Source organism: Yoonia vestfoldensis DSM 16212 (genome assembly GCF_000382265.1).
GTDB lineage: Bacteria > Pseudomonadota > Alphaproteobacteria > Rhodobacterales > Rhodobacteraceae > Yoonia > Yoonia vestfoldensis.
Genome location: NZ_KB907990.1, coordinates 1 through 56504, shown reverse-complemented (window position 1 = coordinate 56504; position 56504 = coordinate 1). Strand labels below are relative to the sequence as shown.

Genomic DNA, 56504 nt, shown 5'->3' with positions numbered 1-56504 from the left:
GGTTCACGGTCTGCACATAATAGTCGAACACGTTCTTGTCCGCGGGCATCGCGTTTTTGACACCCATCACGAACTGGACGTAGGGCACATCCTTGATCTGACCTTTGGCATGCATTTCCGCGGCTTTCAGGATATGCGACAGATCAAAGGCCTCGACCTCGGGCTTGACCTCGTAAGTCAGCATTTCGGCGGCCAGCCAGTGCACCAGATCGGGCGGGTTTTCATAGACGCGGGTGGGAAAATTGTTCGATCCCACGGACAGAGACGCCATGTCGGGGCGCAGGGGCAACATGCCCCCCCGCGCGCGCCCTGCCCCCGACCTGCCGCCGGTCGAAAACTGGACAATCATGCCGGGACAATGTTTGCGCAGCCCCTCAAGCAATGCAGCAAACTTTTCGGGGTCACTGGAGGGCGTTTCATCATCATTGCGCACATGCGCATGGACAATGCTCGCCCCGGCCTCAAAGGCTTCCTGCGTGCTTTCGACTTGTTCTGCCACGCTGATCGGCACGGCCGGATTGTTGGCCTTGGTCGGCAGGGATCCGGTGATCGCCACGCAGATGATGCAGGGATTGGTCATTTGGCAGGCGCCAGCACAAAGTCGTGGATCACCTCGAAGAACGGCCCGGACTGACCCTCGGACGCGATCCTGTCGGGGGCGGTGATGTGGCGGAACTTGGCCATCAGGCTTTCCTTGACGCCGAACACCGCGTCGGAATGGATGTAATCATCGTCGGGATCGAAGATGTGCGTCACCAGCGTCTCGAACCCCTCCGCCTCCAGAATGTAATGCAGATGCGCGGGCCGATACGGGTGCCGCCCAAGGCCCGCAAGCAACTGCCCGACAGGGCCGTCATCGGGGATCGGGTAGAATTTGGGCTTGGCCCCCCAGAACCAGTATTCGCCATCCGCCCCCGTGCGGAACACGCCGCGCAGGTTGAAATCGGGCTGGATACCTTTTTGCTGCACGTCATAGAACCCGTCGTCATTGGTCTGCCAGACATCGATTTTCGCATTCGCGATCGGGTTGCCGTCGGTGTCGAGGATGCGGCCTTTGACCAGCATCGGCTCGCCCTTGCCATCCAGACAGATATTGGCCCCCATCGGTTTTTCGGGTGCATTGGCCACATGGAACGGCCCCAGCACCGTGCTTTCGGATGCGCCCGAGGGTTTGCGGTTGTTGATCGCATCGACCAGCATCGACACGCCCAGCACATCCGACAGGAGGATGTATTCCTGCCGCCAGTCGTCGGATTTGTGCCCCGTGCGGGTCAGGAACAGGATCGCCTGCATCCATTCGTCTTGCGTCGGTTCGATTTCCTTGACCGCCGCATGCAGGTGGCGGGTGATGACGGCCATCACCTCGGCCAGACGCGCATCCTTGGCATTGGCGTTGCGGCTGACGACGACATCGGCGGAATTGCTTTCCGTGAAATAGCCTTGTTCGGTCATGCGGCACCTTTGATGCGGGCGGATTGCGCCGGTTGCAGGATTGCCGTCATCACGCGGCGAAGCTCGGTCGCGGGGTTCGCCACCATTTCATCCACGCGCCATGCGACGTGATGGTCGGGGCGCACCAGCACGCAGCCGCTGTCACGGATATCGCGCACACGCGCCCAGTCGCCGGTATGGTCCTGAATGGCGCGGCGGGGGCCGATTTCATGGACCTTGATGGTCAGGCCCAGCTCACCCGCCACGGTGACGGCTGCGTCATTCCACGCCTCGCCCCCGATGCCGGTCAGCAGGGTGAAGGTGCCGTGGCCGGTCAGGTCAAGTGTGGACAGCTTTTCGCCCGTGGCCGTGAAGACCCAGGCATGCGGCAGCCGCGCGCCGGGCCATGTGGTGGGGTGGTAGTGCAATTCCTCGTCCATCGCGAAGGGGGGCTCCAACTGCCCGTCAGTGACGATGGCATCCGAATGATAGCGCTGGTTCATCTCGACCCCGTGGCAGTCGAATTCATATTTCTTGAAGGCAATCGCATCGCGGAGCGCCGCGCGCTGTTTTTCCGCGGCAGGGCCGCTGGCGGTGCGGGCGTCCATGTTTTTCTGCATCTTCACCGGATCGACCGACCCTGTCAGGCCAAGCGCGTCAAAGATCGGGCCGAATTCACCGATGGACTGGTTGGCGCGGGTGACGATCTGTTTGGCCACAGGTGCGCGTTCGGCTGTGTAGCTGTCAAGCAGCGCCTGCCCCGCCTGCCCCTTGATCACCGCGGCGAGTTTCCAGCACAGGTTGAACGCATCCTGAATGGACGTATTCGACCCCAGCCCGTTCGACGGCGGATGCCGGTGCGCGGCATCCCCCATGATGAACACGCGGCCCTTTTGCATCTGCGTCGCATAGGCGTTGTTCACGGTCCATGTGTTGGCGCTGATCAGTTCGATCTCAAGCTTGGGATCACCCACCAACTGCCGCGCGACTTCGGTCGCATAGTCCGGCGTCACATCCGGCGCAGGTCCGTTGATGTCATAGCCCCAGACGATCAGCCATTCGTTCCACGGCCGGATCATTCGCACCAGCCCCATGCCGATCCCGCCGACATTGGCACCGGGCTGCATGACCCAGTAAAGGACCGAGGGGCGGTGCGCGACATATTTGGACAAATCGGCACGGAACAGGATGTTCATGGACCCGCCCACGCCCATCTTGCCTTCGATGGGCAGGTTTTCAGTCTCGGCCACCAGCGAATTGCCGCCATCGGCCCCGATCATGTATTTCGCGCGGATCGTCAGGGTCTGGCCCGTCAGCCGGTCGCGCACGGTGGCGGTGACGCCATCCGCATCCTGCACATGCGACAGATATTCCGTGCTCATCCGGCTTTGCGTGCCGCGTTTGGCGGCGGTCGTGAACAGGATCGGTTCCATGAACGTCTGCGGCAGATCGTTCATGAAAGTGGGCGATGACAACAGATGTTCGGCCTTGGACATCGGATGCGTGCCCCAGCTGCGCATGCGGCCAATCTCCTCGCCCGCAAGGCTTTCGCAGAACACGTTTTCGCCCATCAATTCCTGTTCGGTGGCGTGCATATAGGCCTCGGCCTCGACCTCGCGGCCCAGATCGCGCAGCACCTCCATCGTGCGCTGGTTGGTGATATGGGCGCGCGGTGTATTGGCCAGCCAGCTATAGCGATTGATCGCGATATTGCGGATGCCATAGGTCGACAACAGCGCGGCAGAGGCGGACCCGGCAGGCCCGGTGCCAATGATCAGAACGTCGGTTTCCATGTCAGCCATGTCTCTCTCCTGTTGTTGGTTTTGTGGATGTTGCCGCGCGGCGCAGGCGGCGGCGAATTGGGAAAAGCTGGATGCCGGTGCGCGCCGAGATCAGGCCCCAGATACCGCGCGGCGCAAACAGCATGATCACGATGCCAAGCGCGCCCAGCACGATCAGATAGGCGCTGCCGTAATCGGCCAGCAGCGATTGCAGCAGGAAGAACACGATCACCCCGATGATCGGCCCCTCAACGGTGCCGATCCCGCCGATCACGACGATGAAGATCACAAACGCAGTCCAGTCCGTGACGCTGAAGGCTGCATCGGGACTGACGCGCCCTTTTTGTAGATAGATCAGCCCGCCTGCGATGCCGGTGCCGAAGGCGGACACCAGAAACACCAGCCATTTCATGCGCACCGCATCAACGCCGACGGATTTCGCAGCCTCGATATTGTCGCGCACGGCGGCGAGGGCGAGGCCGCGTTTGGTGCGCAACAGCCAGTAGATGCCGCCGATGGTGGCAACGGCCAGCGCCAAAGCCAGCCAATAGGTCACGATATCCCGCGCGGCGGCGGTGCGCACATCCAGCAAGGTGGCGATTGTTTCGACGCCGATGAAATCGCGCGCTTGCGGTGGCAGCGACGTGCCGGACCCGCCGCCCAGCGTTTGCCATTGCGCGACCAGCAGGCGTACGACCTCCGCCACGACCCATGTGCCGATGGCGAAATAGGCCCCGGCAAGGCGGAAGGCGAAAAAGGCGGTCGGCACGGCGATGATCGCCGCAACCACGCCACAAATCAGCAGCGCGGCAATCGGGTCCATCCCCCACAGGATGCCCGCCCCGAACAGCGTATAGGCCCCGATCCCGACAAAGGCATGCTGCCCCACGCTGACCAGGCCGCCATAGCCTGCGAGCAGGTTCCAGAATTGCGCGAGCGTCAGCATGGTCAGGATGAAGAACAGATCCTGGATCATGCTGCGGCTGGCGAACAGCGGTGCGGCGATCAGCGCCACCAGCAGAACCAGCGCGGCAATGCCTGCGATGCGTGACGCTTTGGTGCGGGTTTCGACGATATACATGGCGTCCCCCTCAATCATAGGCGCGCGGGAACAGGCCCCGCGGCTTGATCAGCAGCACTACCAGAAAGGCAACATGCCCTGCGAGGATCTGCCATTCGGGGTTGATCGCCGCGCCCACGGTCTGCGCCACGCCGATGATAATCCCGCCCGCCAGCGTCCCCCAGAGCGAGCCGAGACCGCCGATAATCACCGCCTCGAAAGCATAGATCAGCCGCGCTGGCCCGATGGTGGGATCGAAATTGGCGCGCATGCCGAGATAAAGCGCCGCAATCGTCACCACGATCATCGCGATGCCGGTGGCGGTGGCGAAAACCGAGGCCGGCTTGATCCCCATCAGGCTTGCCGTGACCGGATCATCCGATGTGGCGCGGAACGCGCGGCCAAGGGCGGTGCGGTAAAACAACTGGTTCAGCCCGACGATCACCGCAATGGCCGACAGAAAGGTCAGCACAGGCATCACGCCCAAGGTAACAGGCCCCACGGCAAAGGACGCGGTTTCCAGCGCCCCTGCCCCGATCCGCTGGCTGTCGGCGGTGAACCCTTCCAGAAGTGCGTTCTGCAATACGATGGACAGCCCGAAAGTGACCAGCAGCGGTGGCAGGATATCCTCGCCCAGCACGCGGTTCAGCACGATGCGCTGCAACAGCCAGCCGAAACCGAACATCAGCGGCATGGCAATCGCGGCGGCCAGAAACGGGTTGATGCCAAGGAAGGACACCACAACCAGAATGACATAGGCCGCCATCACGATCAGGTCGCCATGGGCAAGGTTCACCAGCCGCATGATCCCGAACACAAGGCTTAGCCCCGCGGCAAACAGCGCATAAAGCCCGCCCAGCAGGATGCCCTGCACGATTGTATCGACCCAGATCATGCGCTGACCCCGAAATAGGCGTCGTGGATCGCCTCGCGGCTGAGTTCGCTTGGCAGGCCGGACAGGGTGACGCGGCCTTCCATCATGCAATAGACGCGGTCCGCCACCTTCAGCGCCTGCCCGATATCCTGTTCCACGACGATCACCGCGGCGCCGCTGTCACGGATCTGCGGCAAGGCGGCATAGATGTCGCGGATCACCACGGGGGCCAGACCAAGGCTGATTTCATCGCAAAGCAGCACGCGCGGATTGGACATCAGCGCCCGCCCGATCGCGACCATCTGTTGCTGCCCGCCGGACAAGGACGTCGCGGGCTGCCTGCGTTTTTCGTGCAGGATCGGGAACAGGTCATAAACTTTCCGGAGGGTCCAATATCCGGCCGCCTTGCGCGCATGCGCTCCGATCAGGAGGTTTTCCTCGACACTGAGCGAGGGGAACAATTTGCGCCCCTCGGGCACCATCGCGACACCCTGCATCAGCATTTCATCCGCACGCGCGGCCCCCATCGGCGCGCCGTCAAGCGTGATCATCTCGGGGGCATTGCGCAGAACGCCGGAAATCGACCGCATCAGCGTGGTCTTGCCCGCGCCATTCGCGCCGATGATGGCAATCGCCTCGCCCGCGTCCAGATGCAGATCGACGCCGTAAAGCGCCTGAAAATCGCCGTAACGCGCGGTCAGCCCTTGGACTTGCAACAGGTTCATATGTCGATCCCCAGATAGATTTCGCGCACTTCGCGGCTGGCCATGATCGCGGCAGGCTCGCCCAACCCGATCACGCGACCAAAATCCAAGACCAGCAGGCGTTCGACCACGGAATTCAGCGCGTGCAGCACATGTTCGATCCAGATGATCGTGGTGCCTTCGGCATGGATCGCGCGGATCGTGCGGATCAGCGCCTGACATTCGCCCTCGGTCAGCCCGCCCGCGATTTCATCGAGGAGCAGCAGTTTGGGCCGCGTCGCCATCGCTCGGGCCAGTTCCAGACGCTTGCGCTGCAACAGGCTCAGCCCCCCCGCCGGATCATTGGCGCGGTCGATCAGTTCGGTGCGCTCCAAGATGGTCGCGCACATATCCGCCACGTCCTTTTCGCGGCGGGCCTGTCCGTGGGCGGCAGCAACGACGAGGTTTTCGAACACGGTGAGGTTGGAAAACGGCTGCGGGATCTGGAACGACCGGCCCACACCCGCCAGACAGCGCTGCATGGGCGAGACGCGGGTCACGTCCTGCCCGTCAAAGATCACCGTGCCACGGTCGGCGGCGATATTGCCGGTGATGAGGTTAAACAGCGTCGATTTGCCCGCCCCGTTCGGCCCGATGATGCCCAAAGCCTGCCCCTGCGGCACGTCAAAGCTGACGTCATCGGTCACCTTGAGGGCACCGAAGGATTTGGAGACATTCTGCAAGGACAGGATCGGCATGAGGTTTCCGTTTGTTGGCAGTGAGGCCCCGGAACAAGTCAGGGGTGTGGTGTGCCAGCGCCCCGGGCTTAACCCGGGGCCTCTGGCGAGGCTTAGGCCAAAGCCTCCATCGTCCCGCCAGTCGGGATCTCCGGCGCTGTCGTGTTATCCACGACGACCAGATCAAAGGTCCCATCCTCCTTGCGCCGCCACTGGCCGCCGACCAGCGGTGTCTTGCAGACGTTCTGCGCGGCAAAGGGCGGCACGCCCGCGCCGTCCCATGCAATGCGCCCGACCATCGTGTTCAGCTCCGTCGCGCGGATCGTTTCGACCACATCATCGGGGTCGGTCGGGTCAGAGGCGCGCTTGATCACATCGGCCGCCATTTCGAACAGGGAATGGACAAAGCCGATCGGCTGGGTCCAGGGGCGGCCTGTCTCGGCGGTAAAGCTCGCGGCCAGATCGGCGCAGCTTTCGCCGGTCAGGGACGAGGTGAACGGATGGCTTGCGGACCACCAGACTTCGGACGACAGGTTGTGACCCGCCTCGCCCAGCGTTTCGACCGATTGCGGAAACAGGATCGCCTTGGCCACGGTGATCGCCTTGGGTTGGAACCCCTGCTGCAGCGACTGGTTGCGGAAGGTCGTGAAATCCGGCGGGATCACGACGCCAGTGACGATTTCGGCATTGGCCGCACGGAACGCGTTGATCTGCGCGCTGAAATCGTCGGTCAGGTTCTGGTAACGGCCCGGATCGGTGGTGGTGTAGCCCGACGCGGCGAAACCGGGGGCCACACCGACATTCGGATCACCCCAGGCGTTGCCGTCCGCATCGTTCGGGAACAGCCCGCCGACCTGTTTGTTGGTATCAAGCTGGTTCCACATATTGGTGAAAACGGCGATCACATCCTCCAGCCCCCAGAAATAATGGTAGGCATAGTTGAACGGCTGCCAGCTTGTCGGATCGCCGGGGTTGCCTTGCTGGCCGATGAAGAATGGCTGCCATGGGGCCTTGGTGGAAATCACCGGCACGCCTTCGGATTCGCAGACCGTCGCCACGGGGTTCGTGGTTTCAGGCGTCGAGGCGACAAGCATGAAATCCACTTCGTCGTCGATGATCAGCTCCTGCGCAACGGTCGCGGCGCGGTTCGGGTTGGACTGGCTGTCCTTGACGGTCACCTCGACCGCGATGCCCTGTTCGGCCATCACGCGGTTGAACATGGCGATGGTGAATGTGTCGGCCTCTGCAAAGCCCGCAAGCGGGCCGGTCTGCGGGCTGACATAGCCGATGCGCACGGCCCGGCCCTGTGCAAGCGCGGGCATGGCCAGCCCCGAAGCGGACAAGGCAAAGCCGCTGGCCATGCCGGTTTTCAGTAATTTGCGTCGCGTAATCATCTTAAATCCTCCCAGTTCAAGTTTACGTTTGTCAGGTGACGGACCGCGTCCCTCGCCACGCGTCCGTCAGGATGGTCTTGATGTCATCGCGCGTGAACTTGCGCGGGTTGGCATAGGGTTGGCGTGTCGCGATCTCGGCGGCGCGGTCCAGATCGGGCTCCTCCAGCCCCAGATCGGACAGACGCAGCGGCGCGCCAAGCGCCTTGGCAAAATCCCACAGGCCGCCGCCGACCGTGCCACCCATCAGTTCCGCAACCGGGCGCAGCTGTTCCGGCACCGCGATGGCATTGAAGCCCGCTGTATGCGGCAACATGATCGCATGGGTTTCGGCATGGGGCAGCCCGAAGGACCCGCCCAGCACGTGGCAAAGCTTGTGATGCAGCGCCATCGACACATAGCCAAGCGTGGTCGACCCGAGCCATGCGCCGTAAAGCACCTCGGCGCGGGCCTCTGTGTTGGCGGGGTCGGCGACCACTTCTGGCAAACCCCGCTTGAACGCGCGGATCGACTCCAGCGCCATCATGTCGGTGATCGGATTGGCATCGGCGGCGTAAAGCCCTTCGACCGCATGGGCGATGGCGTTCAGCGCAGATGTCACGGTCATGCTGACAGGCAGGCCCAGCGTCAGATCGACGTCGTAGATCACCAGTTCCGGCCTGATCGCAGGATCGCGGCGGGTGGTCTTTTCGCCTTTGTCGGTTTCGCCAAGGATATCGGTCATTTCTGACCCGGCATAGGTAGTGGGGATCACCACCTGATCGGCGCTGGTGCGGACCGCGATTGCCTTGCCCAGCCCAGTCGTAGACCCGCCGCCGATGGCGACGACACAATCCGCCCCCGCCGCCTGATAGGCGGCAACAGCGCGGTCGGTCACATCGACAGGCGTGTGCATCGCGGCTTCGGTAAAGGTCCCCGCTGCAAGCGCACCAAGCCGGTCCACAACATCGCGCGCCTGATCCGCCTGCTGCGGCGTCGACAGCACCAGCGCCTTGCCCCGGCCAAGCGATCGCACCGCATCGCCCACCTGGGCCAGCGTGCCGTGGCCAAAGATTACCTTGGTTGCAATGCCGGGAAAGACGAAGGCGCGGGGATGGATCATGCCTCCGCGCCCCAAATCAATGTGCCATGCGCCAAGGCACGCAGCATGCCCGACAGGGCCGCGATTTCGGTATCGGTCACTTCATGCGGGCGACCGGGGAACATATCGCTGCGCAACCGCGCGCCTGCGCGCGTCAGATCGGCCAACATCCGGTGATGCGCTTGGGCCGGAATCCAGGGGTCGGCATCGCCGCAGCTGGCGTAGACGTTCAACCCGTCTAGCGGCTTGCGCGGCAGGTTATCGGTCTCTGCCCCGATCCGGCAGGCGGTGAATAGGCAGGCCGCATCCACGATCGTGGGCTGGCACATCAGCGTTTCGACCGACAGGCAAGCGCCTTGCGAAAACCCGCATAGCAGGACGGGTACATCGGGTGCCGCGGCCCGTTCGGCCTTGATCAGGGTCGTGACCTGACGGACCCCGTTGTGCATTTCGACCAACGTCTCGTCGGTCAAGGGATCAATGGCGCGGGCGGCATACCAGCCGTGACCCTCCGATTTCGGCAGCACGAAACGCACGTCCGGCACCGCGACGCGGGCGACGATACTGTCCATCATATCCGCCTGCGTCTGGCCGCGCCCATGCACGACGATGCAGATCACCTTTGCATCGCCCGGATCGGCCCCGTGGAAAACCGGCTGCACCATCATCCTGTCCTAGAATTGCGCAGGCTCGAGCCCGGCTTCCATTTCGGCCTGCCGGTCGGCGAACCACGGCGGGAACACCAGCGTCTGGCCGATGGCGTCGGCGGGTTCGTCCTTGGCCCAGCCGCCCGGCACGGTCCAGGCCAGCTCGAACAGCGCGCCGCCGGGGCTGCGCACATAGCAGGATTTGAAATACATCCGGTCCTTTTGTTCGGAGATATCGGTGAACCCGAGGCCTTCGATATGGGCGCGCAGCGCCATCTGGTTGTCTTCATCGCCGGTATTGAGCGCAAGGTGGTGAATCGTGCCGCCCGCCAGCGTCCATGTGCCTTGGGCCACGTCGGGTTCGTGCAGGACCTCGACGATGGATTTCGCACCGTCATTTGTGGGGACCGCGAAAACCAGACCCTCATGCGTGTCCGCGATCTTTTCCATTGGCAGGGCGATGGTCAGGAAATCGTCCATTGCGGTGCGGTCCATCACGGAAATCGCGCCGCCATAGATGCCTTTGATCCCGTGTTCGGCGCTGATGCCGCGATCGGGGTTCGCAATCGGTGTGCGGTTGTCACTGGGGTTCTCGACCAACTCGTGCGGGATGCCGCAGGGATGTTCGAACACCACGCGGTCCGCGCCGAAACGCGCGGTCTTGCGCGCGGGCACGCCCATTTCGTTCAGCCGGTTGACCCAGAATTCGCTAGCGCCCACGGGGATCGCCTGCATCACGACCTTGGACTGGTTCGACCCGCGCCGCCCGAAAATGCCGGGCTTGGCAAAGGGGAATGTCGTGATGATGGTCGAGGCATCGCCGTTCCTGGCCCCATAATACAGGTGATAGACCGGCAGCACGCCGTCGAACAGCACCGTACGCTTCACCGAATAAAGGCCCAGCGTCTTGGTATAGAAATCGTAATCTTCCTGCACGCCATGCGTGCTGAGCGTCAGGTGATGATAGCCGCTGATTCTGGACATGACGTCTCCTCCTCTGGTGTCGCCGGCGATGGTGCAGGACGGGGAATGCGTGATCAGCCTCCTCGCTGATCACGGACCTTTTGCACCGGGTTGATTGCAGGTTAGGACCGTGCAACATGTAATAGTATTAAATTTGGGGGCTTCAGCATGACGTATTGCTATGAAGATAGATGAAAAGCATCTGGCCCAATTGGCCGCCGTCGTCGAAGCAGGGGGCGTGACCGAAGGCGCGCATCTGCTGGGCATGACGCAACCCGCCGTGTCCCGCACCCTGTCGGCGCTGGAAAAGCGTCTGGGCGAAAAACTGTTCATGCCGGGCCGCAGGCCGCTGGTGCCCACGATCATCGGGCGGCAATTGGCGGCACATGGCAAGGTCATTCTGGACGCGGGGCGCAAGGCGTCGGATGCGGTGCGCAGTTTTCAGGCGGGATCGGCGGGGACCGTGCGGATCGGCGGGGTGCCGTTCTTCATGGATGCGTTCATCTCGCAGATGCTGGGGCAGTTTCAGGTGCAACAACCCGATATTTCCATCGACCAATCCTATGGCAACCTGCCAGAATTGCAGGCCGGGCTGCGTTCGGGCCAGCTTGATATGGCGATCTGTCCGCTGGGCGTGGTGGAACCGGGGTCGGAGCTTGCCTTTACCGAGATTCTGCCGGGCCGCAACGTGATAGGCGCCCGCGCGCGGCATCCGCTGTTCCGCAAGAAATCCATCACATCCCACGAACTGTTGCGCTATCCGTGGATCGCGCCCCTGCCCGGATCACCGCTGCTGGCCGATCTGCATGCGATCCTGTTGTCCATCGGGGTCAGCGAATTCAATGTCCGCTATTCGGGCGGGTCATTGCTCAGTGTGCTGAACTACCTGCATGAAACCGATGCGCTGACGGTCCTGCCGCAAAGCGTGCTGTTCGCTTTCCGGCAGGACGGGCGGTTCAAGACGCTGCCGATCAAGATACCGCAACCGCAACGCTCGCTTGGTATCCTGACGCTCAAGGAGGCACCGAAACTGCCCGCCAGTGACAAGCTGACGAAATTCATCATCAGCCGTTTCAACGAATTGCGCGGTGTCATCCTGCGCCACGAAAACGCGGTGATCTGGGGGACGTGACCCTGCCCTCTTGCAAAACGGGCGGACGCTGTCACAAGGGGCGCGCGCGCAAGGCGCGGGTTTTCGGGTTCGGCAATGAGCACAACACTACAGGCAGCGCTGTGGATGATCGGCGCTATCGTCGCATTCACCACGATGGCCATCGCCGGGCGCAGCGTCAGCGTGGAACTCGACACATTCGAGATCATGCTGTTCCGCAGCTTGATCGGGATCGGGATTGTTCTGGGCATCGCCGCCTATGCGGGTGCGATGCGCCAGATCCGGTTTCGTAAACTGCGGCTGCATCTGGTGCGCAACATCTGCCATTTCACCGGGCAGAACCTGTGGTTCTATGCCATCACCGTGATCCCGCTGGCGCAGGTCTTTGCACTGGAATTCACCACGCCGATCTGGGTGCTGCTCTTGTCGCCGCTGATCCTGCAGGAACGGCTGACGGGCATGGGGCTGGTCGCGGCACTGATCGGTTTCGTCGGCATCCTGATCGTGGCACGGCCCGATCCGGGCAATCTCAGCCCCGGATTGCTGGCGGCGGCGGGTTGTGCGATATTCTTCGCGCTGAGCGCGATTTTCACGCGCAAGCTGACGCGGACCGAAGGGATCACCTCGATCCTGTTTTTCCTGACCGTCACACAGGCGGTATTCGGGCTGATTTGCGCGGGCTATGACGGCGATATCGCCTTGCCGTCGGGCACGGTCCTGCCGTGGGTCATTGTGATCAGCGTCGCGGGGCTCGTGGCGCATTTCTGTCTCACCAAGGCGCTCAGCATTGCCCCCGCCAGTACGGTCATGCCGCTGGATTTCGTGCGCCTGCCCGCCATCGCTGTCGTGGGGATGGTTTTGTATGACGAACCTTTGGAACTGCTGGTCTTTGTCGGCGCCGCGCTGATTTTTCTGGGCAATTACATGAACATCCGGCAGGCCGGGCGCGTCGCTGCAAACTGAACTGGATAGTTCATTTGTTGCGCTGCGGTGCGGCATGACATAATTTTGTTACGCTACGACACAGGCGCGCCATGACGCCGCGTCAATAATTGACGTAATGATTAAGCACTCCGTAGGGTTTGTTGCATAGAATTTGTTCATGATGGGGATGAGGACATGAAACAGACACTTACGGTCGGCGCAGCGCTGCTGATGACGACCTCCATGGCGCATGCGGTTGGGTTGGACCGTTCGGCGCAGAATATCGGCATCATCTTTCAGGATGGCAATTATGCCGAGCTGAGCTTTGGCTATGTCATGCCGGACGTGAGCGGGACCGACCTTCCGTTGGGAGGACCTTTCGTCGGAGGAGACGCGTCCGGCAACGTTGCGGAGGATTACAGCATTCTCGGCCTTGGCTACAAAACCGACATCAACGACCAGATTTCGTTTGCGCTGATCATTGACGAACCCTACGGGGCCGACGTGAGCTATCCCACGGGAGAGTCGGTCAATTTGGGCGGTACCGCCGCCACGCTCGATTCGGTCGCCTTCACCGCCATGCTGCGTTACAAACTGAACGAGAATGTCAGCTTTCATGGCGGTATTCGTGCGCAGTCGACCGAGGGCGAAATCACGCTGGCCGGGGCCGCGTATCAAGAACTTACCGGCTATAATGTCACGCTGGATCGTCATTTAGGTTTTGGCTACGCAATCGGTGCCGCCTATGAGATTCCCGACATCGCCCTGCGCGTGGCCCTTACCTATTTTTCGGAAATCGAGCATGAGTTCGATACGACAGAACGGGTCGGCTCCATGGCGCTGCCGCCGTCGGGGGCAACCACGGTGACAACGCCGCAGGCCGTCAACCTTGATTTCCAGACCGGGATCGCGGCAGACACTCTGCTGTTCGGTTCGATCCGCTGGGCCGAATACAGCGTCGTGAAAGTGTCCCCCGATTTCTTCGCCAGCCAAACTATGGGCGCTTCACTGGCAAATATTGAGGACGGGTTCGGCTATACGCTGGGCGTCGGTCGCCGGTTCAGCGATGTCTGGTCGGGTTCGTTCAGCGTGGGCTATGAACCAGAAGGCGAAGATCTTGTCTCGCCACTGGCTCCAACGAACGGGAACTACTCAGTCGGCGTGGGCGCGCAATACACGATGGACAACGTCATCCTGTCCGGCGGCGTGCGGTATATCATGCCCGGTGACGCCTCTGCGCAGACTGCGGACACGGCCCGTGCCGACTTCTCGGACAACGACGCCATCGCGGTCGGCTTCAAGGTCGCCTATACCTACTGATCTCGTCGCTCAGGACCAGCAAAAGCCCCGCCCCAAATGGCGGGGCTTTTTGTTTGGCGCATGATCCGGCTTGCACCTTGCGCACCGACAGGATCAAACCGCCATCATGATGCTTGCCCAGAAAACCATGACCGGCCGCGCTTGGGCGGAAATCCTGATCCTGTCGCTGATCTGGGGCGCGTCGTTCCTGTCGGTGCATGTGGCATTGGAAGAGATCGGCCCGCTCACATCCGTCGCGCACCGGACATTCTGGGCGATGCTGATCCTGTGGGGCTATGTCGCCATCCGCCGCCTGCCCTTGCCGCGCAGCCCGGCGATCTGGGGGGCGTTCCTGATCATGGGGCTGCTCAACAACGTGATCCCGTTCAGCCTGATGGCATGGGGACAGCTGCATATCGAGACAGGGCTGACCGCGATCATGAACGCCTCGACCGCGATATTCGGCGCGATCACGGCCGCGGTGTTTCTGGCCGATGAACGGCTGACACTGCGCAAGGCTGTGGGCGTGGGCCTCGGGTTTCTGGGGGTTGCCACCGCCATCGGATTGCAGGTGCTAACGCAATTCGACCTGCGGTCCTTGGGTCAGATCGCCGTGCTGGGCGGTGCGATCAGCTATGCGTTCGCGGGTGTCTGGGCGCGCAAGCACCTGTCCGGCCTGACGCCACAGGTTGCCGCTGCGGGGATGCTGACCGGGTCGAGTCTGATCGCCCTGCCCTTGGCGTGGGCCATCGAAGGGCCGATCAATCTGGCCTTGCAACCGCAAACATGGGCTGCCATCGGCTACTATGCGGTGATGGCGACGGCGCTGGCCTATCTGATGTATTACCGCGTGCTGGCGATGGCGGGCAGCGGCAATCTGATGCTGGTCACGCTGCTGGTCGCGCCCGTCGCGATCATCTTGGGCGCGGTGATCTTGGGCGAGGCGCTGCCGTTGCGCGCCTATGCCGGTTGTGCGCTACTTGCGACCGGACTGGTCATCCACGATGGCCGCGTGGTCAAGGCGATCCAACACCGCGCGCGCGGCACGTAGCCCCGGCGCTTCGCCCCCGCGCCCGAGCCTGTCCATCGTCACATCCATCGCCGCCTGCTGCGCTGTCGGGTGGGCCAGCACCGCCAAGACCGCATCGGCGATGGGTTCCGGCTGACAGGCCCCGCCGATGAATTCCGGCACCACGCGCGTGTCGCTGACCAGATTGACCAGGGTGACGGTGTCCACTAGCAGCATGCGCGAAATGATGATCCGGCTGAGCCACGTCATGTCATAGGCGATCACCATCGGCGTGCCATTGGCGGCCAGTTCCAGCGACACCGTGCCGGAGGCCGCAAGTGCCACATCCCCGCGGCGGAACCACGCGGGTTTCAGCGGGCTGGCGGGCGGCAGCACGGTGACCGGCACGGACCAATCCGCCACCTGCGCCTGCACCAGATCATGCACATTGGCCGTGGTGGGAATGACGAACCGCGCATCCGGCACCTGTGCCGCGATCCGCGCCACGGCCTGCCCGAAACGGGGGGCAAGGCGGTTCACCTCGCTTTTGCGGCTGCCGGGCAGGACCAGCACGACGGTGCCATCGCCCAAGGTGGCGGCCTCTTCGGCGCTGGCAATTGGATCGGTCACCACCGGATGCCCGACGAAATCGCAGTCCATGCCCGCGGCCTGCATCAAAGGCGGCTCGAATGGGAAGAGCGCGAGCACATGGTCGATATGATGCGCCATATGCGCCGCGCGTTTGGGCCGCCATGCCCAGACCGTCGGGGCGACGTAATGCACGGTGCGGATGGTGCTGCGGGCCTTGACCAGTTTGGCCACGCGCAGGCAGAAATCGGGGCTGTCGATGGTGATCAGCGCATCGGGTCGGGTCTGCACGACCGCCTCGGCCATCTGCGCGATGCGCCGTTTCAGCGCGCGGTATTTGGGCAGGATTTCCGCCAGCCCCATGACGCTGAGTTCATCCATGGGAAAGCGGCTGACCAGCCCTTCGGCCTGCATCAGCGGCCCGCCGACCCCGTCAAAGGTCACGTCAGGGCGGAGCGTTTTCAGCCCGGCCATCAGCGCCGCCCCCAGCTTGTCGCCCGACGCCTCGCCCGCGATCAGGAACACTCTCATGCGCCACCTTTGGGGCGGACCCAGAGAAACATTTTTTGCGCATCAAGGATTTCAAGTACCCCGTCGAGATTGAGGACCATTACGCCACCTGCTTCGATGACGATTCCATCCAGCCTTGCTTCTGCTGCCAGCATGGCGGTGCGCGGCCCAATCACAGGAAGATCGGCGCGGCGATCTTGATCGGGCTTAGGTGCTTTGAAAAGGATTCCACCTTCCGGTTTTGATTGCGGAACAGGCTCTCCGGCAAGCCAGTCGGTCACTCCGTTCGCTGCAGCTACAACAACTTCGAAGGGTAGCAGAAAGGGGTCAAATGAAAATGAATCAGGCTTTTTAGGACTTTGATAAGTCGACGCGAGCTTACGAAGCATTGCATCCGTCCCTTCGCTGTCCTCGCGTAGAACGGCCAAACCGCCCCTGACAATGCAGGCCTGCCCGATGTCAGAAAGGCCCAACGTGTGGATGCACATCTCACCCGCCTCTGCATCGGCCACTTGTTCCAGCGAAGTCGTCTTTTTTGTAGAAATTCCCGTGGCAGGCAACAGATCAGGCGCGAGGTCATGTGCTGCAACCACGGCAAAGCCTGCATTTTCAAAGATCGCGATCACACCGCGCAACGTGCCATCATCGCCTTTGGCCATCGCGGTTTGCAGACCTGCGACCAGTGGCAAGGTCGCTGCATCAATCTGTGCGGGGTCGATTACTGGCCGTTTGACAGCACCCGCCATGCAGATACGCGTCACACCGCGTGCGGACAGATCCGCGAGAAACGACCCCAGCTGTTCGATGCGAAAGGTGATGTCGGGCGTGATCTGGGGCGCAAAGCCCTGCAAGGCGCAGACAATCGGCCGCGCCGCGAGCCGCGCCAGCAGCGCGGGTGGCAGATCGCCGGTGCCTGCGATCAGCGCCAGCATCAGCCCGGCGTCAGGAAATTGCGGTCGGACGGGCCAAGGATGAAACGCACCATGTCCTGCACGTAGGCGCTGTCGCTTTCATCGCCAAGCTTGCGGGCGCGGTCCTGAAAATTGCCTTCACCGTCTTTGAGCATCTGGAACGCCGCACGCAACGCGGTGATATCGGCGCGGTCCACGCCCTTGCGCTTCAGCCCGACAAGGTTCAGCCCGTCGAGCACGCCGCGCGGCCCCTGCACCAACCCGTGCGGGACCACATCGGCCGTCACCATCGTGACCGCGCCGATGATGGCGCCCTGCCCGATCCGCACCCATTGATGCACACCGCAAAGCCCGCCGATGATGACGTCATCCTCGATCACGCAATGGCCCGCGACGGCGGAATTGTTGACGATGATCACACGGTCGCCGACCTGCGCGTCATGCGCGATATGGCAGCCCGCCATGAAGAGCCCGTCATCGCCAACGCGGGTGATCCCGCCCCCTTGGACGGTGCCGGTGTTGATCGTCACATGTTCGCGGATGCGGTTGCGCGCGCCGATGCGCAGTTTGGTCTTTTCGCCCGCGAATTTCAGGTCCTGCGGGATTTCCCCGATAACCGAAAAGGGAAAGATTGTCGTGCCCGCCCCGATCTGCGTGTCCCCATCCACAACGACATGGCTTTTCAGCGTGACAGTATCAGCCAGCACCACATCGGGACCGATCACGCAGAACGGGCCAATCGTGCAATCCGCGCCAATCTGCGCGCCATCCGCGATCACGGCACTAGGGTGGATGCCCGCCATCAGCCCTGCAAATCCATCATCGCGGTGAATTCCGCCTCGGCGGCGAGTTCGCCATCGACCGTCGCCACCCCCTTGAATCGCCAGACCTTGCCACCCGGCTTGCCGCGCGTGGTTTCGACCCGCATTTCCAGCACGTCACCCGGCACGACCTTGCGGCGGAATTTGCAGCCGTCGATGGCCATGAAATAGACCAGCAGATCGCCGTTGATCAGCCCCAACGATGCGCCGACCATCACCGCACTGGTCTGGGCCATCGCCTCGACGATGGTGACACCGGGCATGATCGGGTTGCCGGGAAAATGTCCCTGAAAATAGGGTTCGTTCATCGTCACGTTCTTGATCCCCACGGCCGAGGACGTCCCGTCGATGCTATGGACCTTGTCGACCAGCAGGAACGGATACCGATGCGGCAGGATTTTCTGGATCAGCTGGATATCGGCGGATGTGACGGGGTCGGACATATGTGGTTCCTTGTCGTTGCGGGTCCCGAAACCGGGCGTCCCACTGACTAGCAAGCAGCAGCGGACACGGCAAGCACAGCTAAGGCGCGCCGTCACCCAGCGTTTCGTCGATGCGCTGGATCGCCGCATCGGTGATATTGGCCGCACGCACCGACAGGATCACGTTGCGCTGATCCAGCACCATTGATGCGCCGCGTTCCAGCATCAGGTTGGCGACGATTTCCTGGACACGGTCTTCGAAATTGGCGCGCGCCTGTGCGGCCTCGGCGGCGAGTTCGCCGTTCTTGGCGTCGCGGGCACGCCTGACGTCTTGCACCTTGGCGTCAAAGGCCGCCGCTTCGTCCCGGAACGCGGCGGGATCCATCGTCGCGCGACGCTGGGTCAGGCTGCGTTCCTCTTCGGTCAATTGCTGCACGATAACGTCGTTTTCGGCCTGTAGCTCTGCCGTTCGCGCGGCAAGATCGCTGGCGATCCGGCGGCCGTATTGGGTTTCAAAGAACAGTCTTTCGCTGTCGATGATCAGGACCGGCGGACCCGATTGCTGTGCCGCCGCTGGCAAAGCCAGCAGCAGCCAGACACCGATCGCGTACCAAAGCTTCATCAGAAACTGGTCGAGATCGTAACGTCGAAGGACCGGGTCCTGTCGCGGTCCTGTACGTCCAGCGGTTCGGTAAAGTTGAACCGCAATGGCCCGATGGGCGTGGTCCAGAAGATCGACGCGCCGATCACAGACCGTGCGGTGAAATCGTCGTAATCGACCTCGTCCGGATAACCCGAATCCCAGACCGACCCGTAATCGTAGAACACGCCACCCGACAGCCCGTATTCACTGGGCAGGCCAAGCGGGAATTCCGCCTCGAGCCGGGCCACCGCAAAGGCATTGCCACCGATTGCATCGTCAGACGGGGCCAGCGACCGGGGCCCGATCCCGCCTGCCTCGAAACCGCGCATCAGGCGGCTTCCGAGGAAAAAGCGGTCGGTCACGCGGCTTTGACCCTCTTGATAGTCAAGATAGCCACCTTCGAGCGTGGCGCGCAGCGTGACCTCTTCGTTCAGGATTTTTGTTTCCGCACCGGCAAACCCGGTCGTCCTGATGAATTGCGCATCACCAAACCCGAATTCCTGTCCGACGCGCAGGATAAATCCCGTGACCGGGTCAAGGCCCGCACGGCGCGAATCGTAGCTGTAGGAATATCCCACCGAATTGGTCGTGACGGCGCCGATATCTTCCTCGGCCTGCAAGATCGGGCTTGCGGTGTCGGCGACATTGGACAGGTCGGTATAGTTCAATGCGTAGAACACGCTCAGGCGGCCGTTGTCGCTGACCGGAAATGCCAGCGACGGGCTGAGCCGGAATGATCGCGTATCATAGCGCGCGTTTTCGTTGTCCGTCTGTCCATAGGACAATTCGATCCCGCCGCGCAGATCACGGCCCAGAAGCTGCGGTTCGGAAAAGCTGAACGAGAAGCGCTGGTTCGTCTGGGCGGTCGAGATATCGAAATCAAGGCGCTGGCCACGGCCCTGAAAGTTGCTTTGCCCATAAGCGGCGATCAACCCAAGCCCGGTATCGGTGTTGTAATTCGCTCCAAAACTCAAAGATCCGGTCGGGCCTTCTGTCACCTCGACATCGACGATCACCTGATTGGCTGACGACCCTTGCCGCGTGTCGACATTGGCGTTCTGGAAAAAGCCCAGCCCACGGATGCGGCGCGCCGAATCGCGGATTTCGCGGGGGTTGAACGGGTCGCCTTCGACCACGCGCACCTGATTGCGGATCACGCGGTCCAGTGTCGTGCTGTTGCCCTGAATGTCGATCCGTTCGACAAAGACCCGCGGTCCTTCGACAAGCACATATTCCAGATCGAGCGTCAACGCGCGGTCATTGCGGGTGATGCGCGGTTCGACCTGCACGAAATTCACGTTGCGCTGCACGGCCAGACGTTCCAGCCGGGTGATGTCTGTCTCGATCGGAACAGGCGAATAAACCGCACCGGGCCGCGTGCGGATCGCCTCTTGAAAAGGTGCGGGATCGACGCCGGGGATGGCGCTGCTTACGGTCACATTGCCGAAGCTGAAACGCTGACCTTCACGGACGTTGAACGTCACCAGATAGGCGTCGCGTTCCGGTGTCAGCGCCACGTCGACGTTCAGCACCTCGAAATCGGCAAACCCGCGCGAGCGGTAGAAATCCGTCAAAAGCTGCCGGTCCTGTGCGACCCGGTCAGGAGAGAACGTATCGCGCGTCACCAACGCACGCAGCAGACCGGCCTGTTTGGTGTCAAGAACACGGCGCAGACGTTCGGCGGAATAAGTCCGGTTGCCAAGGAACGAAATACGTTCAATTTCGGTCACCCCGGATTCGGTGACTTCGAACACCAGATCGACCCGGTTGTCGGCCAGACGGATGATGCGCGGTGTCACGACCGCGTTGATCCGGCCCTGGCTTGCATAGACTTGCGTGATGGCATTGGTGTCCGCTTCGGCCTGGACGGGGTTGAACACGCGGCGCGGTTCGCTTTGCAGCAGAGGCAACAATTGGGCATCACGGATGCGGCTGTTGCCCTCGATGCTGATGCGGTTGATCGTCGGGAATTCGACGACCCGGATCAGCAATGTGCCGCCCTGCGGCACCACATCGACGGTCTCGAACAGCCCCGAATCCCTGATCCGCTGGGCGGCATCGTTCAGTTCGGCCGCCGAAAGGGCGGCACCGGCGCTGATGCCCGCAACGGTGAGGATCGTGCCATCGGCGATGCGCTGGTTGCCTTCGATCGTGACGGTGTTGAAGGCAAAGCCCTGCGCCCCTGCGGCGCCTGCGGTGATCACCGCCAGACCCGTAACGGCCGCGACCACCCGTGCCGTTGCCGCGCCATGCGCCCAAGCGCGCCCACCAAATCCCTGCATTTCGTCCGCCTGTCCTGACATCCCGGTTGCAAACGGAGTAGCCGCAATAAAAGCCGATGTCAAAACGACAAAGCCCGGCAAAGCGCCGCTTTGCCGGTGCCTGTCACAGGCTCAGGGACAAAAGATCGTATCGTTCAGGATGGTAAAGGACATCATCGTCAGGATCAGCGCCAGACCGATGAACATGAACACCTGCACCGCGCGTTCGCTTGGCTTGCGACGGGTCACGCCTTCGTAGGCATAAAACATCAGATGCCCGCCATCGAGCACTGGAATCGGAAAGAGGTTGATCAGCCCCACGGCCGCCGACAACGCACCGATGAACCAGATGAAACTTTGCGTGCCTTGGCGCGCCATCGACCCGCTGGTTTCCGCGATGCCCACCGGGCCCGACAGGTTGCAGGTCGAAATCTGCCCGATGATGATATGGCGCAACGCGGACAAAGAGGTCGTCGCCGTATTCCACAAACCTTCGGCGCCGAGCCTGCCTGCCTCCAGCAGACCGACCGTCTCGGTCTGGGCGCTAAAGACAAGATCGCCGGTGATCCCGATCCGGTAAGTCTGGGCAAAACCGCCGCCCGGTTGCGGCTCATCCGTGATGCGCGGCGACAGGGTTACGGCAAGGTCCTGCCCCTGTCGCCACACCGTCAGGTCAAGCGGTGCGCCCTCGGCTGCGATGACCTTTTCCTGCAATTGCCGAAAGGCAAAGATCGGATCGCCATCGACGGCGGTGATGACATCGCCGATCCGCAGCCCCGCACTGTCGGCGGCAGACCGTGGGGCCAGCGCAAAGATGACGGGCGGCATAAGATAGGGGCCTTGCATGTCCTGCACGCGGCCGTCCCGTTCGATCCGGTAGGTCAGGCTTTCCTCCAGTGGCACTAAGTCCAACAGCGAAACCTCTCTGTCGGGATCGCTGAAGGGGATGTCTTCGACTGCCAGCAGGACGTCGCCGGCCTGCAGGTCGGATTGGAATTGAGCCGGAAGATCGCGGATTTCCCCGATCGTAAAGGGCTCCGCCACGCGCCCCTGATACATGATCGAGGCGGTGAAGATCGCGATTGCCAGAATGAAGTTGAAAACCGGCCCGGCCAGCACGGTCAGCGTCCGTGCCCAAAGCGGCGCGCCATCCATCGTGCGGCGGGCGTCAGCGACACTGACGCTGTTGTCCGACCCGACGCTGGCGGCATTGGCGTCGCCCAGAAACTTGACATAGCCCCCCAGCGGCAGGACCGCGACCTGCCAGACCGTGCCGCGCTTGTCCTTGCGGCGAAAGATCACCGGACCAAAGCCAAGCGAGAACACCTCTGCATGGATGCCGCACCAGCGGCCGACGATGTAATGGCCATATTCATGGATCGCGACGATGACAGACAAGGCCACGACGAACGCCACGATCATGAAAGCGAAATTGCCGAAAACCGGCACGAATTGCGTCAGGTCCAAAACGTCATCCCATCTGTCTTGCGGTTTCGCCCGCATAGATCCGGGCCAGCCTGTCGGCATCCAACACGGTATCTAGGGTCATATCCTGAATTTGCAGCCCGCCGCCCGATGACATTTTGTCCAGCGTCGCGGAAACCACCGCCGACATCTGCAAAAAGCCGATCTCGCCCGCGATGAACGCATCCAGCGCGCGTTCCTTGGATGCGTTGAAAACCGCCCCTGCCAGACCGCCCGTTTCCATCACAAAACGGGCCAGCGCCAAAGCGGGATAGCGGTCTTCGTCCGGGGCCTCAAAAGTCAGCGAACCGATTTTCGCAAGATCAAGCCGTTCGACAGGCAGATGCCGCCTCTCGGGCCAATGCAGCGCATAGCCAATGGCATGGCGCATATCGGGCGGCCCGACATGGGCCATCAGCGCGCCATCGTTGAAGCCGACCAGCGCGTGGATCAGGCTTTCGCGGTGGACCAGCACCTCGATCATGCCGGAAGGTACACCAAAGAATTCCTTGGTTTCAATTAGTTCCATCGCCTTGTTGAACATTGACGCGGAATCGATCGTGATCCGTTGGCCCATGTCCCAGTTGGGATGGCTTGATGCCTCGGCCAAGGTGGCCTGCGCCAGCCTGTCTTTTGGCCAGTCGCGGAACGCGCCGCCGCTTGCCGTGATGATGACGCGTTCCACCGCCTTCATATCCTCGCCCACCAGCGCTTGAAAGACGGCGGAATGTTCGCTGTCCACAGGCAGGATCGTGGCCCCCGCCGCCTTGGCCCGCGCCATCAGCAAAGGCCCGGCCGTCACCAAGGATTCCTTGTTGGCCAGCGCCAGCGTCGTACCATGGTCGAGCGCCGTCATCCCCGGCACCAGCCCTGCCGATCCGATGATCGCGGACAGCGCCCAATCGACCGGGCGCGCAGCCGCCTCCTTGATCGCGGCCTCGCCTGCGGCGACGGCGATCCCCGTGCCTGCCAGCGCATCTTTCAGCGCGGCATAGCAATTGTCGTGACAGGTCACCGCAAGGTCGGCGCGCAAGGCGATGGCATCCTTGGCCAATTGCGCGATGTTGTTGCCGCCTGTCAGCGCCACGACCTGATAGGCATCGAGATCACGCGCGATCAGGTCAACCGCACTTTGCCCGACCGATCCGGTGGCACCGAACAGCGTGATCCGCCTCAAAATGCAACCCCGGGCACGTCGAACACATCAGCGACCAAAAGCATGAACAAGGCCCCGCCCAGCAGGGCATCGAACCGGTCGAACAACCCGCCGTGCCCGGGGATCAGGGTGGAACTGTCTTTCACACCCATCCGCCGTTTCAGTGCACTTTCGGCGATGTCGCCCATCTGGCCTGCGAAACTCAGCGCCATGGAAATCGGCACGATCACCAGCCCGACATTGGTGAACATCATGAAGATGCCTCCGACAATCGCCGCGCCGATCCAGCCCGCAGCCGTGCCGGACCAAGTTTTCTTGGGGCTGTAGCGCGGCCAGAATTTCGGCCCGCCAAAGGCTTTGCCCGCGAAATAGCCGAAGATATCGGTCACGATCACCACCGACATCAGCCAAAGCAACCACGTGAACCCGAAATCATTGCGGAAATGCACAAGACCCCAGCCCGCAAGCTGGATTCCCAGCGCGAACACAAAGAACGTCTTGATCTCGGTGCGCAGTTGCGTGGCCCCCAGCACGGGGGCGACCAGAAACAGCAGCATCCCCCATTGGCTGTCATAGGCCAGTTGCCCCGACATGACGGATGCGACAAGGGCGGCCAGCAGCATCCCCTTGGTCGGCTCGGTCGGGCGGATCATCATCCACAACTCCCAGACCATCACCGCGCTGACGAACACGACCAGCATCTGGAACCAGACGCCCCCAAGGATCACGCCAACGGCCCCGATCACCGTCATCGCGACGCTGGAGGCGATGCGGATGCTCAGATCGTCCCATTTGGCGGGATTTGGCGGCAGGCCGGTCATGTTCAGGCCAGCACGGCGCCAAAGCGACGTTCGCGCTGCCCGTATTTGGCCAGCACCCGCCCGAATTCCGCGGCGGTGAAATCGGGCCAAAGCGTGTCGACGAATTCATATTCCGCATAGGCCGATTGCCAGAGCAGGAAATTGGAAATCCGCGCCTCGCCGCTGGTGCGGATCACAAGGTCGGGGTCGGGCAGCACATGGGTGTCAAGAAATCGCGCCAGCGTTTCGGCATCGACATCCTTGTGGGTCAGGCGGCCCATCTCGATTTCATAAGCAAGGCGTTTGGCGGCGCGTGTCACCTCGTCGCGTCCGCCATAGTTGAGCGCGATGGTCAGGTGGATCAGATCATTGCCTGCGGTCAGCAATTCAAGCTCATCCATCAGGCTGACCAATTTTTCATCCAGCCGGATGCGGTCACCGATGAACCGGACGCGCACGCCATTGTCCAGCAGCGCCTGCGCCTCGCGCTGGATATATTTGCGAAACAGCAGCATCAGGCCCGCAACCTCGGTCTGGGTGCGTTTCCAGTTCTCGGTCGAAAAGGCGAAAAGCGTCAGGTATTTGACGCCATGACCGGGGCAGGCTTGCAGCACCTCGCGCACGCGGCGCGCACCGGCGTGGTGGCCGAACAGGCGCGGCCGTCCGCGTTGCTGCGCCCAGCGGCCATTGCCATCCATGATGATCGCCACATGGGCGGGGCCGCTGGCGGTCGTCTCGTCAATCTCTTGGCGCATACCGGCCCCTTTTCGGCAAATCCTCAGACCTGCATGATTTCCGCTTGTTTCGTCTCGAGCGTGTCGTCGACCAGCTTGATATGCACGTCGGTCAGTTCCTGCACCGTGGCTTCCCAGAATTTCTGGTCATCCTCGGACAGGCCGTCGGCTTTGGCTTTCTTGATCTGGTCCATCCCGTCGCGACGCAGGTTGCGGATCGAGACGCGCGCGCTTTCGGCATAATGGCCAGCGACTTTGGTCAGTTCGCGGCGGCGTTCTTCGTTCAATTCGGGGATCGGCAGCATGATGATCGTGCCGTTGAGTTGAGGATTGATTCCCAAGCCACTGTCGCGGATCGCTTTTTCGACCTTGCCGACAAGCCCCTTGTCCCAGACATTGATCGTGACCATGCGGGGTTCCGGTACGTTGACGGTGCCCACCTGGTTGATCGGCGTTGGCGATCCGTAGGCATCGACCATGATCGGTTCCAGCATCGACCCGGATGCGCGGCCGGTGCGCAGGGACGCCAGTTCGACGCGCAGATTGGCGATGGCCCCGTCCATGCGGCGGGCCAGATCGTCGGTATCGAGTTCAAAATCGTCAGCCATTTTCTTGTTTTTCCTTCGTCACGCGCGGCGTTGATGTCCTCTACGTCAAAGCTGCCCGATTGTATAGACCGAGGGTTAATCGCGCACGGTCGTATAGGTGCCTTCGCCCGCGAGAATACCCTTAAAACCGCCCGGTTCATCCAGTGAAAACACGATGATCGGCAGGTCGTTGTCACGGGCCAGCGCGATGGCGCTCGCATCCATCACGCCCAGATGCTTTTGCAGCACTTCGTCATAGCTGACGACATCGTAGCGCACCGCATCGGGGAATTTGACGGGGTCCTTGTCATAGACGCCATCGACCTTGGTGCCTTTGAAGATCGCCTCGCAATTCATTTCATTGGCGCGCAGCGTCGCGGCTGTGTCGGTCGTGAAATAAGGGTTGCCGGTGCCCGCTGCGAAGATGCAGACGCGCTTTTTCTCCAGATGCCGCACGGCGCGGCGGCGGATGTAAGGCTCGGCTACCTCGTTCATGGTGATGGCCGAAATCACGCGGGTGTGAATGCCCAATTCCTCCAGCGCCGATTGCATCGCAAGCGCGTTCATGACGGTCGCGATCATCCCCATATAATCGGCGGTGGTGCGTTCCATCCCCTGCGCGGACCCTTGCAGCCCGCGAAAGATGTTGCCGCCGCCGATGACCATGCAGATCTCGACGCCAAGGTCATGGACCGATTTGACCTCGCGCGCGATGCGCTGGACGGTGGGCGGATGCAGGCCAAAGGCGGTGTCGCCCATCAGCGCCTCGCCCGAGATTTTCAGCATGACGCGTTTGTAGGTGGTTTTTGGTGTTTCGGTCATGCAATTCCCCTGTCGCGCCGGTTTGGCGCAAAATGTCGCAAAACGGGTCGGGGTTCAATGGCGCTTGTCGTGTCGGGGCGGTATGGATTGCGGATGTTGACCATCGCACCCGATATGCCTGTGCTGATCGCCGGGCCCACCGCGTCCGGCAAATCCGCGCTGGCGCTGGAGATTGCGCAGCGGCAGGGCGGGATCATCGTGAATGCCGATGCCTTGCAGGTCTTCGCAGGATGGCAGGTGCTGACCGCGCGGCCATCTGCCGGTGATCTGGCCCGCGCGCCCCATGCGCTTTACGGGCATGTGCCTTTTGATGCAGCCTATTCCGTGGGGCATTGGCTGCGCGATCTGGCGCCTTTGCTGCAAGGCTCCGCGCGCCCGATCATCGTGGGCGGGACGGGGTTGAATTTTCACGCGCTGACCTGCGGTCTGGCCGAGATCCCCGCCACCCCTGACGCGATCCGCGCCGAGGCTGACCGGATCGCCCTGCCCGACCTGATCGCGGGACTGGATGGCGCGACCCGCGACCGGATCGACCTGCACAACCGGATGCGGGTGCAGCGGGCGTGGGAGGTACGCCACGCCACAGGCCGCAGTCTGGCCGATTGGCAGGATGCGACGCCTGCGCCGCTTTTGCCGCTGGACCGAGCGGTGGCGATCACGCTTGATGCGCCAAAAGACTGGCTCGACGACCGGATCGCGCGGCGGTTCGATGCGATGCTGGACACAGGCGCGCTGGACGAGGCGCAGCAGATGCTGCCACACTGGAACCCTGCCCATCAATCCGCCAAGGCCATCGGCGCGCCCGAGCTGATCGCGCATCTGCAAGGGCAGATGACCCTGCCACAGGCGCGCGACGCTGCGATCATCGCCTCGCGCCAATATGCCAAACGTCAGCGGACGTGGTTTCGCGCGCGTCACAAGGCGTGGCATCATCTGCGTGCCGCCAGCGCCGATATTTCTGCAACACTCCACCTGCCCGAATATTAACGGATTGATCGGTGGCGGAATTGGCGACAGAATCAGGCAAAACAATACCTTGAGGCAAGGTTCATGAGCTTGATGCAAAACGTCCCGTCAGCCTTGGCGCTGGCGCCGCTGTCCCATGGCGGCCCCGCCATGCGCTGGCGCACCGAAGCGATGCGCAGTCATACCACAGCGCGGCTGATCCTGATCACCAAAGGGCAAGGCCGCGTGACGGTGGCGGGCCTGACCAACGGATACGGCCCCAACAACCTGATCTATCTGCCGCCGCAGACGATGTACGGCATCGAGGTCGGGCCAACCGTACATGGCCAGATCCTGACCGTACCGGACGCGGCCGACTGGCCCGCATTGCCCGTGCATCTGCGGCTGATGGATGTCTGGCTGCAAAAGGAAGCGGCGCAATACCTCGATCAGATCGAACGGGAACTGCAACCGTCGGGCAACCCCAAGGCGGCAGAGCTTTGGCTTGGGTTGCTTGCCATCTTCGTGGACAGGCAAGCGCGGGCGCAGGTCGCCACCCCGAACGACAGCCGCCGCGACAGCGCCGCCGCCCGGCTGGTCGCAGGTTACACAAAACTGATCGCGCGGGATTTCCGGCTGGATCGCGGGGTCGGCAGCTATGCCGCGGAACTCGGCGTGACGCCGACGCATCTTGCCCGCTGTTGCCAGCAGGTCGCCGGGCGGTCTGCCCTCGCGCTGCTGCATGACCGCATCCATTATGAAGCCTGCGTGCTGCTGCGCGACACTGGCACACCGATCAACCGGATCGCCGAAATGCTAGGGTTTCATTCCGCAGCCTATTTCACACGCAGCTTTCAGGACAAATCAGGGCTGACGCCATCGAATTTCCGACGCGCGCATAGTCGGAACTTTGCGCGGTAACATTCTGTTGTTGCTTGTGCCAAAGGCGGCTAATGTCGTTTTTGTTACTTGGCCATGTCGCTTTTGGGGAACAATCGCCAAACGCGCCGGTTGACGCCCGCCGCGAAATGCGTCGCAATAGGGACAACCCGATCACTGGGGTTCGCACAAAGCTGACATGGTGCATGTCAGTGCCAATAAAAAATGACGTTTGCCTTAACAGGGAGAGACACATGACGACACAAGATCAGCCGATCCATCCGATCGCCTTGCAATACGCCCGCGACGAAAAAGCGGGCAAGCTCAGCCGCCGCGAATTCATCGCGCGGACGACCGCACTTGGCGTGACCGTGCCGGCGGCTTACGGCCTGCTGGGGCTTGCCGCGCCCACTGCTGCCAACGCGCAGGCCCAGCAGGGCGGCAGCGTGCGGATGCAGATGGAAGTCCGCGCCGTCAAGGACCCGCGCGCCTTCGACTGGCCGCAGATCACCTATGTGACGGCGGGCTGGCTCGAATATCTCGTGGAATACAACAATGACGGCAGCTTCCAGCCGATGCTGCTGGAAAGCTGGGAGGTCAACGACAACGCCACCGTCTATATCCTTAATGTGCGCCAGGGTGTGACCTGGAACGACGGCACGCCCTTCACCGCAGAGGACGTGGCGCGCAATATCACCGGTTGGTGCGACACCACGGTTGAAGGCAATTCCATGGCCGCCCGTTTTTCCGCGATCATCGACACCGAAACCGGCCAGGCCCTGGAGGGTGCAATTGAGGTTGTCGACGAATATACCGTGCAGCTGAACCTGCCTGCGCCTGACATCACGCTGATCGCGGGCATGTCGGATTATCCCGCAGCGATCACGCCAGCGGATTTCAACGCCGACACGATGCTGGAAAACCCCGTCGGCACCGGCCCGTATCTGCCCGAAACCGTCGACGTCGGGATCAGGGCCACGCTGGTGCGCAACGAAAACCACGATTGGTGGGGCTATGCCGCGGGCAAGGGCGCCTATCTCGACCGGATCGAATATATCGACTATGGCACCGATCCGTCCGCCTGGGTGGCAGCCGCCGCCGCTGATGAGGTCGATATCATCTATGAAACCGTCGGCGATTTCGTCGATATCTTCAACAGCATCGGCTTTATCGAATCTTCGGTTGCGTCTTCGTCGACGGTCGTGATTCGTCCCAATCAACGTGCCGAGATCGATGGGATGCGCCCCTATGCCGACAAACGCGTCCGGCAGGCGATCGCCATGGCTGTGGACAACGCCGTGTGTCTCGAACTGGGCTATGCCAGTCGTGGCGAGGTCGCGCGCAACCAGCACGTGGGCCCGATGCACCCCGCTTGGGCAGATGTTCCCGCCCTGCCCCATGATCCCGCTCGCGCGCTGGAACTGCTGCAAGAGGCCGGAATGGCCGATTTCGAGATGGACCTCGTGTCGATCGACGACGATTGGCGCAAGAACACGACCGATGCGGTGGCGGCCCAATTGCGCGACGCCGGTTTCAACGTGAAGCGCACGATCATTCCGGGTGCGACCTTCTGGAACGACTGGACGGAATATCCGTTCTCGTCCACTGACTGGAACCACCGTCCCATCGACACCCAGACGCTGGGGCTGGCCTATCGGTCCGGCGAGGCATGGAACGAAAGCGGCTTTGCCAACGCCGAATTCGATGCCTTGCTGGCCGAGGCGAACGCCATTCCCGATGCTGACAACCGTCGTGTCGTGATGCGGCGGTTGCAGGAAATCATGACCGACGAAGGTGTGACGCTGCAGCCCTATTGGCGCACGATCTACCGGCATGCCAAGCCCGGTTTCGTGGGCTGGGACATGAACATCGCCTACCTGCCGCACATCTACAAGATCGGCATCGCGGCGTGATCTGACAAAGGGGCCGCCCTCACAGGGGCGGCCCTTTTCGCACCGCGCAGCCACGATCACAGCAAGCGACAGGGGCCTTCATGGGACTATTCATCTTGCGGCGCATCGGGATCATGATCCTGACGGCGCTTTGCCTGACATTTATCGTCTTCTGGCTGACAAATCTTTTCCCGAACCTGGAAAAGCTGGCCAAGACCCAGGGCAATTTCCGCATGTCCGACGAGGCGGTGCTGACCTATCTGGGCAATAACGGCTATCTGCAACCCTTGCCGGTGAAATACGGCCAATGGCTTGGCGTGTTGCCGGGCTACGTGATCGAAGGCAGCGACGGGCAGATCCGCGCCCGCTGCGCAAGTGGCAATGAGGACATTGCCGACGCGCCCACGTTCTGCGGTATCCTGCAAGGCAACTGGGGCTATTCCACCGTGTTTCGCGAGGACGCGGGCAGCATCATCGCCACCCGTCTCGGGCTGACCGGCAAGCTGATGTTCTGGGTCATGCTGCTGATGGTGCCGGGTGCGCTGATCATCGGCGTGCTGGCGGGGATGAACGAAGGGTCTCGCACCGACCGCAGTCTGTCCACTGTGTCGATCCTGTCCACGGCCACACCGGAATATGTTTCCGGCGTCGTGTTCATCTCGGTCTTCGCGACCGCGACTTTCGGGATGCAATGGTTCAAAGGCACGGCCACGGCCGCGATGGATGACGCCAATTTCGAGAATTTCTTTCTGCCGGTCCTGACGATCGCGCTTTACGGCATGGGCTATATCGCGCGGATGACGCGCGCGAGCATGACCGAGGTGATGACGGCGCAATACATCCGCACGGCACGGCTGAAAGGTGTGGCCTTTTCGCAGATCGTGCTGCGGCATGCGCTGCGCAACGCGCTGATCGCGCCTTTCACCGTCATCATGCTGCAATTCCCGTTCCTGCTGAACGGCGTCGTGATCGTCGAGACCCTGTTCAATTACAAGGGCTTCGGCTGGACGCTGGTGCAGGCGGCCAGCAACAACGACATCGAACTCCTGCTCGGTGTTTCCATCGTTTCCGTTTTCGTGGTGCTGACGACACAGCTGATTTCCGACATCGGCTATGTGTTTTTGAACCCGCGCATCCGTATCGCGTAAAGGAGGACCCACATGGAGCCTTTGACTTGGACCGGCAATCTGGGGAGCGTGCTGAACCCCGCCCTTGCGATCAGCGCGGCCCTGTGCGCCATCGTGCTGGTCGTCCAGACCGTGCTGCGGCTGTCCAGCGCCCCCGTCACATTGCAGGCCAATCCCGACGGCACCTTGCAGGCGCGCGGCGGTGTGCTAGGGACGCTCGAGGTGACGATGGCCTATCTGTTCTGGGCGGTCGTCGCGGTGCTCTTCGCCTATATCATCGTGCCGCTGGTCATGCCCTATGGCAGCGCGGGGATATTGGGCGAGATCACCCGCCGCCTGACGCCGGTCTGGATCGCGCTGGTTGTGACCTTTGTCGTGTCGATCCGGTTCAAGCGGCGGCTGGGCCTTTATGGCAAGCTGTTCGACAGCACCGTGGGCATGATCGGCTTCGCGCTGGTGATGTTCTGGGTCTATGTCGCGGCTTTTGTCGGCCTCTTCGACATGATCGTCACGCATGATTATCTGCGGCAGGTGTCGGGGTTGAAGAACGCCCTGCCCGGCGTTGTTGCCCCCGACGGCACCGAAGGCGCCATCCCGCATTACCTGCTGGGCGGCGATAATCTGGCGCGCGATATCTTCAGCCGGGTGATGGTGGGATCGGTCTTTGTCATTGCGATCGCGCCCCTTGCCACGATCTTTGCCTTTATGGTGGGCATCACGCTCGGTCTGCCTGCGGGCTATTACGGCGGCAGGTTCGATACGGCGCTGTCGTTTGCGGCGAACCTGATCCTCGCCTTTCCGGTGATCCTGCTGTTCTATCTGCTGGTCACACCCGAGATCGTGCAGACCGGGATCCCGTCCTATATGGCCGCGTTCCTGTTCGCCTTTCCGCTGATCTTTATCAGCGTGCTGATCAACACACGCTATTACACTCAACCGGCCAAGCGCACGGCGATCCTTGCGCCGGTGCTGGTCGTGCTTGGCTGGTTGTACCTGTCCGCGATCAATGAAAGCGGCACGGTGATCGACTTTCTGCCTGCATGGATGGACCTGTTCGACATCACGGTGCTGGTGGTGTTCGTGTCGGTCGTTTTCGTGAACGCGCCCACGGTGTTCCGCATCGTGCGGGGCCTGACGCTGGATTTGCGCACGCGCGATTACGTCGCCGCTGCCCAGACCCGTGGCGAAGGCGCGTGGTACATCATGCTGTGGGAAATCCTGCCCAACGCGCGCGGGCCGCTGATCGTGGATTTCTGCCTGCGGATCGGCTATACGACGATCCTTCTGGGAACGCTCGGGTTCTTCGGTCTGGGCCTCTCATCCGAAAGCCCCGACTGGGGCACGACGATCAACGAAGGCCGCAAGCTGCTGCTGATCTTCATCCACCCCGCCCTGCCGCCCGCCATGGCGCTGTTGAGCCTCGTGCTGGGGTTGAACCTGTTGGCGGATGGATTGCGCGAAGAAAGCCTGAAGGATTGATGTCGATGGATGATGCCGCCGTCCTGCCGGATCCGTCCTACCGCGGCAAGCCTGCCTCGGTGCGGACGCTGGAAAAGCTAGGGCGCGAACAATTGTCGCCGCATTTCTTCATGCGCGATTTTCTCTATAGCGAGATCGCGTCGGTCCACGGGTTGCAGAACATCCCCGACGATCCGGTGCTTGCCGTGCAAAGCGGACACAGGCTGGCGCAGGACCTGTTGGAACCGCTGGTTGCCACTTTCGGACCAATTGTGGTGCGCTCCGCCTACCGCGCGCCGGCGGTTAATGAATACGGGCAAAGGGTTTATAAAAGCTGTTCTTCGAACGAGGCCAACCGTGCCGCCCATATCTGGGACCAGCGCGACACGGCAGGGAACATGGGGGCATCGGCCTCTGTCGTGATCCCGTGGTTCGCGCGGCGATATGCCGAGGGGCGTGACTGGCGCGATCTGGCGTGGTGGCTTTACGACCACCTCGATTTTCACGAAATCCAGTTCTTTCCCAAACGCGCCGCGTTCAACCTTGGCTGGCGCGAAAACCCCGAACGCCGTATCGGCAGCTTTGCCGCACCGCGTGGCAACCTGACAGCGCCGAACGGGCCGCCCCCGTTGCCGCCCGAGGCCCGCCGAGCGGCCTATGCTGACTTTCCGCCATTTCAGGGGATCGCATACCCCATATGAAGGACCCCGCCATGACGGACCAACCCATCCTGGAAATCGACAAGCTGTCGATCTCGTTCTTCACCCGCCTGCGCGAGATTCCGGCGGTGATGGATTTTTCCGCGACCATCATGCCAGGCGAAGCCTTGGGGCTGGTGGGCGAATCCGGCTGCGGCAAATCCACGGTCGCGCTTGGCGTGATGCAGGACCTCGGCGCCAACGGGCGCATTGTCGGCGGATCGATCAAATTCAAGGGTGAGGAGATGAACACCATGTCCCCCGCCCGCCTGCGCGAAATCCGTGGCAGCAAGATCGCGATGATCTATCAGGAACCGATGGCGTCATTGAATCCCGCCATGCGGATCGGCAAGCAGTTGATGGAAGTGCCGCTGATCCACGAAAAGGTCAGCGAGAAAGAGGCCTACGCCCGCGCGCTGGAGGTTGTGACCGACGTCAAACTGCCTGACCCCGCGCGTATCCTGAACAGCTATCCACACCAATTGTCGGGCGGCCAGCAGCAGCGCATCGTGATCGCGATGGCGCTGATGTCGAAACCCTCGCTGTTGATCCTCGATGAGCCGACCACCGCGCTTGATGTGACGGTCGAGGCGGCTGTGGTGCAGCTGGTCAAAGATCTGGGGCGCAAATACGGCACCTCGATGCTGTTCATCAGCCACAACCTCGGCCTCGTGCTGGAAACCTGCGACCGCATCTGCGTGATGTATTCGGGTGAGGCGGTCGAGCGTGGCAGCATCGCCGATGTCTTCGACGACATGCAGCATCCCTATACGCAGGCGCTGTTCCGGTCGATCCCCCTGCCCGGTGCCGACAAGAACGACCGCCCGCTGGTCGCGATCCCCGGTAACTTCCCACTGCCGCATGAACGCCCGGAGGGGTGCAATTTCGGCCCGCGCTGCGATTATTTTCAGGCCGGACGCTGCGATCAGGGGGTGATCCCGATGGCGCAGGTCGCAGGCAACGACCGCCACCAGACGCGCTGCCTGCGCAACACCGAAATCGACTGGAACGCGCCTGTCACGGCTGCCGCAACCAAGGTCAAACATGCCCCCGGTCAGGTCGTGCTGAAAATGGACAATCTGCGCAAATATTACGAAGTCGCGGCCAACGCCCTGTTCGGCGGCGGCGACCGCAAGGTGGTCAAGGCGAACGAGACCCTCAGCTTCGAGGCGCGCGAGGGCGAGACGCTCGCCATCGTGGGGGAATCCGGTTGCGGCAAATCCACCTTTGCCAAGGTGCTGATGGGGCTGGAAACCGCGACGGACGGGCAGATATTGCTCGATAACCAATCCATCGGTGATGTGCCGATTGAAAAACGCAGCACCAAGAACGTGGCCGACATCCAGATGGTGTTCCAGAACCCGTTCGACACGCTGAACCCGTCGATGAGCGTGGGCCGCCAGATCATGCGCGCACTTGAAATCTTCGGCATCGGGAAAAACGACGCCGAACGCCGCGCGCGGATGCTGGACCTGCTTGATCTGGTGAAGCTGCCGCGCGCCTTTGCCGAAAGGATGCCGCGCCAGTTGTCGGGCGGGCAGAAACAGCGCGTGGGCATCGCGCGGGCCTTTGCGGGGGATGCGCGGATCGTGGTGGCGGATGAACCCGTCTCGGCGCTGGATGTGTCGGTGCAGGCGGCGGTCACGGACCTGCTGATGGATATCCAGCGCGAACACAACACGACGCTTTTGTTCATCAGCCACGATCTGTCGATCGTGCGCTACCTCGCGGACCGTGTCATGGTGATGTATCTGGGGCATGTCGTCGAACTGGGCACGACCGATCAGGTGTTTTCGCCCCCTTATCACCCTTATACCGAGGCGCTTTTATCCGCCGTCCCCATCGCCGATACGCGGGTCAAGAAAAAGCATATCGTGCTGGAAGGCGAAATTCCGTCCGCCATGAACCCGCCCTCGGGCTGTCCGTTCCAGACGCGCTGCGGCTGGAAAACGCAGGTGCAAGGCGGTCTGTGCGAAAAAGAGGTGCCGCCGGTGCGCTATCTCGCCCCCGGTCACCAGATCAAATGCCATCTTGATGATGCAACGCTGGCGGGCATGGACCCGGTCATCCAGATCGCGGCAGAATGACCTACTGGCCCCAGACCGCCAGGACATAGCCTTGGGTTTCGGCATAGGGCGGGATGCCGCTGTGGCGTGTGACCGCTGCGGGACCCGCGTTATAGGCCGCCAAGGCGAGCGGCCATGTCCCGAACGTGTCGAACTGCATCCGCAGATAGCGCGCGCCACCGTCGAGATTCGCCCGCGGGTCGTGCGGATCGACACCGAGATCGCTTGCCGTTTCCGGCATCAGTTGCGCCAGCCCGATCGCCCCCTTGTGCGATATGGCCTGCGGGTTCCAGCCACTTTCCTGCTGCACGAGGCGCAGGAACAAATCCGCGGGCACGCCGTGGCGCAGGGCGGCGGACCGCGCAAGGTCAAGATAAGGCCCGGCATAGCGCCCCTGATAGGCCACGATTGCGGGCGGCACGGTGACGCTGGGCGGTTGCAGGCTGATCGAGCGGGAATATTGTTCGGCCGCGCGGCCATCCAGCACCTTGAGCTGATTCTGGAACATCGTTGTGCGGTCCTGCGCCGCCAGGGTCGTTCCGATGACGCAAACCAGCGCGCCAAAACACAATTTCGCCTTCCGCATTGCATCGTCCCGTATCGTGATACAGCAAGGCTAGCGCAAATGGTGGCATGGACCAAGCCCTGCGCCGATCTCGACCGATCGCAAGGTGTCGTTAACCTTGTTGTGGCATCCGGTGTCTGTCACAAAAGCGCCAACAGAATCGAAGGAGGCACGACATGGCCGGATCAGTGAACAAAGTCATTCTCATCGGCAATCTTGGCGCCGACCCGGAAATCCGCAGCTTTCAGAATGGCGGCAAGGTGGCGAACCTGCGCATCGCCACATCCGAGACGTGGAAAGACAAGAACACCGGCGAACGCCGCGAAAAGACCGAATGGCACACCGTCGCCATCTTTCAGGAAGGTCTGGTGCGCGTGGTCGAGCAATATCTCAAAAAAGGCGCAAAGGTCTATATCGAGGGCAAGTTGCAGACCCGCAAATGGCAAGACCAGTCCGGTGCCGACCGCTATTCGACCGAGGTCGTCTTGCAGGGGCTTGGCGGCACACTGACCATGCTCGACGGGCGTAGCGACGGCGGCGGCAACAGCGGCGGCGGTGATTACGGGTCCGGCAGCGGCGGTGGCGGCGGTGGGCGCGGCAGCTACAACGACGGCGGCTATGGCGGTGCGTCGGGTGGCGGCAGCGATATGGACGACGAAATTCCGTTCTGATCGGCGATGCAATTCGCGCCGGAAGCGCAGATATTGATCCTGAACGCGGCGATCCTTGGGGTCGCCTATCTGGGGATTTACCCGTCCTTGCGTGAAAAGACGCTGGCGCGCGTCATGACGGTGGATCTTGTGCTGACCGTTCTCGCGGTCGGCGTCGCAGGCGCGCTGTTCTGGGGCAGCGGCGTGGCGTTCAACATGCTTTTGTTCTCGGCCAATTGGGCTGTGTTCAGCATTGTGACGCTGCTGTTGATGGAATGGCCGCTGTTCTATCTCTTCGCTAAAAAACACGGGATCAGTCTGACAGGCAAGGATCTATGACGCCGCAAAGCCGCGGCCTCCGGCAGGGATGTCGTCAAATCGCGCTTGCGCGAATTGACCCTCTCGAACGATGGGGCGGGCTAGCGCGGGCCAAGCGCATCCGCGAGCAGCGTGCGCACAGCATCACGCGGCACGTCCGAGGTGATGAAAGCCTCGCCGATCCCGCGCGCAAGGATGAAGCGCAGCTTGCCGTCCTGCACCTTCTTGTCCTGCGCCATCAGATCCAGAAGCGCATCGGCATCAGGCAGATCACCCGCAATATCGGCAATATCGACCATCATCCCCATATCGCGCAGATGGGCGCGCAGGCGGCTGGGGTCTTCCTGACTGCACAGGCCAAGCCGCGCGGACAATTCGAACGCCAGCGCGCAACCGATCGCCACACCTTCGCCGTGCAGCAGCCGGTCGGAATAGCCTGTCGCCTGTTCCAGCGCATGGCAAAACGTATGGCCAAGGTTCAGCAAAGCCCGCTCGCCCTGTTCGGTCTCGTCCCGCTGGACGATGCCCGCTTTCATCTCGCAGGACCGGGTGACAGCGCGCACGCGGGTCTCCATATCACCTGCCGCCATGCCGGGGGCGGATTTTTCGAGCCAGTCGAAAAAAGCCGCATCGCCCAAAAGGCCGTATTTGACGACCTCGCCATAGCCTGCCAGAAAATCGCGGGCGGGCAGGGTACCAAGCAGCGCGGTATCGGCCAGCACCAACGCAGGTTGGTGGAACGCGCCGACAAGGTTCTTGCCATGGGGTGAATTGATCCCCGTCTTGCCACCAACCGAACTGTCCACCTGCGCCAGCAGGCTGGTCGGCATCTGCACGAACCGCACGCCGCGCCGCAGGATCGCGGCGGCGAACCCCGCCAGATCGCCGATCACCCCGCCGCCAAAGGCAATGACGCAATCCTTGCGTTCGACCTTTTGCGCCAGCAGCCATTCGACCACGCGTTCAAGCTGCGCCCAGCTTTTCGTGGCCTCGCCCGCAGGCAGGGCCAGAGCGTCCGAGGTCAGACCCGCCGCCGCAAGGGCGGCCTGCAAGGCCTGCAGATGCAGGGCTCCGACGTTTTCATCCGTGACGATGCAGACATGCCGCCGCCCGCCCAAAGCCGCCACATGCGCCCCCGCCTGCGCAATCAGGCCGGGCCCGATATGGATGTCATAGGCCCGCCCGGGCAGATCGACATGGACTTTGGCGGTCATTCAAAGGGTCTCCAGAAAATCGGGGCGCGTGGACAAAAGCCGCAGCGCGCCCTGCGTTGTTTCCTCGATCGAGGCGTGAAAGGCGATGGGCAGGCGCAGACCCGCCTGCGCATAGATGTCGCGCCGCTGCGCGAGCAACGCGGCCAGCGTGCCCTTGGGGTCGGGCGTGCGCAGCAAGGGGCGGGTGTCCTTGTGCCGGACCCGTTCCCAGAGCGTTTCGAGATCCGCATCCAGCCAGACAGCGATGGCATCCTGCGCGATCATCTCGCGGTTTTCAGGTGCCAGAAACGCACCGCCGCCGGTCGAAATGATCCCGGGTGGACCGGCAAGCAAGCGGCGCAGCACCTCTGTTTCGCGGCGGCGAAAGAATGCCTCGCCGTCGCGGGCGAAAATCTCTGCAATGCTGAGAGCGGCCGCTTCTTCGATCGCGGCATCGCTGTCGACGAAAGGCACATCAAGCGTTGCGGCCAGCGTGCGCCCGATCGCGGTCTTGCCCGACCCCATCATACCCACCAGCACCACCGAACGTCTGAGCCGATATGCTGCCGCCGGTGCCATACCTGTCCTTTCGTGCTGCCTCGGCTGTCGGATGCCGACGTGAAATATTTGTGAATGAATGGCGTGATATTGCCTGAAAGACCATATATAAACGGCGCAGAATGTGGCGTGCAGACCATATAACATCAAGAGCAGGACGGGGCAGGCAATGTGGCGGTTTTTCAAACTATTGATCTTTCTGATCATTCTGCTGGCGATTGGCCTTGTCGGCTATGCCTATGTCGGTCCGATCCTGTTTCCGTCGGATTTCGCCGCTCCTGCACAGGAGGTGACGCGCCCTGTCACGCTTGACGCAAACTAGCGCGGTTGTCGCGCTTGCGGTGCTGACCACTGGCCCTGCAACCGCACAGGATCCGCTGTCGTCGATCGACTGGTTGTCGGACGAAGCCGCGAGCGCGGCTTTCCCGGGCGAGCCCCCCGTTGTCGAAAGCGCCTTACCGCCCGAGATTGACGTCACGCCGCTGGACCGTCTGTCCAAGGACCCGATCGGGCTGCTGCCGTCCGACGTCACCGGCCTGCCCCGCAATATCTGGTCGTCCAGCAGCGAGCAGGTGATCGTTGAGCTGATCCGACAGGACCGGCGCGAATCGTTGCCGGCGATCGTGGAATTCGTGAAGGTTCTGATGCAGGCGCGGGCCGACCCGCCGATCGGGGCCGGCCCGGATGGTGCGCTGTTTCTGGCGCGTGTCGACAGATTGGTAGAGCTTGGTGCCGTCGAACAGGCCAAGGCCCTGATCGAGGTGGCCACACCCGATACGCCTGCGGTGTTCCAGCGCTGGTTCGATCTGTCCTTGTTGACGGGCACCGAAGATGCCGCCTGCCGCGTGTTGAACGACACACCTGCGCTGGCCCCCAGTTATGCTGCGCGGATTTTTTGCCTTGCGCGCGGTGGCCAATGGGCCGTCGCCGTCCTGTCGCTGAACACCCACCGTGTGCTGGGCGACATCACACAATCCGAGGCCGACATGCTCGCGCGGTTCCTGGACCCCGAACTTTTCGAGCGCGACGCGGTGCTGCCTGCGCCATCGAATGTCACGCCTTTGTCATTCCGGCTGTTCGAGGCCTTTGGCGAACCTCTGGTCACCGCGGGCCTGCCCTTGGCGTTTGCCCATGCGGACCTTCGCGGCAACAACGCATGGAAAGCCCAGCTCGAGGCCGCTGAACGGCTCGCGCGCCAGGGTGCCGTGCCCGAAAACGTGCTCCAGAAATTCTATACCGCGCGCAGGCCTGCCGCATCTGGTGGCATCTGGGACCGGGCAGCGGCGACGATCCGCCTTGATTCCGCCATCACCGCGGGCGATGCGCAGGCGGTCTCTCGTCACCTACCCGCCGCATGGGACGCCATGAAACAGGCCCGGACAGAGGTGCCGTTCGCAAAGCTTTACAGCGATGCGTTGCAAGACATGGATCTCAACGGCGAAGCCGACGAGATTGCAAGCCGCGTCGGGCTTTTGTCCGAAGATTATCGCCGCGTCGCGGAACGGCTCGTTGCCGAAGACGACGGTTTTGACCCGTTCCTGCTTGGTATCGCGCTTGGCCGGCCGCAGGATGTGCCTGTTACAGCGCCGCGCGCGCTGGCGATCCAGGCCGCCTTTGACGGGGCTCCCGCCCCGGTCGAATTGCAGAATCTGGTCGCCAACGGCAAAACCGGCGAGGCGATGCTGCGCGCCATCATCCTGTTCAACGAAGGTTTCGCAGGCGAAGCCCGGTCGCTGACCGATGCGCTCGCGCTGTTCTTGTTGCTTGATCTCGACGATGTGGCGCGGCGGGCATCGCTGGAACTGATGATCCTGGACCGCGCAACGTGACGCAAGGCCCCGCCCTGATGGCGCGCTGGGTGCAGACCTTTCTGCAGGCACAGGCCGCCGAACTGGATGCCGCGACGAATACGCAATTGGCCTATGCGCGCGACTTGCAAGGCTTTGCCGCATGGCTGGCCGACAAGGGGCTGCATTTCTACACGGTTTCGCAGGACCAGATCGAAAGCTACATGATCGCCTGCGAAACCGAAGGGCTCGCCAAATCCACCCGCGCACGGCGGCTGTCGGCGATCAAGCAATTGTTCCGCTTCGCTTTCGACGAAGGCTGGCGCAGCGACAATCCCGCGATGCAGATCAAAGGCCCGGGGCGCGCGCAGCGCCTGCCCAAAACGCTTGATCTGGCCGAGGTTGACCGCCTGCTGGACGCCGCCCGCACCAGTCCGCGCGACAGTTTGCGCAACGCCTGCCTGATGGAACTGCTTTATGCGACGGGGATGCGCGTGACCGAACTGGTCAGCCTGCCGGTCGCCGCCGCACGCGGCGATCCCCGGATGTTGCTCGTGCGCGGCAAGGGCGGCAAGGAACGGCTGGTCCCGCTGTCGCCGCCCGCCCGCGCCGCGATTGCGGCATGGCTTGTCGCGCGGGACCAAAACGAGGAGGTCGCGCGCAAGGCGGGCAAGCCTGTCTCGAAATACCTCTTTCCGTCGCATGGCAAGACCGGTCACCTGACGCGGCATGCCTTTTTTGCGCTGATAAAGGGCTTTGCCGCGACTGCCGGATTGAACCCCGACAGGGTGACACCGCATGTGCTGCGCCATGCTTTCGCGACCCATCTACTGGCGGGTGGCGCAGACCTGCGGTCGATCCAGACGATGCTGGGCCATGCCGATATCGCCACGACCGAAATCTATACCCATGTGCTGGACCAGCGCCTGACCGACCTTGTTTTGCAACACCATCCGCTTGCCGGACCGGCCAAGTCTTGAAGCGGACGCCCGCGCAGGCAATATAGGGCGGAACTACTTGAAAGCGTGATATGGAACCCTCGACACTTGATGCGGCATTCTGGGCCACGGCGGCGGCCATAGCCGTCCTGCTTGTCATGTCCGCCTTCTTTTCCGGCTCTGAAACCGCGTTGACTGCCGCATCACGCGGCAAGTTGCGCTCGGCTGCCGACAAGGGCTCCAAAGGGGCCGAACAAGCGCTGAAGGTCACCGAAGACAACGAGCGGCTGATCGGGTCGGTGCTGCTGGGCAACAACGTCGTCAACATTCTGGCCACCTCGCTTGCCACGGCGATCCTGACCAGAACATTCGGCCAGAACGGTGTCGCCGCCGCGACGCTGATCATGACGCTGCTGGTCCTGATCTTTGCAGAGGTGCTGCCCAAGACATTCGCGATCACCAACCCTGAAAAGGTCGCCTCGGCTGTGGCCCGCCCAATCGGGCTGATCGTGCTGGTCTTTTCGCCGATCGTGACAGCCGTCCGGTTTCTGGTGCGCGGCGTGCTCTATCTCTTCGGCGTGCGCACCGACCCCGACAGCAACATCCTTGCCGTCCGCGAGGAAATCGCGGGCGCCTTGCAGCTCGGCCATGCCGAAGGCTGGGTCGAAAAGGAAGACCGCGACCGTATTCTCGGCGCGCTCGACCTCAATGAACGCACCGTGGAAGAGGTCATGCTGCATCGCTCGGGGATCGAGATGGTCGATGCCGCCCTGCCCGCGCAGGACATTCTGGCGCAGATCCTGCAAAGCCAGCACACGCGCCTGCCGCTCTACCGCGACAATCCCGAAAACATCGTTGGTGTGATCCATGCCAAGGATCTGTTGCGCGCGATGCACAAGCTGCTCAGCGGCGGCACGGTGGATGGTCAGGGGCTTGCCGCCTTCGACGTGATGAAAGTCGCGATGCCGCCCTATTTTGTGCCCGAAACCACGACGCTTGGCGACCAGATGCGCAATTTTCTCAAGCGCAAGACGCATTTCGCGCTCGTGGTCGATGAATATGGCGGGCTTGAAGGGCTGATCACGCTCGAAGACATCCTCGAGGAAATCGTGGGCGAGATCGCGGATGAATTCGACGAACCCGAACCCGACCAGATCGCGGCGACCGCCGATGGCGCCTATATCATCGACGGCGGCATCACGATCCGTGACCTGAACCGCGCGCATGATTGGCAATTGCCCGATGACGAGGCCAATACCGTCGCGGGTCTGGTGATCCACGAAGCGCAGATGATCCCCGTGGTCGGACAGGTGTTTTCGTTCCACGGGTTCCGCTTTGAAGTCATCGCGAAAGAAGAAAACAGGATCGCCACGCTGAAGATCCGCAAGCTCTGAGCGCGGATCGTCACCTTCTCTTTTCCAAAAATACTTCGGGGTCAGGGGCAGCGCCCCTCAACGTCCTTTGAACAACCCACCAAGGATGCCGCGCACGATGCGGCGTCCTGTCGTCCCCTTCAATTCCTTGACCACCACATCGGCCAGCGCGTCCCCGAATGACCCGCTTTGGGCACGTGTGCCGCGCCCCGTCGTCCGTGTCGCCGGGGAATAGCGCCGCGCGGCGGTGAATTCGGGGGCAGAATCCTCGGCCGCATGGGCCGCACGCGCCGCATCCTCGGCCCGCCGCGCAAGCATTTCATGCGCGCTGTCGCGGTCGATGGTGACGTCATATTTACCCCCCATCGGAGAGGCGGCCATCACCGCCGCCCTCGTCGCGGCATCAATCGGCCCAAGCTGGGATGCCGGCGGGCAGATCAGCGTGCGCTGCACCAGTTCGGGAATGCCCTTGGCGTCCAGAAAAGACGTCACAGCCTCGCCTGTGCCGACCTGCTGGATCGCTTCGGCGGTATCGAACGCCGGATTGTCGCGATAGGTTTCGGCGGCGGACTTCAATGCCTTGCGATCCTTGGCGGTGAACGCGCGCAGCGCATGCTGCACGCGGTTGCCCAACTGGCCCAGCACCGTGTCGGGGATATCGGCAGGGTTTTGCGTGACGAAATAGACCCCGACGCCCTTGGACCGGATCAGGCGCGCGACCTGTTCGACCTTTTCCACCAAAGCGCGCGGCGCGTCGTTGAACAAAAGATGCGCCTCGTCGAAAAAGAACACCAGCTTGGGTTTGTCGGGGTTGCCGACCTCTGGCAGTTCCTCGAACAATTCAGACAAGAGCCACAGCAAGAACGTCGCATAAAGCCGTGGCGACCCCATCAACTGATCGGCGGCCAGAATATTGATCTCGCCGCGCCCGTCGCGCAGACGCATCATGTCGGCAAGGTCAAGCGCTGGTTCGCCGAACAAGGCTGCACCGCCCTGATTTTCCAGCACCAGCAATTGCCGCTGGATCGCCCCGATGGATGCGGTCGTCACATTGCCATAGCGCAGCGACAGATCGCGCGCATTCTGGCCGACAAAGACCAGAAGCGCCTGAAGATCTTTCATATCGAGCAGCGGCAGACCTTCTTCGTCGGCAACACGAAAGGCGACGTTCAGCACGCCTTCCTGCACATCCGTCAAATCCATCAGCCGCGCCAGCAGCAAAGGCCCCATTTCCGCGACCGTTGCGCGGATCGGATGACCTTGCCGTCCGAAGATATCCCAAAATGTCACCGGGAAAGCCCCGTATTGCAGGTCGAGGCCGATGGTGGCTGCGCGCTTCATAAAAGGTTCGTGCAGCTTGCCCGTGGCAGAACCGGCCTGTGCGAGCCCCGACAAATCGCCTTTCACATCAGACAGGAACACGGGCACACCGGCCGCGGAAAAGCCTTCAGCCATGATCTGCAAGGTGACCGTCTTGCCGGTCCCTGTCGCCCCGGCCACCAGCCCGTGCCGGTTCGCCTTGTCCAGACGCATGATCTGCGGTGCCGCGTATCCGTCGCCCCCGCCGCCGATAAAAATATGCTCCACCCGTCCTACCCCTTTACGATGACCGTTACGGCAAAATACATTCTTAAGGTTTCTCTGCCAGATTAAATCGGCAAGGCCTGCATGGTGGTCTTGCTCTTCTCCCTGTTGGACTGGCCGCGCCCTCGGGTGCGGCCTTTTTTCACGCGAAAACCCCAGAAAAAGCATCGGATTTGCTGTTGACGACGACATGCCCATTTCGTAGCGTGTGCCCAATTAGTCGGCCAAGTCCGACAGGGAGAAAAACAAAAGGGTCCGGCAACGGGCCCTTTTTTGTTGCAGAAGGCTGGGCGAAAGATCGCCAAGGCCGGGTTTTTAGTCCCTGACACTGTCCGGCTGGCATGCTAGAGCCGCGACCAAACAGAACAGGATCTTTCGTAATGCGCACGACCATCACAGCACTGACGCTGGCGGGCCTTCTTGCCTTGGGAACCCAAGCTGCCGGGCAGGACGACACCGCCCCCGCACCGGCACAAACGCCAGAAGTCCCCGACTTGACCGGCGCGCTGGACCTGGGCGAACCCGTCGGGCCGCGCGTTGGCGAGATTTATGTCGCCGACAACCACGGCGATTGGGAAGTCCGCTGCATCCGCGCGCCCGAAGGGCAGGACGACCGCTGCAATCTTTATCAGTTGCTGACAAATCAAGAGGATGCGCCGGTCGCCGAATTCAACCTCTTCCGTTTGCCCGAAAGCGGCCAGGTGGCCGCAGGCGCCAATATCGTGGTCCCGCTGGAAACACTGCTGACGCAGCAACTGACGCTGTCGGTCGACAGCGGCGAGCCGCGCCGTTATCCGTTCAGCTTTTGCAATTCCGCAGGTTGCGTCGCCCGTATCGGTCTGACGCAAGCAGAGGTCGCTGCATTCAAGGGCGGCGCGACGGCGACATTGCGCCTTGTTCCTGCTGCGGCACCAGACGAAGAATTCCTGCTGACCATGTCGCTGGCGGGTTTCACTGCTGGCTATGACAGCCTGACCCCTGTGCCTTAACTGAAGCGGCGCAGCGCGATCACCGCGTTCAGCCCGCCAAAAGCAAAGGCATTGGACAGCGCGACGTCGATTGTGGCGTCGCGCGCCACATTGGGCACCACATCCAGCGCGCATTCGGGGTCGGGTTCTTCATAGCCGATGGTGGGGGCGATCACCCCGTCCCGCAGCGCCATGATACAGGCCAAAAGCTCGACCGCCCCCGTCCCGCCGATCAAATGCCCGTGCATGGATTTGGTCGATGAGATCATCAGCTTGTCGGCATGTGCGCCGAACACATCCGCGACGGCCGCACATTCGGTCTTGTCATTGGCCGCCGTGCCGGTGCCATGTGCATTGATGTAACCCACAGCATCCAGCGGCACGCCCGCATCCCTGACAGCCCCCGCAATGGCGCGTGCCGCCCCCTGTTTGCTGGGCATCACGATGTCGGAGGCATCCGAAGTCATCGCGAAACCGATCACCTCGCACAATATGTCGGCACCGCGCGCGCGGGCGTGGTCGTAATCCTCGAACACGAACACGCCGGCGCCTTCGCCCTGCACCATCCCGTTGCGGGTGGCCGAAAACGGACGGCAGGCGTCCTTTGACATCACGCGCAGCCCTTCCCAGGCCTTGATCCCGCCGAAACAGAGCATCGCCTCGGACCCGCCGGTGATCATCACCTTGGTCATGCCGCAGCGGATCATGTTGAAGGCCTGCCCCATCGCGTGATTGGACGACGCACAGGCCGTCGCCACGGTAAAGGTCGGCCCCCGCAGGTTCCATTCCATCGACACATGACTTGCGGCGGCATTGTTCATCAGTTTGGGCACGATGAACGGATGGACGCGGTTCTTGCCCTCTTCATAAACAGCACGGTAATTTTCATCCTGCGTGTTCAGACCGCCACCCGAGGTGCCGAAGATCACGCCCGACTGGTCGGCAAGGCTGCCGGTGAAAGTCAGCCCTGACTGCCCGATCGCCTGACGCGCGGCCAGCAGCGTGAATTGCGTAAACCGGTCATAAAGCGCGATCTGCTGGCGGTTGAAATGATCCGCCTCGTCGTACCCCTTGATCTGGCCGCCGATCTGGATCGCCAGCCGGTCGACATCGGGAATCTCCAACGGGCCGATCCCGCATTTGCCGTCGCGCATCGCGGCAAAGGTCGCAGGCACATCGGTGCCCAAGGGGTTGATCGTCCCTGCCCCGGTAATGACGACACGCGCCATCAGCCTGCCTGTTCGGATTGCAGCTGCTTGACCGCCAAGATGATCGCACCCACGGACGAGATGTCAAAGGCGCTGGCGGTCGGGTCATTGGCGTTAAACGGCACCGCGATGTCAAAGGCCTCCTCGATGGCGAAGATGCATTCGACCAACCCCAGAGAGTCGATCCCCAGATCGGCAAGCGACGCATCCAGCGTGATATCGCCGGGTTCCAGCATCGCCTGATCGGCAATGATGGCGATGATCCGGTCATCGGTGGTCATTCAAAGGCTCCGTTCTTTTCGTGCTGCTCATTTAGGCATTGTCGACCGGCAATGAAACACCTGATTAACGTGCGGCAAGATCGCGCAGAATCCGCGGCAGGCGGCGCAGCGCCTTGTAGCTTTCGATATGCAGCTGCATTTTCGTGGCCGGATAGCCCATCATCACGCGTCCTGCGGGCACATGCGACAGAACGACCGACCCGCCGCCCAGCACCACGTCATCCCCGATCTTGAGGTTATCCGCGATCCCCGCCTTGCCACCGACCACCACACGGTCGCCGATCACGGTGGACCCCGCAACACCCGCCTGGGCGCACAGCAGGCAATGCGCACCGACGATGACATTATGCCCGATCTGCACAAGATTATCGACCTTGGTGCCTGGCCCCACGCGTGTGGCGCGGATGGTGCCTGCATCCACGGTGGATCCTGCGCCGATTTCGACATCATCCCCGATCACGACACCGCCCAGCGAATGGATGCGGTGCCATGTCGGGTCGGCGGGGGCGGTCATCGGCGCCTCGCCCAGCGTTTCGCGCGCGATCTCTACGTTGGACGGTTCGGCTGTGACAAAGGAAAATCCGTCGCCGCCGATCACCACATTGGGTTGCAGGATCACCCTGTCGCCCACGCGCACACCCGCCTGCAACCGCACGCCTGCGTGAATTTGGCAACCCGCGCCGATCACGACACCACGTGCAATACTGACCTGATCCGCGACCCAAGTGCCCGCGCCAATCACCGCGCCTGCACCCACGACGCAGAACGCGCCGATACTGGCATCCACCGCGACCATCGCCGTGGGATCGACCAGGGCCTGCGGGCTGATGCCCGTCGGTTCATGTGTCTTGTCCATCATTTGCGTCAGCCGCGCCATCGCCAGACGCGCGCGCGGCGCGATGATCGCCGCCTGCAATCCGAGCGCCTGCCAATCGGCCTCGGGCCAGACAATCGCGGCACGCGCCGATCCTTTTTGCAATGCCGGGCCGTAGGCCGGGGTCATGGCCAGCGCCAGATCGTCGGGTCCGGCGGTCGCTGGCTCGGCCGCGCGTGTGACCGCCAGATCGAGATCGCCCTGTGCCTGCGCGCCCAGTGCGGCCGCGATCGCCCGAATGGAATGTGTCATTACCACCTCGTTTTGCTGCAATTCCGCTGGTCCGCGCGTGCTTTACTGGCGGTTATCCAAAAGCGCACCCCCACGCAAGCAGCGTCATGTGCCGACAAAAATGCCACTTGCGCAAATTTTCGCCGATTTTCTTTTCGTTCATGGGAACCCGTTAAACAAGACTTGGTCCGCGAATCAAAATGTGTCATAGGTTTTGGACATCTTGGGGGCATGATGGCAGTCCGTACCAAAACGGACATAAAAGATAAGCGACGGGACAGGCGCGTATAATGGACAAGAACAAGACTTCGGGGATGACCCGGCGTGGACTATTGGTCGCATTAGCGGCAACAGCTGTAACGGCAGCACCAACATATTCCAATGCGCAGGGATTTTTGCGCGGCGCAGGCGACATCCGCAGAATTGCGATGTACAACGGGCGCACCGGCGAAACCCTTGATACGATTTACTGGATTGAAGGCGAATATATCGCCGAGGCCGTGCGCGAGATCAACGTCCACATGCGCGACTGGCGGACAGGTGAAGCGGTCCAGATGGACCTGCGCACCATCGACATCATGTCCGGGGCGCGCCGGTTGATGGAAACCGACGAACCTTACCTGCTTTTGTCCGGCTATCGGTCCCCCGCCACCAACGCGATGCTGGGCGCGCGGTCGTCGGGTGTTGCGCGGGATTCGCTGCACATGCGCGGTCAGGCCGCCGATCTGCGGCTGCGCAGCCGGACGACCAGCCAGATGGCAAGCGCCGCAGCCGCATTCAACGCAGGCGGCGTCGGGCGCTACGGCGGGTCAAATTTCGTGCATATGGACTGCGGTCCGGTACGGACCTGGCGCGGCTGATACCACCGCGATAACGACACCGATTGCAGGCCACCCCGACCGGGTGGCCTATTTTGTTGCACCGGCAGCAAAACCTGCCGGATTTAGTCCGATTTTTGATGGAAAAGCCTTGTTTTCTCGGCACCTGCGTTTATGTCCGGGGCAATCGTTCAATTCCTCGATGACCGGGCAAATTACGTGGCAAGTTCTTCTTCTTCGCATGGGTGGGTGACTCCTGCCGGCATCATTCCTGTCATCATTGCAGGTGCTTTGTTCGTCTGGTTGGTACAGGCCCTGCCTGTCATCGCAGACGGGTCCAGCCTGCGCTATGTCTGGCCATGGGTGCCAACCCTTGGGGTCAATGTCAGCTTTCTGATCGACGGGCTGAGCTTGATGTTCGGCCTGCTGATCACCGGCATCGGCGCGCTGGTGATGCTGTATTCCGCCAAATATCTGGCAGGCCACCCGCAACAGGCGCGCTTTTCGCTATTATTGACCAGTTTCATGTTGGCAATGCTGGGGCTGGTGATGGCGGACAACCTGCTCAGCCTCTTCGTGTTCTGGGAACTGACGACGATCACGTCTTATCTGTTGATCGGCTTCAACCACGATAGCGCGAAATCGCGACGATCGGCGCTTCAGGCGCTTTTGGTGACGGGGGTCGGGGGGCTGGCGCTTTTGGCGGCCATCATTCTGATCGGCACTGTGGCAGGCACATTCGAGTTGTCAGAGATCCGCGCCATGCCCGGCGTGCTGACGCAAAGCACCCTTTACCTGCCGATCCTGATCCTTGTGCTGCTGGCCGCCTTCACCAAATCCGCGCAGATGCCGTTCCACTTCTGGCTTCCCAATGCGATGGCCGCCCCGACCCCGGTCAGCGCCTACCTGCATTCGGCGACGATGGTCAAAGCGGGTATCTATCTGATGGCGCGGACCCATTCTTCGCTGAGCGGGACCGATGTCTGGCTGTGGACACTGACGATCGCGGGGGCGGCCACGATGGTGTTCGCCTCGGTGATCGCGCTGCGGCAGACTGACCTGAAACAGGCATTGGCCTATACGACGCTGATGGCGCTTGGCGCACTGACATTGCTGCTGGCCAACGATTCAGGCTATGCGATCACGGCGGCGGTCACGTTCCTGATGGTGCATTCGTTTTACAAGGCGTCGTTGTTCCTTGTCGTCGGCATCCTCGATCACCAGACCGGCACGCGCGAGACGACCAAATTGTTCGGCCTTGGCCGCACGATGCCGGTCACCGCGACAGCGGCGGTGCTGGCCGGGCTATCGATGGCGGGTATTCCTCCGTTTCTGGGCTTTATCGCCAAGGAATTGTCCTATGCCGGATCGCTCGAAGTCGCGTCATCGGCCATGTTCGTCGCGGGGGCGTTTCTGGTCGCAAGCGCATTGATGTTCGCGATCGGCGGCATCGTGGGTTTCCGCCCCTTCTTCAGCAAGGCCGGACCGAGGATGGAGGGGATCAAGGAAGCAAAGTGGCCGATGCTTGTTGGCCCGCTTTTGTTGGCCTTTCTGGGCGCGGGGTTCGGCATCTTTCCGGGATTGCTCGAGGTGTATCTGGTCGATCCGACCGTCGCCGCCATCCTCGGCGAGCCCGGACTGGCAAAGCCATTGCATCTTTGGGCGGGGTTCAACCTGCCGCTGGCGCTGAGCGTCGCGACCTTCGTGATCGGCTACGCGATCTATGCTTTCGCCACGCCTTTGCGCGCGCTTCTGGTGCGTCTTGGCGACCGCAGCCCCAGTTTCGACAACGGCTGGGACACGCTGCTGGCTGGCGTGCTGGCAGGCGCGAAATGGCAAACACGGGTGATCCAGACCGGCCAGCTGCGGTTTTATATTATGGTGACGTTCATCACGACGCTGGTCGCGCTGGCGGGGACCATGGTGTTCCGGCAGGCCGTCACCCTGCCGGTTGCCTGGTCGCCCGTGGGTCTGACGGATTGGCTGGTGTTCGGGCTGGTGCTGGTCGGCACCGGGCTGACCATCGTCACCCAGTCGCGGATCACGGCGATTGCGGGTCTGGGTGTCGTGGGTATCGGGATCGCGCTGATCTTTGTGCTGTATTCCGCGCCCGATGTCGCGATCACGCAATTGCTGGTCGAGACACTGATCGTAGTGCTTTTCGCCGCCGCCGCCCTGCGGCTTCCGCGTCTTGGGGCCGAACCGCTGAACGAGCGCTGGCTTGATGCCGTGGTCGCCATTGGTCTTGGGGTGTCGGTGTCGCTGATCCTGCTGATGTCCACCGCCGGCCCGATCGATCGCAGCCTGACCGACTTCTTCGAGGCGTCAAGCTATCCCGATGCGTTCGGCCAGAACATCGTGAACGTCATTCTGGTGGACTTCCGGGCGCTGGACACGTTCGGCGAGATCGCGGTCGTGCTGGTGGCGGCCATCGGCATCTTTGCCCTGCTGCGCAGCAAACCCGAAAAGGACGAGGCATGAAATCCATCATTCTGATCGCCGGGTCCCGGCTGTTGGTCGCACTGATGACTGTGTTCGCGGTCTACATGCTGCTGCGCGGACATAACCAGCCGGGTGGCGGGTTCATCGGCGGGTTGCTGGCCGCGGTCGGTTTCGTGATCTACGCCATCGCCTGCGGCACAGAAGGCGCGCGCCAGGCGCTGCGGTTCCGCCCGACCGATATCGCCGCCGTGGGGCTTGGCTTTGCGCTGTTTGCGGGGGTCATGGCTGCGTTCTTTTCGGATGATTTCTTTACCGGTCAATGGCTTTTCATCAACGCCACACCGCAGGACAAGGGCATCCCGCTGTCGTCGGTGCTGGTCTTCGACGTGGGCGTGTTCCTCGTCGTGTTCGGGTCCGTCCTGTCGATTGTTTTCGCTCTGGAGGAAGAAGTCTGATGGAACCGCTGCTGTCGATCCTGATCGGTGTTCTGGTCGCAGGTGCGGTCTATCTGATGCTGGCACGCAGCCTGATGCGTTTCCTGTTCGGGCTGATCCTTTTGTCCAACGCCGCCAATCTTGCGATCTTCGTGTCCGGCCGGATGACGGCGGGCGCGCCGCCGCTGGTGCCTGACGGCATGGACGTCCCGCCAGAGGTGGTGGCGAACGCTCTGCCGCAAGCCCTGGTCCTGACCGCGATCGTGATCGGCTTTGGCCTGTTCGCCTTTGCATTGATTTTGGCTGTGCGCGCCTTTCGCAGCCTTGGCACTTTGAATACCGACGACATGCGCGTCGCCGAGCCGAAAGAAAAAGGATGAGTTGGTATCTGTCGCTTCCGTTGATCCTGCCCTTTGCGACGGCGATCATCTGCTACTTGCTGCGTGATCGTCCAAGCGGTGCCTGGGTATCCGTCGCAGGATCGGCGCTGGGGCTGGTCGCGGCGATTGTGTTGATGGCCCTGGTCCTGCAAAACGGCGTTGTTGCAGGCCAGATGGGCGAATGGCCCGCGCCATTCGGCATCACGCTGGTCGCGGATCTGTTGTCGGCGGTCATGGTGCTGATCACCGCGATCACAGCGCTGGCCGTCGCGATCTATGCGCTCAGCGATGTGGACGCGCGGCATGGGCAGCTTGGCTATCACGCGCTGTTCCAGATCCTCATCGCCGGCGTGACCGGGGCCTTCCTGACGGGCGACCTTTTCAACCTTTATGTCTGGTTCGAGGTGATGCTGATCGCCTCTTTCGGTCTGCTGGTGTTGCATGGCGGCAAGGAACAGATCGACGGTGGCGTGAAATACGTGGCCCTGAACCTGATTTCGACGATCCTGTTTCTGACCGGCATCGGGCTGCTCTACGGGCAGACCGGGACCCTCAACTTTGCCGATCTGGCGGTCAAGGTCGACGCGGTCGAGAACAAGGCGCTGCTGACCGTCATCGCGATGCTGTTCATGGTGGCCTTCAGCGTCAAGGCAGCGGCCTTTCCGCTGTTTTTCTGGCTGCCAGCAGCCTATCACACTCCAAGTTTTGCGGTCTCTGCGGTCTTTGCGGGCCTGCTCACCAAGGTCGGTGTCTATGCGCTGATGCGGACCTTCACGCTCGTCTTCGATCATGATGTGGGCTACACGCATACAATTCTGCTCTGGGTCGCCTGCTTCACCATGGTGACAGGCGTCCTGGGGGCGGCCGCGCAATCGGATTTCCGCAAGATCCTGTCGTTTCACATCATCAGCCAGATCGGCTATATGATCCTCGGTCTTGCGATCTATACGCCTTTGGCCATCGTGGGTGCGGTGTTCTATCTGGTCCACCACATCATCGTTAAGGCCAACCTGTTCCTGATCGCCGGGATCAGTCAGCGTCTGACAGGCGGGTCCGATGTGTTCAAGATCGGCGGGCTTTACAAGTCCAGCCCGTTCCTGGCCGTGTTGTTCCTGATCCCGGCGTTTTCGCTGGCCGGTTTCCCGCCGCTTTCGGGGTTCTGGGCCAAATACATCATCGTCAAGGCATCGCTTGACGAAAGCCTTTGGATCGTCGCTTTCATCGCCTTGGCGGTGGGTCTGATGACCATTTATTCGATGACGAAAATCTGGGCCGAAGCGTTCTGGAAAGACCACCCCGACGGGATCGATCCAAAGCTGTCGGCCCTGCCCGGCCGCACGGCGCTGCTGGTGCCGGTCATCGGGCTGGCGCTGCTGACGATGGTGATCGGCCTGATGCCCGAGCCGTTCGTCACCTTCGCGGAAAGATCGGCCGCGCAACTGCTGGACCCCACCGAATATATCACCACGGTTCTGGGTCCGGAGGCCATGCAAGCCGCTGATCCGTTGGAGGTCGCGCCATGAACATGTTCATCCTCAACCTTGCGCTTGCCGTGATCTGGGCCGCGCTTTGGGGCAGCCCGACCTTGCTGATGCTTGGCGCGGGATATGTGCTGGGCTTTCTGATCCTGTGGTTCGCATCCCCTGTCTTTGGGCTGCGGGACGGGTATTTCCTGCGATCCTGGCGCATTTTGCGGCTGATTCTGTACTTCCTGTATGAACTGATCATGTCGAGCATCCGCGTCGCCTATGACGTGATGACGCCGAATGATTTCAGCACGCCCGCCATTCTGGAGATGCCACTGGATGTGACGTCCGATTTCGAGATCCTGCTTGTCACCAACCTGATCTCGTTGACGCCCGGCACGCTCAGCCTTGACGTGTCGTCTGACCGCAAGACGCTGACGTTCCACGCCATGTATGCCGACGACCCCGAGGCCGTGATCCGCGATCTCAAGAGTGGGATGGAAAGGCTGGTCAAAGAGGTATTTGAATGATGACGCCCGAAAGCTTTCTGGATGGAGCAATCTATTTTTCATTCGTGCTGGTCGCGCTGTCGCTGGCCATCGCCTTTGTGCGGCTGACGCTTGGGCCGACGCTGTCGGACAGGGTTGTCGCGCTCGATATGATGACGACGCTGATCATCGCGGTCTGCGGGATCGTCGCAGTCATGACGGCTGTCAGCGCGTTTCTGGACGTGGCCATCGTGCTGGCGCTGGTCGGCTTTCTGGCGACCGTGGCGCTCGCGCGGTATGCCGAACGGCGCGACCCCGAAAACGAGGCCCATGCAGATGATTGAGATCGTGATCGGTGTTCTGCTGCTGATCGGCAGCTTCTTTGCGCTGGTGGCCGCCATCGGTATCTTTCGCCTGCCGGATGTGTTGATGCGGATGCATGCCTCGACCAAGGCCGGCACATTGGGAAGTAGCCTGATCCTGATCGGCGCGGCCGTGTTCTTTGCCGAGGGCGTGATCACGACCCGCGTGGTCGCGACGATCGTGTTCCTGATGCTGACAGCACCCATCGCCGCGCATATGTTGGGGCGGGCGGCGGCACGCAATTACAAGAAAGGTGCGAAAGATATCGGCTGATCAGCGGGCTTGTTGAAAAGGCAACGGCCCGGCATGATACCACCGCCCCCGTGAAGGATCCCCATGCCGCGCCCCCTTGCAGAAAACACGCTTGCCATCACCTTTCTCTATTATCGCGACTTGCCCCGCGCGATGCATTTCTACGAAACCGTGCTGGGTTTGACGCTGGTCATCGACCAGGGATGGTCCAAGATCTATCGGATTTGTCCCGGCGCGCATGTCGGTCTGGTTGACGAGACGCGCGGCATGAACAAATGGGCGGAGGTCAAGCCTGTCCAGCTTTGTATCCGGGTCCCCGATGTCGCCGCATGGTATGAATATGCGCAGGGGCTGACGCTGCCTGACCTGTCACTGCTGTTCGTGAATGATGCGCTTGGCATCCGGGCCTTTGTGTTCCGCGACCCCGAAGGCTATCAGATCGAAATCCAGTCCGCGACGCGGCCCGATGCGTGACAGCGCAGATTTTGGTCAGGTTTGCGAGGTGATGTGGCGGAGGGGATGGGCCTGACGTCCAACCTTCTCCACATTTCAGGATGCCGATTGTGTGTTGCAAAGCAGCTCTCCAGCTTGATCAGCCGGTGGCTTCGACTATGACCTCATCGCCTATAATTAGTCGTCGGATGCGATCGAGTATTTTCTCACTGTTCGCTACGTCTATGCTGGCGGTCTCAAGGATCGTGGCATGGCCGGTTATGCGATGGCGGGCGTGGACAACGTCTTCGGTTCCAAGGCCGGGGTGATGGGGATAGAGCAGCGTTAAGCGGGGAGCGAGATAGAGCTGCGCATAGGCCATCATCTGATAGACGTCGGCCTGCGAGACGCCTTGCTTGGGATCATCAATCCCCGAGGATATCTGCTTCCACTTGGTATCGATGACATGGCTTACGGTACCACCCCTGCGGATCAGGATGTCGGGCTTGTGACCTGCCCCCCGAAACTTCCCTCACTTTGATGTAGAGTTTGCTCAACCTTCGAAGGAGCAAACAAATGCGACAGAGTCGTTTTACCGAAGCCCAAATAATCGGGATGATCAAAGAGCAAGAAGCTGGGATGCCAACGGCTGAGGTGTGCCGGAGACATGGCCTGAGCCCAGCGTCGTTCTATAAACTCAAAGCCAAATACGGTGGCATGAACGTTTCTGACACCCATCGCCTCAAGTCGCTTGAGGATGAGAACGCCAAGCTCAAACGTCTGTTGGCCGACACGATGTTGGATAACGTTGTCCTGAAAGAGCTGCTGGGAAAGAACTGACGACATCAAATGTGCGACGGGCTGCGGCATGCAAGGCAATGCGGGATCATGATATCTCGCAACGTCGGGCGTGCAGGCTTGTTGGTGTCGATCCCAAGACCGTCCGGCGTGATCGGCCGCCGGATAATCCTGAAGTTCGCGAAGAGATGAAGGCGATTGCCAGCAAGCGGCGCCGGTTTGGTTATCGCCGGATCGGCGTGCTGTTGGAGCGCAAAGGCATGATCATCAACCACAAGAAGCTGTATCGTCTCTACACCGAGGAAAAGCTAGGCGTCAGGCGACGAAG

General features: G+C 61.9%; 58 protein-coding genes and 1 pseudogene (1 of these 59 running past the window's edge). 28 read left to right on the top strand and 31 right to left on the bottom strand.

All coding sequences use genetic code 11. The annotated features are described in order from the left end of the window. From H147_RS0116020 to H147_RS0115970, 11 genes are all read right to left on the bottom strand, one after another. Positions 1–580, bottom strand: partial view of a 3-oxoadipate:acetyl-CoA acetyltransferase gene (locus tag H147_RS0116020; RefSeq protein ID WP_019956408.1) — the 5' portion only. It extends 248 nt beyond the left edge of the window; 580 of the gene's 828 nt are visible here — the first part of the coding sequence; its start codon is at positions 578–580; the stop codon falls past the left edge of the window. Next, positions 577–1452, bottom strand: coding sequence for an intradiol ring-cleavage dioxygenase (locus tag H147_RS0116015; protein ID WP_019956407.1), 876 nt, complete (start codon positions 1450–1452; stop codon positions 577–579). Before H147_RS0116015 ends, H147_RS0116020 begins: the two co-directional genes overlap by 4 nt. Beyond that, complete coding sequence (locus tag H147_RS0116010) at positions 1449–3233, bottom strand: FAD-dependent oxidoreductase (protein WP_019956406.1); 1785 nt, start codon at positions 3231–3233, stop codon at positions 1449–1451. The genes H147_RS0116015 and H147_RS0116010 overlap by 4 nt, the downstream gene beginning before the upstream one ends. Further along, positions 3226–4293 carry a branched-chain amino acid ABC transporter permease gene (locus H147_RS0116005; RefSeq protein WP_019956405.1) on the bottom strand — a complete coding sequence of 356 codons (1068 nt, stop codon included), beginning with the start codon at positions 4291–4293 and terminating at the stop codon, positions 3226–3228. The genes H147_RS0116010 and H147_RS0116005 overlap by 8 nt, the downstream gene beginning before the upstream one ends. Before the next feature lie 10 nt (positions 4294–4303). Beyond that, positions 4304–5167, bottom strand: coding sequence for a branched-chain amino acid ABC transporter permease (locus H147_RS0116000; RefSeq protein ID WP_019956404.1), 864 nt, complete (start codon positions 5165–5167; stop codon positions 4304–4306). Continuing rightward, positions 5164–5871, bottom strand: coding sequence for an ABC transporter ATP-binding protein (locus H147_RS0115995; RefSeq protein WP_019956403.1), 708 nt, complete (start codon positions 5869–5871; stop codon positions 5164–5166). Before H147_RS0115995 ends, H147_RS0116000 begins: the two co-directional genes overlap by 4 nt. Continuing rightward, positions 5868–6587 (bottom strand): ABC transporter ATP-binding protein, encoded by a 720-nt coding sequence (locus tag H147_RS0115990; protein ID WP_019956402.1) that lies wholly within the window; start codon positions 6585–6587, stop codon positions 5868–5870. The genes H147_RS0115995 and H147_RS0115990 overlap by 4 nt, the downstream gene beginning before the upstream one ends. 92 nt (positions 6588–6679) lie before the next feature. Further along, entirely contained in the window at positions 6680–7960 is a 1281-nt protein-coding gene (locus H147_RS0115985; RefSeq protein WP_026352612.1) for an ABC transporter substrate-binding protein, read from the bottom strand. Between the two features lie 31 nt (positions 7961–7991). Next, complete coding sequence (locus tag H147_RS0115980; protein WP_019956400.1) at positions 7992–9059, bottom strand: maleylacetate reductase; 1068 nt, start codon at positions 9057–9059, stop codon at positions 7992–7994. Beyond that, positions 9056–9703, bottom strand: coding sequence for an alpha/beta hydrolase (locus H147_RS0115975; RefSeq protein ID WP_211216589.1), 648 nt, complete (start codon positions 9701–9703; stop codon positions 9056–9058). The genes H147_RS0115980 and H147_RS0115975 overlap by 4 nt, the downstream gene beginning before the upstream one ends. 9 nt (positions 9704–9712) lie before the next feature. Continuing rightward, positions 9713–10669 (bottom strand): VOC family protein, encoded by a 957-nt coding sequence (locus H147_RS0115970; protein ID WP_019956398.1) that lies wholly within the window; start codon positions 10667–10669, stop codon positions 9713–9715. Between the two features lie 160 nt (positions 10670–10829). Between H147_RS0115970 and H147_RS0115965 the strand changes: the two genes are divergently transcribed. From H147_RS0115965 to H147_RS0115950, 4 genes are all read left to right on the top strand, one after another. Then, the gene (locus H147_RS0115965) at positions 10830–11780 is read left to right on the top strand and encodes a LysR family transcriptional regulator (RefSeq protein ID WP_019956397.1); all 951 of its coding nucleotides are present in this window, start codon (positions 10830–10832) and stop codon (positions 11778–11780) included. A 75-nt stretch (positions 11781–11855) separates the two neighbouring features. Next, on the top strand, positions 11856–12722 hold the full coding sequence (locus H147_RS0115960) for a DMT family transporter (RefSeq protein WP_019956396.1): 867 nt from the start codon (positions 11856–11858) through the stop codon (positions 12720–12722). A 156-nt stretch (positions 12723–12878) separates the two neighbouring features. Next, positions 12879–14003 (top strand): OmpP1/FadL family transporter, encoded by a 1125-nt coding sequence (locus tag H147_RS0115955; protein WP_019956395.1) that lies wholly within the window; start codon positions 12879–12881, stop codon positions 14001–14003. A gap of 109 nt (positions 14004–14112) precedes the next feature. Beyond that, the gene (locus H147_RS0115950; protein ID WP_043700188.1) at positions 14113–15033 is read left to right on the top strand and encodes a DMT family transporter; all 921 of its coding nucleotides are present in this window, start codon (positions 14113–14115) and stop codon (positions 15031–15033) included. Here the strand turns inward: H147_RS0115950 and lpxB are convergent. The 12 genes from lpxB to pyrH form a co-directional block, all read right to left on the bottom strand. Beyond that, positions 14959–16110 (bottom strand): lipid-A-disaccharide synthase, encoded by a 1152-nt coding sequence (gene lpxB, locus H147_RS0115945; RefSeq protein WP_019956393.1) that lies wholly within the window; start codon positions 16108–16110, stop codon positions 14959–14961. The two genes, H147_RS0115950 and lpxB, sit on opposite strands and share 75 nt — an antisense overlap. Next, entirely contained in the window at positions 16107–17021 is a 915-nt protein-coding gene (locus H147_RS0115940) for an LpxI family protein (protein WP_019956392.1), read from the bottom strand. Before H147_RS0115940 ends, lpxB begins: the two co-directional genes overlap by 4 nt. Next, the gene (gene lpxA, locus H147_RS0115935) at positions 17021–17803 is read right to left on the bottom strand and encodes an acyl-ACP--UDP-N-acetylglucosamine O-acyltransferase (RefSeq protein ID WP_019956391.1); all 783 of its coding nucleotides are present in this window, start codon (positions 17801–17803) and stop codon (positions 17021–17023) included. The genes H147_RS0115940 and lpxA overlap by 1 nt, the downstream gene beginning before the upstream one ends. Then, complete coding sequence (gene fabZ, locus H147_RS0115930; protein ID WP_019956390.1) at positions 17803–18264, bottom strand: 3-hydroxyacyl-ACP dehydratase FabZ; 462 nt, start codon at positions 18262–18264, stop codon at positions 17803–17805. The genes lpxA and fabZ overlap by 1 nt, the downstream gene beginning before the upstream one ends. Positions 18265–18343: 79 nt before the next feature. Beyond that, positions 18344–18865 (bottom strand): OmpH/Skp family outer membrane protein, encoded by a 522-nt coding sequence (locus H147_RS0115925; protein ID WP_019956389.1) that lies wholly within the window; start codon positions 18863–18865, stop codon positions 18344–18346. Then, the gene (gene bamA / locus H147_RS0115920; RefSeq protein ID WP_051108225.1) at positions 18865–21168 is read right to left on the bottom strand and encodes an outer membrane protein assembly factor BamA; all 2304 of its coding nucleotides are present in this window, start codon (positions 21166–21168) and stop codon (positions 18865–18867) included. The genes H147_RS0115925 and bamA overlap by 1 nt, the downstream gene beginning before the upstream one ends. Before the next feature lie 111 nt (positions 21169–21279). After that, the gene (rseP, locus tag H147_RS0115915) at positions 21280–22614 is read right to left on the bottom strand and encodes an RIP metalloprotease RseP (protein WP_026352609.1); all 1335 of its coding nucleotides are present in this window, start codon (positions 22612–22614) and stop codon (positions 21280–21282) included. 4 nt (positions 22615–22618) lie between these two features. After that, entirely contained in the window at positions 22619–23788 is a 1170-nt protein-coding gene (gene dxr / locus H147_RS0115910) for a 1-deoxy-D-xylulose-5-phosphate reductoisomerase (protein WP_019956386.1), read from the bottom strand. Continuing rightward, on the bottom strand, positions 23785–24588 hold the full coding sequence (locus tag H147_RS0115905) for a phosphatidate cytidylyltransferase (RefSeq protein WP_019956385.1): 804 nt from the start codon (positions 24586–24588) through the stop codon (positions 23785–23787). Before H147_RS0115905 ends, dxr begins: the two co-directional genes overlap by 4 nt. Positions 24589–24590: 2 nt before the next feature. Beyond that, positions 24591–25322 carry a polyprenyl diphosphate synthase gene (uppS, locus tag H147_RS0115900; RefSeq protein ID WP_019956384.1) on the bottom strand — a complete coding sequence of 244 codons (732 nt, stop codon included), beginning with the start codon at positions 25320–25322 and terminating at the stop codon, positions 24591–24593. A 23-nt stretch (positions 25323–25345) separates the two neighbouring features. Then, entirely contained in the window at positions 25346–25909 is a 564-nt protein-coding gene (frr, locus tag H147_RS0115895) for a ribosome recycling factor (RefSeq protein WP_019956383.1), read from the bottom strand. A gap of 75 nt (positions 25910–25984) precedes the next feature. Then, entirely contained in the window at positions 25985–26710 is a 726-nt protein-coding gene (pyrH, locus tag H147_RS0115890) for a UMP kinase (RefSeq protein WP_019956382.1), read from the bottom strand. 57 nt (positions 26711–26767) lie between these two features. Between pyrH and miaA the strand changes: the two genes are divergently transcribed. The 7 genes from miaA (at position 26768) to H147_RS0115855 (ending at position 35796) form a co-directional block, all read left to right on the top strand. Next, the gene (miaA, locus tag H147_RS0115885) at positions 26768–27697 is read left to right on the top strand and encodes a tRNA (adenosine(37)-N6)-dimethylallyltransferase MiaA (protein ID WP_019956381.1); all 930 of its coding nucleotides are present in this window, start codon (positions 26768–26770) and stop codon (positions 27695–27697) included. Positions 27698–27760: 63 nt separating this feature from the next. Further along, positions 27761–28576, top strand: a complete 816-nt coding sequence (locus H147_RS0115880) for a helix-turn-helix transcriptional regulator (protein WP_019956380.1) — start codon at positions 27761–27763, stop codon at positions 28574–28576. Positions 28577–28788: 212 nt separating this feature from the next. Then, entirely contained in the window at positions 28789–30447 is a 1659-nt protein-coding gene (locus H147_RS0115875; RefSeq protein WP_019956379.1) for an ABC transporter substrate-binding protein, read from the top strand. Between the two features lie 80 nt (positions 30448–30527). Beyond that, a complete protein-coding gene (locus tag H147_RS0115870; protein WP_019956378.1) occupies positions 30528–31574 on the top strand; it encodes an ABC transporter permease in 1047 nt (348 codons plus the stop codon). 12 nt (positions 31575–31586) lie between these two features. Beyond that, positions 31587–33032: an ABC transporter permease gene (locus H147_RS0115865; protein WP_019956377.1), complete on the top strand. Its 1446-nt coding sequence runs from the start codon at positions 31587–31589 to the stop codon at positions 33030–33032. Then, a complete protein-coding gene (locus tag H147_RS0115860; RefSeq protein WP_019956376.1) occupies positions 33032–33712 on the top strand; it encodes a hypothetical protein in 681 nt (226 codons plus the stop codon). The genes H147_RS0115865 and H147_RS0115860 overlap by 1 nt, the downstream gene beginning before the upstream one ends. A gap of 11 nt (positions 33713–33723) precedes the next feature. Further along, on the top strand, positions 33724–35796 hold the full coding sequence (locus tag H147_RS0115855; protein ID WP_211216587.1) for a dipeptide ABC transporter ATP-binding protein: 2073 nt from the start codon (positions 33724–33726) through the stop codon (positions 35794–35796). 1 nt (position 35797) lies between these two features. On the opposite strand, the gene H147_RS0115850 is transcribed toward H147_RS0115855, so the two are convergent. Beyond that, entirely contained in the window at positions 35798–36361 is a 564-nt protein-coding gene (locus H147_RS0115850) for a lytic transglycosylase domain-containing protein (protein WP_019956374.1), read from the bottom strand. Between the two features lie 155 nt (positions 36362–36516). On the opposite strand from H147_RS0115850, the gene H147_RS0115845 reads away from it, so the two are divergent. Next, positions 36517–37011: a single-stranded DNA-binding protein gene (locus tag H147_RS0115845; RefSeq protein WP_019956373.1), complete on the top strand. Its 495-nt coding sequence runs from the start codon at positions 36517–36519 to the stop codon at positions 37009–37011. 6 nt (positions 37012–37017) lie between these two features. Continuing rightward, complete coding sequence (locus H147_RS0115840; protein ID WP_019956372.1) at positions 37018–37329, top strand: hypothetical protein; 312 nt, start codon at positions 37018–37020, stop codon at positions 37327–37329. Between the two features lie 80 nt (positions 37330–37409). Here the strand turns inward: H147_RS0115840 and aroB are convergent, their stop codons facing one another. Both aroB and H147_RS0115830 read right to left on the bottom strand, forming a co-directional pair. Next, positions 37410–38522 carry a 3-dehydroquinate synthase gene (gene aroB / locus H147_RS0115835; RefSeq protein WP_019956371.1) on the bottom strand — a complete coding sequence of 371 codons (1113 nt, stop codon included), beginning with the start codon at positions 38520–38522 and terminating at the stop codon, positions 37410–37412. After that, complete coding sequence (locus tag H147_RS0115830) at positions 38523–39080, bottom strand: shikimate kinase (RefSeq protein WP_026352607.1); 558 nt, start codon at positions 39078–39080, stop codon at positions 38523–38525. A gap of 148 nt (positions 39081–39228) precedes the next feature. On the opposite strand from H147_RS0115830, the gene H147_RS21200 reads away from it, so the two are divergent. Genes H147_RS21200 through H147_RS0115810 form a run of 4 tightly spaced genes read left to right on the top strand, consistent with a single transcriptional unit; the run spans position 39229 to position 43178 of the window. Then, a complete protein-coding gene (locus tag H147_RS21200) occupies positions 39229–39381 on the top strand; it encodes a hypothetical protein (protein WP_019956369.1) in 153 nt (50 codons plus the stop codon). Beyond that, positions 39368–40888 (top strand): hypothetical protein, encoded by a 1521-nt coding sequence (locus H147_RS0115820; protein ID WP_110571007.1) that lies wholly within the window; start codon positions 39368–39370, stop codon positions 40886–40888. The genes H147_RS21200 and H147_RS0115820 overlap by 14 nt, the downstream gene beginning before the upstream one ends. Positions 40889–40905: 17 nt before the next feature. Further along, positions 40906–41826 carry a site-specific tyrosine recombinase XerD gene (locus tag H147_RS0115815; protein ID WP_043700185.1) on the top strand — a complete coding sequence of 307 codons (921 nt, stop codon included), beginning with the start codon at positions 40906–40908 and terminating at the stop codon, positions 41824–41826. A 50-nt stretch (positions 41827–41876) separates the two neighbouring features. Further along, positions 41877–43178, top strand: coding sequence for an HlyC/CorC family transporter (locus H147_RS0115810; RefSeq protein WP_019956366.1), 1302 nt, complete (start codon positions 41877–41879; stop codon positions 43176–43178). A gap of 57 nt (positions 43179–43235) precedes the next feature. Here H147_RS0115810 and H147_RS0115805 read toward each other — a convergent pair whose 3' ends face one another. Further along, positions 43236–44690 carry a helicase HerA-like domain-containing protein gene (locus tag H147_RS0115805; RefSeq protein WP_051108224.1) on the bottom strand — a complete coding sequence of 485 codons (1455 nt, stop codon included), beginning with the start codon at positions 44688–44690 and terminating at the stop codon, positions 43236–43238. A gap of 431 nt (positions 44691–45121) precedes the next feature. Here H147_RS0115805 and H147_RS0115800 point away from each other — a divergent pair, with 431 nt between their 5' ends. Beyond that, positions 45122–45730 (top strand): invasion associated locus B family protein, encoded by a 609-nt coding sequence (locus H147_RS0115800; protein WP_019956364.1) that lies wholly within the window; start codon positions 45122–45124, stop codon positions 45728–45730. On the opposite strand, the gene H147_RS0115795 is transcribed toward H147_RS0115800, so the two are convergent. The 3 genes from H147_RS0115795 to H147_RS0115785 form a co-directional block, all read right to left on the bottom strand. Continuing rightward, positions 45727–46938: a beta-ketoacyl-[acyl-carrier-protein] synthase family protein gene (locus H147_RS0115795; RefSeq protein ID WP_019956363.1), complete on the bottom strand. Its 1212-nt coding sequence runs from the start codon at positions 46936–46938 to the stop codon at positions 45727–45729. The genes H147_RS0115800 and H147_RS0115795 overlap by 4 nt on opposite strands. Beyond that, complete coding sequence (locus H147_RS0115790; protein ID WP_019956362.1) at positions 46938–47198, bottom strand: acyl carrier protein; 261 nt, start codon at positions 47196–47198, stop codon at positions 46938–46940. Before H147_RS0115790 ends, H147_RS0115795 begins: the two co-directional genes overlap by 1 nt. 64 nt (positions 47199–47262) lie before the next feature. Next, positions 47263–48324, bottom strand: coding sequence for a UDP-3-O-(3-hydroxymyristoyl)glucosamine N-acyltransferase (locus tag H147_RS0115785; RefSeq protein ID WP_019956361.1), 1062 nt, complete (start codon positions 48322–48324; stop codon positions 47263–47265). Positions 48325–48593: 269 nt separating this feature from the next. Between H147_RS0115785 and mepK the strand changes: the two genes are divergently transcribed. The 9 genes from mepK (at position 48594) to H147_RS0115735 (ending at position 55420) form a co-directional block, all read left to right on the top strand. Beyond that, entirely contained in the window at positions 48594–49163 is a 570-nt protein-coding gene (mepK, locus tag H147_RS0115775; protein WP_026352605.1) for a peptidoglycan L,D-endopeptidase MepK, read from the top strand. A 207-nt stretch (positions 49164–49370) separates the two neighbouring features. Beyond that, the gene (gene mbhE / locus H147_RS0115770) at positions 49371–51602 is read left to right on the top strand and encodes a hydrogen gas-evolving membrane-bound hydrogenase subunit E (RefSeq protein ID WP_019956358.1); all 2232 of its coding nucleotides are present in this window, start codon (positions 49371–49373) and stop codon (positions 51600–51602) included. Next, positions 51599–52018, top strand: coding sequence for a Na+/H+ antiporter subunit B (locus tag H147_RS0115765; protein WP_019956357.1), 420 nt, complete (start codon positions 51599–51601; stop codon positions 52016–52018). The genes mbhE and H147_RS0115765 overlap by 4 nt, the downstream gene beginning before the upstream one ends. Next, entirely contained in the window at positions 52018–52377 is a 360-nt protein-coding gene (locus tag H147_RS0115760) for a Na+/H+ antiporter subunit C (protein WP_019956356.1), read from the top strand. The genes H147_RS0115765 and H147_RS0115760 overlap by 1 nt, the downstream gene beginning before the upstream one ends. Beyond that, a complete protein-coding gene (locus H147_RS0115755) occupies positions 52374–53900 on the top strand; it encodes a Na+/H+ antiporter subunit D (protein WP_019956355.1) in 1527 nt (508 codons plus the stop codon). Before H147_RS0115760 ends, H147_RS0115755 begins: the two co-directional genes overlap by 4 nt. Then, positions 53897–54373 carry a Na+/H+ antiporter subunit E gene (locus H147_RS0115750; protein ID WP_019956354.1) on the top strand — a complete coding sequence of 159 codons (477 nt, stop codon included), beginning with the start codon at positions 53897–53899 and terminating at the stop codon, positions 54371–54373. The genes H147_RS0115755 and H147_RS0115750 overlap by 4 nt, the downstream gene beginning before the upstream one ends. Then, positions 54370–54675 carry an MrpF/PhaF family protein gene (locus H147_RS0115745; protein ID WP_019956353.1) on the top strand — a complete coding sequence of 102 codons (306 nt, stop codon included), beginning with the start codon at positions 54370–54372 and terminating at the stop codon, positions 54673–54675. The genes H147_RS0115750 and H147_RS0115745 overlap by 4 nt, the downstream gene beginning before the upstream one ends. After that, a complete protein-coding gene (gene mnhG, locus H147_RS0115740) occupies positions 54662–54967 on the top strand; it encodes a monovalent cation/H(+) antiporter subunit G (protein WP_019956352.1) in 306 nt (101 codons plus the stop codon). The genes H147_RS0115745 and mnhG overlap by 14 nt, the downstream gene beginning before the upstream one ends. A 63-nt stretch (positions 54968–55030) precedes the next feature. Next, positions 55031–55420, top strand: a complete 390-nt coding sequence (locus H147_RS0115735; protein WP_019956351.1) for a VOC family protein — start codon at positions 55031–55033, stop codon at positions 55418–55420. Positions 55421–55538: 118 nt separating this feature from the next. Here the strand turns inward: H147_RS0115735 and H147_RS0115730 are convergent, their stop codons facing one another. Next, positions 55539–55874: a 5-methylcytosine restriction system specificity protein McrC gene (locus H147_RS0115730; RefSeq protein ID WP_281162199.1), complete on the bottom strand. Its 336-nt coding sequence runs from the start codon at positions 55872–55874 to the stop codon at positions 55539–55541. An 80-nt stretch (positions 55875–55954) separates the two neighbouring features. Here H147_RS0115730 and H147_RS20645 point away from each other — a divergent pair. Next, a pseudogene (locus tag H147_RS20645) lies at positions 55955–56504 on the top strand (transposase); the annotation flags it as partial.

Coding starts and splice junctions, on each gene's coding strand:
- H147_RS0115785 (WP_019956361.1), bottom strand. CDS start 48,324: ATGACACATTCCATTCGGGCGATCGCGGCCGCACTGGGCGCGCAGGCA.
- fabZ (WP_019956390.1), bottom strand. CDS start 18,264: ATGTCCGACCCCGTCACATCCGCCGATATCCAGCTGATCCAGAAAATC.
- H147_RS0115990 (WP_019956402.1), bottom strand. CDS start 6,587: ATGCCGATCCTGTCCTTGCAGAATGTCTCCAAATCCTTCGGTGCCCTC.
- H147_RS0115735 (WP_019956351.1), top strand. CDS start 55,031: ATGCCGCGCCCCCTTGCAGAAAACACGCTTGCCATCACCTTTCTCTAT.
- H147_RS0115925 (WP_019956389.1), bottom strand. CDS start 18,865: ATGAAGCTTTGGTACGCGATCGGTGTCTGGCTGCTGCTGGCTTTGCCA.
- mnhG (WP_019956352.1), top strand. CDS start 54,662: ATGCAGATGATTGAGATCGTGATCGGTGTTCTGCTGCTGATCGGCAGC.
- H147_RS0115815 (WP_043700185.1), top strand. CDS start 40,906: ATGGCGCGCTGGGTGCAGACCTTTCTGCAGGCACAGGCCGCCGAACTG.
- H147_RS0115750 (WP_019956354.1), top strand. CDS start 53,897: ATGAACATGTTCATCCTCAACCTTGCGCTTGCCGTGATCTGGGCCGCG.
- H147_RS21200 (WP_019956369.1), top strand. CDS start 39,229: ATGTGGCGGTTTTTCAAACTATTGATCTTTCTGATCATTCTGCTGGCG.
- H147_RS0115975 (WP_211216589.1), bottom strand. CDS start 9,703: ATGGTGCAGCCGGTTTTCCACGGGGCCGATCCGGGCGATGCAAAGGTG.
- H147_RS0115970 (WP_019956398.1), bottom strand. CDS start 10,669: ATGTCCAGAATCAGCGGCTATCATCACCTGACGCTCAGCACGCATGGC.
- frr (WP_019956383.1), bottom strand. CDS start 25,909: ATGGCTGACGATTTTGAACTCGATACCGACGATCTGGCCCGCCGCATG.
- uppS (WP_019956384.1), bottom strand. CDS start 25,322: ATGCGCCAAGAGATTGACGAGACGACCGCCAGCGGCCCCGCCCATGTG.
- H147_RS0115760 (WP_019956356.1), top strand. CDS start 52,018: ATGGAACCGCTGCTGTCGATCCTGATCGGTGTTCTGGTCGCAGGTGCG.
- H147_RS0115870 (WP_019956378.1), top strand. CDS start 30,528: ATGGGACTATTCATCTTGCGGCGCATCGGGATCATGATCCTGACGGCG.
- lpxA (WP_019956391.1), bottom strand. CDS start 17,803: ATGGCGGGCATCCACCCTAGTGCCGTGATCGCGGATGGCGCGCAGATT.
- H147_RS0115850 (WP_019956374.1), bottom strand. CDS start 36,361: ATGCGGAAGGCGAAATTGTGTTTTGGCGCGCTGGTTTGCGTCATCGGA.
- lpxB (WP_019956393.1), bottom strand. CDS start 16,110: ATGAGAGTGTTCCTGATCGCGGGCGAGGCGTCGGGCGACAAGCTGGGG.
- H147_RS0115875 (WP_019956379.1), top strand. CDS start 28,789: ATGACGACACAAGATCAGCCGATCCATCCGATCGCCTTGCAATACGCC.
- H147_RS0115840 (WP_019956372.1), top strand. CDS start 37,018: ATGCAATTCGCGCCGGAAGCGCAGATATTGATCCTGAACGCGGCGATC.
- H147_RS0115830 (WP_026352607.1), bottom strand. CDS start 39,080: ATGGCACCGGCGGCAGCATATCGGCTCAGACGTTCGGTGGTGCTGGTG.
- H147_RS0115985 (WP_026352612.1), bottom strand. CDS start 7,960: ATGATTACGCGACGCAAATTACTGAAAACCGGCATGGCCAGCGGCTTT.
- bamA (WP_051108225.1), bottom strand. CDS start 21,168: ATGCAGGGATTTGGTGGGCGCGCTTGGGCGCATGGCGCGGCAACGGCA.
- H147_RS0115845 (WP_019956373.1), top strand. CDS start 36,517: ATGGCCGGATCAGTGAACAAAGTCATTCTCATCGGCAATCTTGGCGCC.
- H147_RS0115940 (WP_019956392.1), bottom strand. CDS start 17,021: ATGCTGGCGCTGATCGCAGGCACCGGCGATCTGCCACCCGCGCTGCTG.
- H147_RS0115795 (WP_019956363.1), bottom strand. CDS start 46,938: ATGGCGCGTGTCGTCATTACCGGGGCAGGGACGATCAACCCCTTGGGC.
- H147_RS0115855 (WP_211216587.1), top strand. CDS start 33,724: ATGACGGACCAACCCATCCTGGAAATCGACAAGCTGTCGATCTCGTTC.
- H147_RS0115960 (WP_019956396.1), top strand. CDS start 11,856: ATGAGCACAACACTACAGGCAGCGCTGTGGATGATCGGCGCTATCGTC.
- pyrH (WP_019956382.1), bottom strand. CDS start 26,710: ATGACCGAAACACCAAAAACCACCTACAAACGCGTCATGCTGAAAATC.
- H147_RS0115810 (WP_019956366.1), top strand. CDS start 41,877: ATGGAACCCTCGACACTTGATGCGGCATTCTGGGCCACGGCGGCGGCC.
- H147_RS0115880 (WP_019956380.1), top strand. CDS start 27,761: ATGAGCTTGATGCAAAACGTCCCGTCAGCCTTGGCGCTGGCGCCGCTG.
- H147_RS0115865 (WP_019956377.1), top strand. CDS start 31,587: ATGGAGCCTTTGACTTGGACCGGCAATCTGGGGAGCGTGCTGAACCCC.
- mepK (WP_026352605.1), top strand. CDS start 48,594: ATGGACAAGAACAAGACTTCGGGGATGACCCGGCGTGGACTATTGGTC.
- H147_RS0115745 (WP_019956353.1), top strand. CDS start 54,370: ATGATGACGCCCGAAAGCTTTCTGGATGGAGCAATCTATTTTTCATTC.
- miaA (WP_019956381.1), top strand. CDS start 26,768: ATGGCGCTTGTCGTGTCGGGGCGGTATGGATTGCGGATGTTGACCATC.
- H147_RS0115905 (WP_019956385.1), bottom strand. CDS start 24,588: ATGACCGGCCTGCCGCCAAATCCCGCCAAATGGGACGATCTGAGCATC.
- H147_RS0115955 (WP_019956395.1), top strand. CDS start 12,879: ATGAAACAGACACTTACGGTCGGCGCAGCGCTGCTGATGACGACCTCC.
- H147_RS0115805 (WP_051108224.1), bottom strand. CDS start 44,690: ATGCGTCTGGACAAGGCGAACCGGCACGGGCTGGTGGCCGGGGCGACA.
- H147_RS0115755 (WP_019956355.1), top strand. CDS start 52,374: ATGAGTTGGTATCTGTCGCTTCCGTTGATCCTGCCCTTTGCGACGGCG.
- H147_RS0115800 (WP_019956364.1), top strand. CDS start 45,122: ATGCGCACGACCATCACAGCACTGACGCTGGCGGGCCTTCTTGCCTTG.
- H147_RS0115995 (WP_019956403.1), bottom strand. CDS start 5,871: ATGAACCTGTTGCAAGTCCAAGGGCTGACCGCGCGTTACGGCGATTTT.
- H147_RS0116015 (WP_019956407.1), bottom strand. CDS start 1,452: ATGACCGAACAAGGCTATTTCACGGAAAGCAATTCCGCCGATGTCGTC.
- H147_RS0115765 (WP_019956357.1), top strand. CDS start 51,599: ATGAAATCCATCATTCTGATCGCCGGGTCCCGGCTGTTGGTCGCACTG.
- H147_RS0116005 (WP_019956405.1), bottom strand. CDS start 4,293: ATGTATATCGTCGAAACCCGCACCAAAGCGTCACGCATCGCAGGCATT.
- aroB (WP_019956371.1), bottom strand. CDS start 38,522: ATGACCGCCAAAGTCCATGTCGATCTGCCCGGGCGGGCCTATGACATC.
- H147_RS0116010 (WP_019956406.1), bottom strand. CDS start 3,233: ATGGCTGACATGGAAACCGACGTTCTGATCATTGGCACCGGGCCTGCC.
- H147_RS0116000 (WP_019956404.1), bottom strand. CDS start 5,167: ATGATCTGGGTCGATACAATCGTGCAGGGCATCCTGCTGGGCGGGCTT.
- H147_RS0115860 (WP_019956376.1), top strand. CDS start 33,032: ATGTCGATGGATGATGCCGCCGTCCTGCCGGATCCGTCCTACCGCGGC.
- H147_RS0115790 (WP_019956362.1), bottom strand. CDS start 47,198: ATGACCACCGATGACCGGATCATCGCCATCATTGCCGATCAGGCGATG.
- H147_RS0115980 (WP_019956400.1), bottom strand. CDS start 9,059: ATGATCCATCCCCGCGCCTTCGTCTTTCCCGGCATTGCAACCAAGGTA.
- H147_RS0115965 (WP_019956397.1), top strand. CDS start 10,830: ATGAAGATAGATGAAAAGCATCTGGCCCAATTGGCCGCCGTCGTCGAA.
- H147_RS0115950 (WP_043700188.1), top strand. CDS start 14,113: ATGCTTGCCCAGAAAACCATGACCGGCCGCGCTTGGGCGGAAATCCTG.